Here is a 57,671-nt window from a genome sequence, read left to right as displayed (position 1 = left end):
CAATAAGCATTGCACCTGAAATCATAAAAAAGATAGGTACTGCGAAATAAAATGTTGATTCAATAAAATTTGCTGTAATCCAATATCTTGCGGTTGAGAACTGCCAAAAACAGCTATTTGCATGAAGATAAACAACTGCTATTGCAGATAAAACACTTGCTAAACTAATATACTCGATTCGTTTATTATTATTCATAATTTAACCTTTTTAATACTAAATATATATATTTAATAAAAAGTAAATATATGTTTATATTTTTAAAAAAAATTTTGGATGAGAATTAATGACTAAAGTTTCAATTATTATGCCGGTTTTTAATGATGCAGACCGTTTAGATAAATCTATTAACACTGTAATCAATCAAACACTAAAAGATATTGAACTTATATGTGTAAATGATGGGTCAACTGATGATTCATTAGAAATTTTAAATGAATTCGCCAAAGAACATGAATTTATCAAAGTATTATCACAGGAAAATCAAGGATCAGGTAAAGCAAGAAATTACGGGATGAGTGAAGCTACAGGGGATTATATAGGTTTTTTAGATGCGGATGATATTTTTGTTGATAATGCTGCATTAGAGGAATTGTATAATGTAGCTATTAAAAATAATGCGGATATGGTTTCAGGTAATATAAAATTAATTAATGACAAGGATGAATTTTCTCCATTTGTTCATTTGGATTATTATACTGAATTTAAAAAGATAAAACCTGAAGAATATGGGATTCCCTGGTCTTTTTATAAAAATATTTTTAAAAGGGAACTCATTGTAAATGAGCAGATAACTTTTCCGGATTTGTTAAGGGGACAGGACCCAGTTTTTTTAGCTGAAATCTTATCTAAAATTAATGAAATTTATACAGTGCCTATTGATTTTTATGCATATTATTATGTAAGTGGCGCAAATCAGTGCAATACCCGTAAAAAACGCTTTGACCATATGATGCACTATAAAATGGTATTTGATTATTTATCCGATTCGAAATTTGATAAAATTAGACATCAATTCAGATATGAAATGGTGGATTTTATTAGGATGATGGGCGTTGAAGGCGGAAAGGATATCTTAGACGCTACAAGGGAAATTTTTAAAGACCAGCCTGATGTTTTAAGAAATTTTGAAGAAAATTTCTATTTTTATCATGAGAAAAATGAAGAAATGAAAAAGCTTGTTGATTTTAATGATAGAAATAACCCTCGAATATCTGTTTTGATTCCTGTTTATAATGTATCTGAATTTCTCGAAAATTCAATTGATAGCCTGTTAAATCAGACTTTCAGTGATTTTGAACTAATTTGCGTTAATGACGGGTCTACAGATAATTCCCTAGAAATTTTAAATGATTTTTCCAAAAGGGATTCACGTGTAAAAGTAATTAATAAGGAAAATGGCGGTTGTGGATCTGCAAGGAATCGGGCTTTAGATGAAGCAAAAGGTGATTATATTTATTTATTTGACCCAGATGATCAAATTGAATTAGATGCCTTTGAAAAAACTTATAAAAATGCAATATACAATGATTCGGATATTGTAATATTTAAAGCCAATGTTATTGAAAATAACAAGATTACAAATTCACGTACATATTTCAATCTTGATAAACTTTTGAAAAATAAAAATTTCAAAAGGTATTCTTTTAATTATCATGATGTAAAAGAGATAGTTTTTGATATAGGATATGCGCCTTGGTCTAAACTGTATAAAAAAGAATTTTTAGATAACTATGAGGATTTTCGTTTTGATGTAGGTATTGCTTTTGATGATGTGCCGTTTCATGTAAAATCTATGATACGGGCACAAAAAATATCATTTGTAAATGAATTCTTGTATCATTATAGGTTAGATAATCTAAATTCCGTAAATCATACGTCTTCTAACAGTATTGGCATATTTAAAATCATCGATATTGTTGAAGAAATTCTTAAAAATGAAGGAATGTTTGAAGAATTGGAATCAGATTTTTATCGATTTGTTATTTATCATGTATTGTATTATATAATTATTGCAGACTCACAGGAGTATTTTGCATTGGCTAAAGAAAGATTTTCAAGAATTGATGAGAAATTTGTTCCAAAAAATAATGTTAAATTTGATTTAGTATTAAATATTGATGATTATTTGGAATTTAAATTTGAATATCTTAAAATACTCTATGAGGAAACAAGCAATAAACTAAATAAGGATATAGTCAAGCTGACGAAGGATAATGAAAAACTCAAAAAGAAAAATAAGAAATTAGAAAAGAATAATAAAAAACTTAAAAAACAAAATAAAAAGCTTAAAAAAGAGAATAAATCACTTCTCAATTCTAAAAGTTGGAAATTAACAGAACCTTTAAGGAAATTTAAAAAGAATATTTAAATTTTAATTGTACTTTAAACCACATGAAAATATATGACTTATCTTTAATAAAAACAGTTTTGAGAAAAATAGGATTATTACTAGATTTAATAGACAGATTTTTTCCGAATTAACAAATGTCTATTAAAATGAATATCGATCCTGTTAAAATCAATTAATTTTATTTTCCTCATTAATTTTAATGCAGTATTTTTTCTGTTAATTAGTTATATTGTTCAATTCTTTTAGTTTTACTTATAATTAATTCTTAAAACTAAAAATTTATATTCAATAAAGAATATATACATTCAATAGGTTTTAATCTCATCAGTATTTTGAATTTGATTATAAGGCAATATCCAAATGTTATGCAGTTCCTGTATGAATGTAAATTCAATATAAGTTGAGATAGTTTATGAAGATATACAAAATGTTATGAATTCAAGGTTCTTGAATATTAATAATTTTGAAGGTTGTTATGAAAAATAAAATGTTAAAATTTAAATTAAGTTCTTTTAAAGATAATTTCTTTAAATCCAAGAAATATTGGATTTTATTTTTAGTTTTAGTAATGTTATGTTCATTATCTTTGATGACTGTCAAAAATTATAATCATCCTAAAATGGAATTTTTTGCTTTAATTTTTCTCTCAATATTGGGCATTATTTTGATAAGTTATTATCAGGGACATAACAATGATAAAGAACTATATAAAACTGTTTTTATTGTCTTGTTGCTGTTTGGATTAATAACTTCATTTGTTATTCCAATCGATTCGGTTTCAGATGAAGGGGAACATTTTACACGTGCTGAATTGACTTCAAGAGGAATTTTATTTCCGGAATATGTCAATGGTTCATTTAAAACAATTGATAGTATCCCAGGTTTTTTCGTTCACTCTATAGATAAAACTGTTTTTGAAGTTAATGGAGATACCGGTAAGATTAATAATACTCTAGTTGAAGTTTCTTCGGCCTTTGAACAAAACCCATTTTTTGGATATCTATTCTCAGGATTGGGGATTTTCATCGCTAAATTATTGGATTTAAATGTAATTTGGATGTTGTGGCTTGCAAGAATTTTTAATAGCTTATTATATTCAACAATAGTTGCTTATGCAATCAAAAAAGCACCTTTATTTAAAATGCCTTTGTTTTTTATTGCATGTTTGCCGGTTTGTTTGTTTCAGGCATTTTCAGTAAGTATAGATTCTGTAGTTGCAGGATTAGGTATTTTGACAATTTCTTATTTTATATACATGTATAAAAATGAGTTTGGAATAAAAGAAATTTTTATTATTTCCATTTTATCTTTGCTTACCGGGTTATGTAAGTTGCCTTATCTAGCTTTAATTTTATTATTGTTCTTTTTGCCAAAGAATAATTTTAAGCAAAAAAATTATTATATCTATTGTTTAATTGGTTTAATTACAGTTGGATTGATTGGAGTGTTGTGGAGTAAGTCTTATGCAACTCCTGCATTAGTTCATTCATGGAGGGCAACATATATTACTCAAAATAATGTGAGTATAGCTAATCAAATGAATTTTTTATTATCTGATCCATTAAATATTTTTAATGTATTTATAAATATTTTATATAGCTTTAGTTATATTTTCAATGGATTTTTTAGTTTTTATGCATATACCATTGAAGGCGGAGTTTATAATGCTTCTGAATTGATATCATTGTTTATATTGGTATCATTGCTTGTAATTTGTTTCACTTATCCAATTGGTGAAAAAATTAATTCAAAATTCAGATTCGGAGCATTACTAACTTTTATTGTGATATATTTCGGAACATATATTGTGCAATTATTATCATGGTCACCTGCAGGTAGTTTAACTATTACTGGAGTACATACCAGATATTTCTTACCATTATTTGCTCTATTGCCTATTGTATTTTCTTTAAATCTTAATAAAATTGAAAAAAATGAATATGATCATTACATTTTTGTTTTGATATTAGTTTTTATTGTTTCAATGATATTTTCTTTAATCGCAAAATACTATTAAATCAATGTTTTTGAAATATAATAAATATTAATACTATTAAAAATATATTATTTATTAGTTTTAAGGAGAATTTAAATGACTTTAGACGATGATTGTAATGTTCATGATAAACTTTTAGAAAATGAAAAAATCATTGAGGATTTGGAAGTTCAATTAGATGAATTAAAATTTGTTTCAAATAATACTAAGGAATATTTATTTGTTTTAGAGAGCCAGATTAATGAAAAAAATAAAAAAATAAATTCTCTTAAAAGAGATATTAAAAAGAAAAATAAGGAACTTAAATCTCTAAAAAAAGATTTAAAAAAAGTTAAAAATGAAAATAAAGAACTAAAATCATCTACTAGTTGGAAAATCACTAGTCCTTTAAGAAAACTTTTTAGAATTTTCAGAAAATAGTATTTTAGGAGATTTAAATGGTAAAAATTTCTGTTATCATTCCAGTTTATAATGTTGAGAAATATTTGGAAAAATGTTTGGACAGCATCATTAATCAGACATTTGAGGATATAGAAATAATTTGTATTGATGATGGATCCTCTGATTCTTCATTAGAAATTCTCAATCAATATTCTAACAATGATAAACGGATTATTGTTGTTTCACAAGAAAATTTAGGGCCTTCACAAAGTAGAAATAATGGTATTGAATTAGCTCAAGGTGATTATTTAACATTTGTGGATGCTGATGATTGGATTGAACTTGATTGTTTGGAAAAAGTTTACAATAATGCTATTTTTAATGGTTCTGAAGTAGTATTATTTAATGCAATTGAACATAGGACAAATAATCAGTTTCATAAAAGAATCTATTTACCTATTGATAAAAATGTGAATTATGATGATTTTGTTTTTGATTATAATTATAATAAACAATTAGTTATGAATAATATGTTTGTTGTTTGGTCTAAATTGTATAAAACTTCTTTTTTAAAAAAACATAATATTCAATTTCCAAATTCTATTAGAATGTTTGAAGATATCCCATTTCATATTAAAACAATGTTATTTGCTAAATATGTTTCTTATTTGCCGGAAATTTTATATAACTATAATAAATTAAATGAAAATTCAGTTCAAACTAAAAATAATAGTAGATTAGAAATATTTAATATAATTGATATTGTAAAACAACTATTAAATGAAAATCATTCTCAAAAGGAATTTAAGTTAAATTTTCTAGAATTTGCTTTATTACAATCTTATGAAAATCTTAAAAAATCGTCAATTGAATTAAAAAAGGAATATTATGAAATGATGAGGTCATATTTTCTTAATTTGAGACTAAATTATGATGTACTTAAAAATTTGAGTTTTAGATTGCATAAATTTTATATACATGTTATTAATTTTGAAAAATATGAGACATTTGAAAAGTTTAATCAAACTCAAAATTCAGAATTAAACTATATTAATAAAAAGAAGATATTACCTAAAATTAATAATTTTGATGAAATGGGTATTGATAAAAACAATGATTCTAGGTTATTAATTGTATCATTAACTTCATTTCCTGAACGAATGTATGATTTACATTACTGTTTATACTCATTATTAACTCAAAGTTTGAAACCAAATATATTGGTTTTGTGGTTAGCTGAAGAACAGTTTCCAAATAAGGAAAATGATATTCCAAAAGAGGTATTGGAACTTAAAAAAAATGGTTTAACAATAAAATGGTGTGAAGATATTAAATCTTATAAAAAATTAATTCCTGCTCTTAAAGAGTATCCTAATGATATAATTGTAACTGCAGATGATGATATATTTTACCCAAAAGACTGGTTAAAAAATATGTGGGATGCACATAAAAAGCATCCTAATTCCATAATATCTGCAAGATCAAGAAAAATACAAATTAATAATAATAAAATTGATAGTTATCTAAATTGGAAATTAAATTATAGTGAACAGGATCCATCTTATTTGAATCTTCCAACAGGTGCTGGAGGAACATTATTTGTTCCTAATTCCTTAAATGATAACATATTTGATGAAGAATTATTTTTGAAATTATGTCCTTCTGGAGATGATATTTGGTTTTGGGCAATGGCTATTTTAAATAAAACAAAAATTTATGCAATTGAAAAGCCAATGCATTTATTATGTTATGTAAATATAGCACGTGAATTAGGTATCTTAGATGAAACTACATTATGGGAGATAAATAAAAGTGGAAAAAATGATATTCAATTTCAAAATGTTTTAAATCAATTTCCAGAAATTTTAATTGAATTAAATAATTATTAAGGTAGTATTATGAAGTTTGTAGATAAATTATTGGATAAAAGTAACAGTTATAACTATTATAAAAATAATTATGAAAAAATTGGAAAGAAATACAAAAAAAGTATTAAAGAGATAAAGAAACTTAAAAATGAAAATACTATCTTAAATAAGAATTTATCAAGCTCTTATGATGAAATTATTAAGTTGCAGAAAAGATTAGGAAAATTTTCAAAGCCAATTATCATGAAAAAACTTATCGATGAAGAATATTCTGATTTAACAATAGCAATTAAAACTCCTAATCCTGTTGGCCATCATCATTGGGGAGATTATTTTTTTGCTGTTGCTTTAAAAAAATCATTTGAAAAAAAGGGTTTTAATGTTTTGATTCATGAACGAGAAAATTGGTATGATACAAGTGTTGATGTGGATATTAATTTCTTTTTAAGGGGAAAATATGAATGGGACCCAAGTTATGATTCAATTAACATTATGTGGAATATTTATGACCCTGAAAAGGTTACAAAAGAAGAATATGAAAAATATGATATTTGTTTCATTTCTTCAATTAAATATGCTGAAAACTTAAGTAAAAATGTCAATACTATTATAAAGCCTTTATTGCAATGCACTGATCCGGATATTTTTTATCCTGAGTATGATGATTCTCTAACTGAGGATATTTTATTTGTAGGCTCAACAAGAGGTGTTTATAGAGAAATTATAAAAGATATTATGGGCACTGATTTTGATGTAGCAGTTTATGGTAGAGGTTGGCCGGAATTCATTGATGAGAGATATGTAAAAGGATATTTTATTCCTAATGAAGAATTGCATAAATATTATTCATCTTGTAAAATACTATTAAATGATCACTGGGAAACTATGAGGGAATTGGATTTTCCGTCAAATAGACTTTTTGATGCACTTGCATGCGGAACTTTTGTAATATCTGATAAAATTCCATCTGCCGAAACATTATTTGAAGGTAGTGTTGTAACTTATGAAGGTGTTGACTATTTAAATAGTAAATTGGAATATTATCTAAATCATGATGAAGAAAGAATTAAAATAGCAGAAAAAGGAAAAAAAATTGTTCTTAAAAATCATACTTTTGATAATCGGGTGGATGAGATATTGTCAGAGTTAAAAAATTTAATTTAATCATGGAGTTTTAATATGAAATTTTCTAAAAAGTATAAGGAAAAAATTCTAAATAGAAGTGATAAGTATAATTTTTATAAAAATGAATATGAAAATTTAATTAAAAATCAAAAAAATTTAAATAATGAAATTTCAGAACTTAAAAAAATCATTAAGGATAATGAAATTAAAAATCATGAATCAAATTTTGATTTTAATAGTTTTTTAATCAGTTCATATTATGCCCCATTTATAAATGCTCCTTTTACAGATAATCAAATGTATTGCTTTAAATTTATGGAATTAATTGGGGATTATTTATGTTCAAAAGTTGATAAATTAATTAATAAACCTTTAATTTCAGTTATAATGCCAGTATTTAATCGAAAAGAGGTAGTAATGAATGCTATAAATTCTGTTTTATCTCAATCATATGAAAATTTTGAGTTAATCATAGTTGATGATGCAAGTACTGATGGAACTACAGAATTGTTAAAGAAGATTTCTCACGAAAAAGTCAATATATTATATAATGCTGAGAACAAAGATGCATCAGGGGCTAGAAATATTGCATTAAATGAAGTTAATGGAGATTACATTGCTTATTTAGATTCTGACAATCTTTTTGATAAAGATTATCTTAAAGCCTCAGTTGGTGCTTTTATTGAGTTTCCAGATGCGGGTGCAATTTATTCAGCTCAAAAAAGATATAATTTTTATGATTCAAAGTTATCTCAGGTGTTATTTGGACATTTGAATAAATCATTACTCTTTAATCAAAATTACATTGATATTAATTGTTTTGTTCACAAAAAAGAAGTGCTTGAAAAAGTCTCTGGTTTTGATGAAGATTTGGCGATAGGTGAAGATTGGGATTTGATATTGAAAATAAATAAATATTATAAAATATACTCAATTCCATTTTTATTATCAAAGTACTATTTAAAAGTGGCTGATAATCGTAAATTAGAAACAACTCCTGCTAATAGGGAAAAGGTTTATGAAAATAATCATCAAAATTTTTCAGATGAGCAAAATAAATTAAATAAAGATGTTGATATAATTATCCCGATTTATGATAATGATATTAATTTAGAGGAATGTATAAATTCAATTTTATCACTGAATTTAGAAAATATTAAAATTATTATTTCAAATAATAATCTAAATATATCAATTGAAAAATTTAAGAAAAATGCGACAATAATAACTGAAAAAAATAATTTAGGATTTTCAGATGCACTAATTAATGGAATTCAAGCTTCTAATCCAAATTCAGATATTTTAATTTTAAATCAAAATTCAATTTTAACAGCTGGATCGATTGAATTAATGCAAAAATATGCATATGATTTGCCAAATTGTGGATTAATTGTTTCTAATCAATTAATTAAAGATTCTCCTTTGATTAAAAAATATGCGCCTCATGCACATGATGACTATTGGTTAGATATTGCTCCTTATGATAATATTTTCCAAATGCCAATATTTTTTAATGGGGAAATTTTAGAATTAATGCATTCTCCATTTTCTTGTTCATATTTAAGAAGAGATATTTATGAAAAAATTAATTTCAATGCATTTAACTTTAAACAAGGTGATGAATTCATGTTTTTCATTTCCGAGTACCTTCGTATGATTTTAAATCTTAAAATATATCATGTTTCTGGAATAAATGTTTATAATCCCTCTGATTTTTAATAAGATATTTAAATGGTCATGAATAAACAATAATATACCGGAAGTGATTAATTGAGTTTAAATAGATTATGCAATGATATTAATATCAATCATAGTGATAAGAAATATTTAATTTTACTATCTTTTTTTAGTATTTTGCTCATGTTTTTCATGATTCAATTTCATCAAACTAGAGGGGCATTCAATCCGGATATTTATGCATATTTAGCTGGATCAATTGAACTTGCAGGATTAAATTCAAATCATATTCTTGGAGGATTTTGGATTCAAAATTCACCGGTGATTATATTTTTCACTGCTTTACTTTTTAGATTAGGTTTTGTAAATATTAACTCTATTTTCGTTGTAACTGGAATTTTTGGAATTTTTGGAATTTTTGGTATGTACACATTTTTAAAAATAAGGTTTTCAAATTTACTCAGTTTTTTAGGGGCAATTCTATACAGTAGTCTGTCTTTATCATTGTACTATTTTGCAAATGGAATGCTTGATGTTCCTGCGGTTTCTATGATATTATGGACGCTAATTTTTACAGTAGCGGCAGTTGATAAAAATTATAAATATTATTTATTGGTTGCTATAATGTTTTGCATGTCTTTTTTCACAAGATTTGCAACGGCTTATATTTTAAGTATAATTGTATTATATATTTTAAAAAATCATGATTTAGTCAATTTATGTGAATCTCTTTTCTATGATAGAACTTTTTTTAAAATGAAAATTTTATCATTTTTTAAAAGTAATGAATTTAAATGGATTTTTATTTCAATAATTCTTGTAGTAATAATATTTTTAGTTATTTTCAAATTGTTATTAGGTTTTTATCCTGAAATTTCATATTTTTCAATGGCAAGTGGATCAATTAAGGGGTATTCTAGTGCCGTTGATGTAAATAAAATTAATGATAAGTTATTTTATATTAAAAATTTCTTTAAATTACTATCTTGCAATTGGATTTCTTTTGATGAAAATTTCACTGAAATATTTAATGATGCAACACCATTTGCTTATTTAATAATGGGGATATTGTTTGGAGGAATATTTTTAAAATGTATAAATTATATTAAAAATTATGATTTCTTCAAAGAAAATTTTAAACATATTAAATATCGGGATAACTTCTCTTTTATAGTATTATCTTGTTCAATAATGATTTTATTGATTGTAGCAATAGTTGGATTTAAAAAAAATTATATGATTACGTTATTTGCATTATGGTTGGCATGCGTTATATTAATGTCTTTATGTAGAGATTTACCAATCAATCAAGATAATTTTTCATTAGCTTTAATTAGCTTTGCTTTGTTTTCATTTTATCTTGTTGTTGTATCTTATGTTAATATTAAATGTGTTAGATATTTGCTGCCGGCATTTCCTGCTTTTATTTATTTTGTAATTTTGGCTCTTGATTATATATTAGAATTTATAAACACAGGTTTTGATGATGAAAATAGTTTAAAAGAAAAATTTAAGTCAAACAATTTTAATTATTTAAGAAATTCAAAATCAGATTTAAGAATTAAATTATCTAAAGTAATTCCAATCATTTTAATTATCCTGTGTTTGGTTATGGTATTCAATTTTACAAATACTGTTGAAATTAATGAAGATGGTTTGGATCGGATTGATTTTTGTGATTTTATTAAAGAATATGATAATGATTATCAATCTAAAAGTTTTATGGGATACAGGGAATTGAGGATTTTTGAATGGTATTTGAATAAAGATATCTTAAAGTGGGGAGATGATGTAACCGAATTTAATCCGGATGATCATGATTATATAATTACGGAAGTAAAAACATTGGATAATGTTAATTATGAAGAGGTGTACCATAAGGGCAAGTATCATTTCTATGAAAGAATATACTGAATAGTGATTTAATTTTAATGTCCTTAATCAGTTAATTCATTATATTGAAGATAAGTGAGAATATGATGAAACAATAGTATTAAATGTTATTTTGATTGATTAACTTTTAGAAGAAAAATTATCAATTTTTTAAGTAGAAATATTCTGTAAATTAGGATGATATCGTTTTTAAATTTAAATATTATGATGATTATATAATTATGTAAAGTTTAAATTAAATTTATTTAATTAACAATGCTGGTGATTTTATATCAATTAAAAATAATTTATTTAGTTTAGTTGCGGGAGATTCAGCTTTAAAAAAATACTTAAAAGAAAAAAATACTAAACATTATTTATTTACTTATGATGTAATGGAATATGATTATAAAAATATTTATAAATCATTCAATATTTCATATTTTACAAAAGATAATGATTTATTGGGACATAATTTTGTTGATTTTCAGGAATTAAAAGACTATGAAGATGTTGAAGATTTTACAACTGAGTTTATTCAGATTTTTATTAAGAAATTCAAATTCAGACTTTCTTTTAAGAAAAGCAGTAGTTTTTCCAAACAAATTATTATTTGTGATGATTATGATTTTAACCCTGAAATATTAAAGCATGATTGGTCTATAGTTAAAATTGCGATTGTTAAAGACAACATAGATAAATGGATTTATCTAGAAAATTTTGATTATATTTTCACATTCAAAGAGAATAAAAATGAATTAAAGCAGTATGAAGGTGTTTTCACAATCATAGAAATGTCAATTTATAATCAAATTAAATTTATCTTAAATGAGTTATATAGACGAAGAGCAAATAAATTTTATTATTTTTTAAAAGAAACTAATTTTAACAATATTTTTCCTAAATGGAATGACTATTTTAAAGTTTTAAATTCAGATTTATTTGATGATCAATGGTATAGAGATACTTACAACTTAGAAAAAAATACGGATTCTGTTGTTCATTTCTTGTTAATTGGTTATGAAAGGGGATTTAGTCCTGGCCCTAATTTCAACACTGAAGATTATTATACCTGTAATAGGGATGTTCAGTTGAAAGGTTTGAATCCTTTGATTCATTATGAGCAATATGGAAGAAAAGAAAATAGAATATTTTCAATTGAAGAAAAAAATAAACGAGATTATGATTTGATTTTGAACTCTTCTTATTTTGATAAGGAGTGGTACGAGAGTACCTATGATATTTTAGATGAGGATAAAGATCCTGTCAATCATTATCTGCACATTGGATATAAAAAAAGGTATAATCCAAGTATGAAATTCAGTACACATGAATACTTTGAGTGCAATAATGATGTTAAAAGGGTTTTGGAAAATCCTTTAGTCCATTATGAGTTGTTTGGCAGAAAAGAAAAAAGAAGAATGTGTTTAACTGATGAACAACATCAAAAAGATTATGATTTAATTTCAGATTCACCATATTTTGATAAAGATTGGTATTTGGACACTTATGATGATTTAAATGGTTATGATGATCCAGTTTACCATTATCTGCATGTAGGTTATACTAAAGGGTTTAATCCAGGTCCTAATTTCAGTACTGATGAGTATCATATTTGTAATCCCGATGTTAAAGAGCATGGAATGAATCCTTTACTTCATTATGAAAGATATGGCAGAAGAGAACAAAGAAAACTTAGTTTAAATGATATTTAATGTTTTATATCATTTCATTTTTAGGATAATTCTGTAAAGTTTTATATAATTTAATCTAGAATATAGGTTGTTTATATGGCAGAAGATAGGACGATTAAAAAATCAAAAGACATAATTTCAAGTAAAAAAATTTTGTTTATTTTTGTTGTTCTATTTGTATTTTTGAGCATGACTTCAATTCATGCCGAAAATGTAACTTCCTATTCAGACTTGTCAGATGACATATCAAATCATCAGCAGTCAGTAAATTTAACTAAGGATTATCAATTCGACAACCAAAGCGATTCTGATTATATTGAGGGAATTGAAATATCCCAAGATATCAATATCAATGGAAATGGCCATATCATCGATGGCAGCCATCAGGCTAGAGGATTATATATTGAAGAAAACTGTAATGTTTTAATCGAGAACACCACCTTTAAAAACTGTTTTAGTAAAAATAATGGTGGAGCAATATACTTATGCAACAATTCCAATCTTACTTTAAAGAACTGCATCTTTAAGGGAAATTACGTGTATAATGCCAATGGTGGTGCTGTCAACTGTGAAGGCTCCACAAATACTCATGTCTACAACTGCATTTTCGACAACAACACAAGCATTCGCGTAAGCGATCTCGAATGGGTCAAGTTCAAGGTTGGAATGGGCGGCGCATTTCTGGTCAGTATGGATTCAAACCTTGAAATCTATGATTCAACATTCAAAAACAATTATGGTCACGTTTCAATAATCCTTGTAATCAGTTTTGATGAAGGGGATAACTTTAGACAATCCACCTTCTTGGCAAAAAATTGTCTGTTTGAAAACAATACCTCTCCAAGCCACACTGCAATCTATATTGATGAGCGGGGAAAAGGGGAAATATCCGATTGTGTTTTCAAAAACAATCATGTGACCTATATGGGCGGAACCATCACTTTGGAATCAACCGCCTACACTCTGATAAGGAATTGCTCTTTTGAGGAAAATCATGTTGTAAAGGGAGGGGCGCTGAATATTGTTCCCTTTGCAGATTATCAAAGTACAGTGGATATTATTGATTGCAGTTTTTTAAATAATTATGCTTCTGTCAATGGTGGTGCAATTTATGCAAACAATGTAAAACTGGCCATTGCAAATTCCACCTTTTACAATAATCGTGCCGGCAAAAATGGAGGGGCAATGTTTCTCTATCTCGGTTCGTCCGATTTTTCAAATTTGAATTTTTACAACAATCATGCGGTTACCGGTGGAGCTTTATACATCATCAAAAATCAAATATCTTTAAAAGAAGGAGTTTTCTATCAAAACAGGGCATCTAAAAATGGTGGTGCAATTTATGACAATAATGCTGGAGTGTATTCACTGAACAACAGATTCATATCAAACAGTGCAGACAAGGGCAGTGAGGTTTATGGGGACTTCTATGTTCATATAACCCAGGCAGGCAGCTATTACAATGATGTCAACCTGCAAATCAAAGTGACTTCCCCTTGGAAACTATCCAATCCGCAGAAAATTAAAATTCAGTTCTCAGGTCCCCAAAAATATGCCACCAAGTGGATTAATGCACCTTTGGATAAGGAATTCAGTTTTAAAGTGCCTAAAAACCTTAAACCCGGCACCTATGATTTGAAAGTTTGGATGGATTGCGGAATCTGCAGTTATAATATGATCAAGGTAAAGGTTGTAAAGGCGCCGGTCAAATTGTTTGCCAAAAGAATAACCACACAATATGAATCTTCAAAGCTATTTAAGGCAACTGCAAAAAATTCCAAAACAGGCAAGGCTGTTTCTGGCATAAATTTCAAATTAAAAGTGTTCACTGGCAGAAAATCTAAGGTATATAATGTAAAAAGCGATAAGAATGGCCTTATCAAATTCGATACATCAAAGTTAGGTGTCGGAAAGCATGTCATTGAAATATCTGCTGGTGATAAAAACGTTAAGCTATCCAAAAAGGCAAAATCAGAAATCACAATCAAAAAGGCATCCGCAAGGATTAATGCTCCAAAGACGGTCAAAAAACATTCAAAACTTGAAATAAAAATACTGAATAAGATTTCCAAAAAACCTATTAAAAACACTCGTTTAAATGTAAAAATTAATTATAAAACATTTAATGTAAAAACCAGTTCCAAGGGTATTTTAAAAATCAGTTCCAAAAAGCTTAACAATGGAAAAAATAATGTGAAGGTCATGCTGAGGAATAAAAATTTCAATATCAATAAAATGTGTCATGTTAGGCTGGTGTAGAATTCAATTCAGTGAGTCAGGGTACATCATAAATTATGGTGGTTGCCATAAATGTATAAATTGGTCATGATTTTTGTTTTAAATTTATATAATTTTGTCTATATTGTTGTTTATTCTATCAATAAGTTTATATGTAATCAATGTATAAAATAGATTATAAGAGGATTAATATGGCGGAAACTGGCACCACTAAAAAAAAGAGAAAGAGAATATTCTATTTTGATGCCCTAAGGGCATTGGCCATTATATGTGTAGTGATGGTTCATACAGTTACAATAAACAAATATCTGATTTATAATGCATATGTAGGTCCCACACTGAGTTGGATCGTATCACAGATAATCTATAACCCGGTTAGGGTTGGTGTTTTGCTCTTTTTAATGCTGTCCGGTGCACTGTCACTGGGTCGTGAGTGGGAAATCAAGCCATTCCTGTCAAAAAGGATTCCTCGGATTGTTTATCCATTTGCATTTTGGAATATAATTTTCATTATAATATTCATAATACTTTCATTTGTGGGCATCAGTCATGTTGTGGACGCATTCGATATAGGTTACCTTTTAAATTTTGCAAAAGGCGCATTCATGGGTGAAGTCTATGGTTTTAATGCAAACTGGTTCTTCTGGATGATTCTGGGAACTTATCTGATTATGCCTATTTTCAACAGATGGCTGCTGCATTCAGACTTAAAGGAAGCTGAATATTTCCTTGTATTCTGGTTGATAACCTGTGTATTCAGTTTCACTCTAAATATGGAGTTCCCTATCAAGCTTACCTATTTCGTAAGCCCTATAGGTTTGGTTGTCTGCGGATATTATCTGAGATACACTGAAAGGAAGTTTTTAAACAACCCTTACCTCGCGTTAGTTGTTCTGATTATTGTCTCAGCAATATCCACATATATCGGATATCTGAGATCAGACCCAACCAATATTTCATGTTTCAACAGATATTCAATATTCAATACATTGATTGCAATTTCATTATTCATCATATTCAAGAATTTCTCAAAATTCAATTTGAAAGTTAAATTTAATGCATTCAGAAAGTTGCTTTCAAGCCTGGCAAAATACAGTTATGGAATCTATCTTGTTCATTATCCATTAATCTTTATGTCAGGCTATGTCTTGCCGAAAGCAAGTATGCCATATGGTTTATTAATTGTTGTGTCAATTTGTATAGGTCTTTTCGGTTCGATGGCAATTCTGGCGATACTGAACAGGGTACCATATGTCAATGGTATCATCGGTGCTAAATAAAATTAAATTTTATTTTACATTTTTTTTCAAAAAAGCACCGAAAATTTTCAAAAAGCTGTTATAAAAAAGGAATTAACTTTATATACTAAAATAAACATATTTTTTTAAAAAACATATTTCCGGATAAAATCATTATTTTTTGACATATCCGGTATAAATATAAAAATTGAGGGATTATTTAATGAATTTAAGTAAAAAAACATTGTTAATCTGTGTTATTTTATTTATATTTATAGGCATGGCTTCTGTTCATGCTGAAGATAATCATGATGCAAACTCAAATGAGACAAAAACATACACGGATTTAAATGACCAAATCAATGAAACAGAAAATGAGGGCACTTTAAATCTGACTGATGATTATAAATTTAATGATACAGCAGACAAGGAACTGACAGATGGTGTTATAATATCAAAAAACATCACCATTTCAGGTCGTGAAAACTATTCATATGTTGACGGTTCATATATTGCAAGAGGATTTTATATAGAATCATATTGTAATGTGGTATTGAAAAACCTCATATTTAGAAATGCATATTCCAACAGTAGCGGAGCAGGAATCTTTTTGGAGGTCAATTCCAATCTGACTCTTATAAATTGTATTTTCCAGGACAACATAGCTTACAATTCCGACGGTGGAGCATTAGACGCTCAAAGTGAAACTGATGTCAAAATTTATGACTGTCTTTTTGAAAACAATACAGCAATTCGTGAAAGTGAGTTGGAATGGGCTCAATTCAAGGCAGGTATGGGCAGCGCAATCATTACCCGTATCGGATCCAATCTTGAATTGTACAGGTCAACATTTAGAAACAACAATGCATACCTGTCAACAATTCTTGTTGTCAGTTATAATGATGTAAAATACAAGCTATCCAAATTGCTTGTTAAGGATTGCCTTTTTGAATATAATACTGTATACAACTGTGGAATAATTTATACCGACGAGCTTGGATACAGTGAAATAGAGAATTCCACTTTCCAATACAATATAAATACACATTCAGGCGGAGTGCTGGAATTGGATGCATGCATATCATCCACAGTCAAGAACTGTAAATTCATTGAAAATTACGGTACTTCAGGCGCTGCAATAAAAATAAAGGTATTCAACACCAAATATATTTCAAATGTTGACATTCTTAACTGTGATTTCACTTCAAACAGTGCCAATAACTATGGTGGAGCGATATATTCAAATCATGGACGAGTAAATATTTCAAACTGTAATTTTAATCAGAACTATGCCGGCAAGCATGGTGGAGCAATATATGCTGATTTCGGTGAAGTTAAAATAAGTAACTGTAAGTTTAATTCAAACTGCGCCTTGAAAAACGGTGGTGCAATCTTTTCACAAAATGACCCGGTTACAATATCAAACTGCAAATTCACTCAAAACTCTGCAAACAATGGTGGAGGTCTGTACCTGATAAGTGAGGCAAATTCAATCTCTACAGCTTCATTTGTACAGAATGATGCAATATCAAAAGGTGGAGCGATATATTCAACCAGTGAATCATTCAAGATATCCGGGCTTACATATTCAAAAAATACTGCAGGCACTGCTTCAAAGGTTTACGGAGGATTCAATGCCAAGGTTTATCAATACACCTACACTTCAGCTAGCGTCAGAATAAAGGTTAAGCTTACGTCACTTTGGAAGATGCCCGTAAATCAAAAAGTAAAAATCAAGATCACCGGACCGAAATCCTACACTTCCAAGTGGGTAAAAGCGGATTCCAAAGGATATGTTTCATTTATTGTGCCATTCAAGGTCAATATAAACAAATCCAAAATCACCGTTTCAGTGGGTGAAGGAGTTTCCTTTGTCAAATCATGGACCAAAATAAAGGACAAGGCCAAAATAACATATTCAAAGAATGTTAAAAAGCCTTCAAAAATCAAATTGACAATCAAAAACAAGGCATCAAAGAAACTCATCAAGAAAACAAAATTCACCGTAAAGGTATACACTGGCAAAAAATATAAGGTATACAAAATCAAAACAAACTCCAAAGGTGTTTTGAGTATTAAAACCTCCAAATTAACCAGGGCAAAGCATAAAATCATTGTTACATTAAGCAATAGCAATTATAACATTAACAACAAGATTTATGTGAAGGTTAAATAGATTGTATAATGTCTTGATGGAATAATATTTTCCATCTATTTTTTTTAATTTTAACTTAATATTGCTTAACTATCTTTAAAATAACACAAAGTTTTATTAATCTCGCTTTCTAAATCATTATCTGTAAAGGATATGGACAGTTTCATAAATTAGGATTAAAATGACTATTATTGATAATAATTTTTTTTGTGATGAAAATGGGTTTCAAATCTAAATTGCTTAATTTCAAGGATTGTGCTGTAAATTCAATGATTTATAACACATATTACAATAGTGATTTGGATAATGACCTGATTTATTTGGAATCCCGTGACGGATTGGATTTCACCGGAAACATATTCAGAATTGTTGAGGAGTTATCAACAGGAAAATATGGTGATTTTAAGGTTCATGTTCATGCAAAGCCTCAGGTTGTAGATAAAATAAGGGCTTTGCAGAAAAATTACAATTTGAAAATAGACAAAATCATTACCAAAGAGGCGGTGGCAACCAAGACCCTGGAAAAAGCCAAATATATTTTCACTGATTCAGGAATAAGGCCGAAATACGTTAAAAGACAGGGCCAGATTTTTGTAAATACCTGGCACGGCACTCCCCTTAAGGTTATGGGCAGGGACAATGTTGCTGAGCAGCACCGTATTGGAAATGTGCAGCATCCTCTTTTGTCCAGTGATTATTTGCTTTATCCAAATGACTATATGATGGATAAGATGCTTAATGCATATATGATTGAAAAGATCTATCCTGGCAAAATATTGCTTGAGGGATATCCTCGAAATTCTGTTTTTTTCACAAAATCCCAACTGAAATCAGAACTGGATTTAAACGATTATGACATATTTGTTTATATGCCAACATTTCGAGGCATACTGATGGATAGAAATGACGAAGGCCAAAGGGATGAAGTTGAAAAATATCTGAGTGAGATTGATGCAAGATTAAATGAGAATCAGATCCTGTTTGCTAAATTGCATGTTTTAAATGCTTCACAAATTGACTTTTCAAAATTTGATCATATCAGGGCATTTCCCGAAGATTATGAAGTCTATGATGTTTTGAATATGGCGGATGTTTTGGTAACTGACTATTCCAGTGTGTTTTTTGACTTTGCAAATACGAAAAGGAAAATCATACTGTTCAGCTATGATGAAGCCGATTATGAATCCTATCGCGGATTTTACTTTCCGCTTGAGGATTTGCCGTTTCCAAAAGTCACCGATGTTGATGAGCTGGTTAGGGAATTGAATTCTGATAAGGATTATGATGACGGCGAATTCATTGATAAGTTCTGTCAATATGACAATCCTGATGCTGCTGAAAAGATGCTACGGACAATTATTAATAACGATAATGCTTCCATTGTCAAACAGGTTTTAGGTGATAATAAAAGGTTGCTGATTTATGCAGGAAACCTGAATGATTCATTAATTGATAAGTTGAATCATCTTGATGTAGATGGGTATGACTCATTTTTAACGTATAAGCAGTGGGATGACTATATTTCAAATAATCATGAAAGAATTTTTAAACTTATTCCTGAAAGTATTGAAATCCTTCCATTCAGATTTGATTTAACGCCGGCTCTTTTTGAGAAGAGAAACTCAAAAGCGATTCTTAAAAGATCGTTTGAAAAGCAGTTTCCGGATGTTCATTTTGATGAGTTCATTGATTTGACAGACGGCAGTGATGAAATATCTCAAATGTTTAATATCATTAAAAAGAAATAGACTTGTGTGAAATATGACCTTTCTAAGTATAATTATTCCATTTAAAAAAGGTAAAAGATACCTTAAAGACTGTCTTGAAAGTATCAGGGAGCAAAATCTAAATGATTTTGAGATAATACTGATTGTTAATGGGGCAGTTGAAAATATTGATGATTTAATCAGTGAATTTGACAATATTATAGTGAAAACATATGCTGATGAGATAGGTGTTGGAAAAGCACGAAACGAATCATTAGAAATGGCTAGCGGAGAATATGTCTATTTTATTGACAGTGACGATTACATTTATCAGGATGGCCTTTCAAAACTCGTAGACTGTGCTAAAAAAACCGATGCCGATTTTATAAACGGTCAAAGAATAGAAACATATTATATTAGAAACAGGTTTTCCGAAGAGTTTAGTGTAAATAATGCCAAAATCATGAAAAATAAATATTCCGATGAGGAATTTTCAATGCACCTTATCGTTGGTGAAAATGATAATCTTGAGGTTTTGTCCGTTCTTCATGCTTTGATCAAACATGATGTAATTGGAGATTTGAAATTTGACGAATCAAAAAAATATTTCGCCGATTATCCATTCATGGTGGAATTGTTAGGCAATATCCATTCTGTTATAGGTGTTGAAAATGCGGTATATGCCAAAAGAATCAGTGATGATTTTATAAACTTGCCGTCATTGAATCAGGAAATCGCTGATGATTATATCTTCAAATCAATTGAGGAGTATAAGAATGCCAAAAATGCCATCAAATCTGACCTTCTTAAGGAGTTGATGGCTCAAAAAATGTTTAAATATTATTATTACACCTTTTCAAAAACAAATCACATGCAACCGATTGAAGCTTTGGATGCATTCATGGAGATTGCCGATGACTTTAAGGGGAATCCTATTCAAAGCTTTGAGTTAAATGCATTGAAATCAAAAAATAAGCAAAAGACCATAAAACTTTCAAAAATCAGGGTAACCTGCAACAGGCTTTTGAATTTCATCAAACATCCTCAAAACATTTATCACACTCTTTATCATAACATTTACAACAAGCGACCAATAAACAATAAGCGAATCATGTTTGAAAGCTTCAGCGGAGACTTTTATTCGGACAGCCCCAAATATATCTATGAATATCTCTATAAACATTATGGCGATGAATTCGAGTATGTCTGGGTAATCAATGATAAAAAAACTGAAATTCCCGGAAATCCCATAACCACAAAGAGGTTTTCCCTGAAATATCACAAGCTGATGGCAACATCAAAATATTGGGTTGTAAACACCCGGCAGGCGGGCAGGCTGGTAAAAAGACCGCAGCAAGTTTTACTTTCAACATGGCACGGGACACCTCTTAAGAAACTTGGTTTTGATATGGGAAATATTTATATTCAAAATCCCCGAACAAAAGAAAGTTATATTCATGATTCGTCAGCCTGGGATTATTTCATCTCCCCCAACAGATTTTCAACTGAAATCTTCAGACGGGCATTTGCATATGGTGGCGAAATACTGGAAACCGGTTATCCGAGAAATGATATCCTGTTTAACGCTGATGAAAGCAAAATAAACCAAATCAAAGAAAGATTGAACCTGCCTGATGATAAGAAGGTTATTTTATATGCTCCAACATGGAGGGATGACGATTCCTATGACATAGGCAAGGTCAAATTCAAGCTCAAACTTGATTTGGAAAAGCTAGAAAAAGCCATTAGCGATGAATATATCGTTCTGGTTAGAAATCACTATTTAATAACCGATTCTGATGTTGATGACTATAAACATTTTGCTGTTGATGTTAGTCATTATGACGATATTGCAGAATTATATCTGATAACGGATGTGCTTATTACAGATTATTCAAGTGTTTTCTTTGATTTTGCAAATTTAAGGCGCCCAATGCTGTTTTATATGTATGATCTTGAAAGATACGAAGAGGAACTCAGAGGATTTTATATTGACATATACAATGAGGTTCCGGGACCTATATTAAAAACCACCGAAGATGTTATTGATGCCTTAAATGATTTGGATAACATTAATGAGCAATATAATGAAAGATATGATGAATTCTGTGAAAAGTATTGCAGTCTTGAAGATGGAAATGCAACAAAAAGGGTTGTTGAGAAGGTTTGGCCACTTTGAACTGCAAGTTGAGGCATTATCATTATTTCTAAAACTATATATAAATTACATTACAAAAATTAATTAAGAAGTTTGGTTTAATGAAATTTTTAAATAATTATTGGGATTTGAATGACATTTATTAGTATTATTATTCCATTTGACACAGTTAAAAGATATCTAAAAGACTGTTTGGACAGTTTACGTGAACAGAATATTGATGATTGTGAAATAATTTTAGTGTTGAATGGTGGTAAGGAAAGCGTTGACGATTTATTGAAGGAATATGATGACTTAAATATCATTATAAAATCCTTTGATTCAAGGATTAATGTTTCCAAAGCAAGAAATGAAGGATTAAAAATTGCTGAGGGACAATACGTTTATTTCATCGACAGTGATGATTACATATATCAGGATGGATTGTCAAAACTCATAGATGTTGCCAAAAACACCAATGCCGATTTCATAAATGGTGAAAGAATCAATACAGGATTTATTAAGGAAAGATTTGCTGAAGAGATTGATTTACTTGCCGAAAAGAAAAGATATCCATTACTTAAAAAGAATTTGGCCGATGATGAATTTTCATTTAAATTGCTTGTTGGAGATAAGACCGATGATTTTGAGGTATTGTCTGCATTGCATTGCTTGATTAAAAAGAATAAAATGGACAAGTTTTTTGATGAATCGGCTGTTTATCAAAGCGATTATGAATTCATGATAGATGTCTTGAATGGTATGGAATCATTCGTAGGTGTTGAAAATGCTATTTATGCAAAAAGAATCCGTGATGACCCGATTAATCTGAAATCACTTAACCAGCAAATGGGTGGAGATAAATTTCTGATTTATTCTGAAAAGTTTAAAAAAGCGGTTGAAAACATTAATATTGAAGCCTTAAAGGATGAATTCGCATCAAAGCTTTTTAAATATTATTATTCAAATTTTTCAGGTAATTTTTATGCCAATCCTGATAAGAAATGGAGAAATGAATATTTTGACATATTGGTTGGTTTGATGGCCAAAATCGATTTCAAAAATTTATCATTTTACCAGAAAAGAGAGCTGAAATCCTTAAAATCCCATGATAAAAATAAACTTAGGAAACTGCTTAAGTTAAGAATCAATTTCAGCAAGCTTCTTGAAATGGATAATATGTGGCGTATAAAGGCTGCAATATATTATAAAATATTCAATAAAAAGGAAATCAATCAAAAACAGATTATCTTTTGCAGTTTTCGGGGAGACTACTACTCTGACAGTCCGAAATACCTCTATGAATATCTGTATGAGAATTATCCTGATGAATTTGACTATGTGTGGGTCCTGAACGATAAGAATGTTAAGGTTCCGGGAAATCCCAAAAAGGTTAAAAGATTTTCTCTGGATTTTTATAAGGAAGTGGCACGCTCCAAATATTGGGTAATTAATGGAAGGCAATCAGTTGTGCTTGCCAAAAGAAAGGACCAGATAATTGTTTCAACCTGGCATGGAACACCTCTCAAGAAGTTGGGTCTCGACATTGGCAATGTCTACACAAGAGATCCATTTTTAAAGCACTCCTATATTGACGTGTCAAAAGAATGGGACTATCTGATTTCACCGAACCGATATACTACAGACATCCTGAAAAGCTCATTCGGATATGAAAAGGATATTTTTGAGTCAGGATATCCGAGAAATGATATTCTATATAATGCTGATGAAAATAAGGTAAAAGAAATCAAATCCAAATTGAATATTCCAGATGATAAAAAAATAATCCTATATGCTCCAACATGGCGTGATGATGAGTTTGTTGACATTGGCAGCGTCAAATTTAAATTGCAGCTTGAATTGGATAAGCTTAAGGAAAATTTAAGTGATGAATATATTGTGTTGGTCAGAACCCATTATTTCATATCAAATAATCTTGATTTAAGCGGGGTTGAAGACTTTGCTTTTGATGTAAGCAGATATGATGATATTGCAGAGCTGTATTTAGTTGCAGATATTCTAATCACAGATTATTCAAGTGTATTTTTCGATTATGCAAACCTCAAAAGGCCAATTTTATATTATACATATGATTTGGAAAAATATGAGAACGTTTTAAGAGGATTTTATCTTGATATTCATGAAGAGGTTCCCGGCCCGTTATTGAAAACAACTGAAGAGGTCATCGATTCAATTAAAAATATCGAATCTTTAAAGGATGAATATAAGGATAAATATGATGCATTCTATGAAAGATTCTGCAGTATTGAAGATGGCAATGCATCAAAAAGAATTGTTGAAAAAGTTTGGAAATAGCTTGTTTTGTTGTATTTCTGCATTCCTAAGAGTTTGATGTAGGCAATTGAACTTATTTGTATTAATGATAATTCTGTTTATAATTTTTTTAGCATATGCATTAAATTTAGCAAATTATTTGTAAATCTTTCAAAAATTGCAAATAAATTAAATTGCATCGTTATTTAGGGAAATAATGATTTTTCAAAAAATTTAAAAAGTATTTTAATGATAATATTAACTATAAATGGGGATTATATTATGAAATTGAAATATCTTACAATTGTCATATCCCTTTTATTATTGATCTGTTGTGCAAATTCGGTTTTTGCGCTATCAGATGATAATAATACAATGGGATTGGATACGGGAAATGATATTATTTCTGCAGAAAATGATGAGAGTTCAGTTTTATCAGTTTCTCAAGATGAAATAATATTGAAGAATACTGAGAACTCTTTTTTAAGTGATGAGGCTTCCGATACAGCAAGTTCAACTGAATCACCGATTCAAAAGTTCACCAATGATTTGAATAGTGGTGAAAGTAATGTTTACTTAACCGGTGATATAAAAGTATCAAAACCATTTGTCATAAAGCATGATGTGGTTATCGACGGTCAGGGTCATTCAATTGATGGTCAAAAGAAAACTTTAATATTTAAGGTATCCGGCCATTCATTAACTTTAAAAAATGTTATCATTAAAAACGGTAAACATGACAAGGGAGGAGCTATTTTTGCTGTAAACAGTAATTTAAATCTTCAAAATTGTATTTTTACCAGTAACGAGGGTACTCAAAATGGTGGGGCCATCTATCTTTCCGGCGGTAAATTAAACGCGAATAAATGTACCTTTACCAGCAATGTTGCTCATCTGAGGGGTGGAGCAATTATTACTTATTCAGCAAAGGTAACCATAACTGATTCAACTTTCACCGGCAATAAAATTGTTAATTCAAATAAGAATGGTTATGGTGGAGCAGTTTGGATGAATAAAGGATCTTCATCAATAACCAACACTGTCTTTAAAAACAATAAATGTATTTCCAAAGCCTTAAAAAGTCATAAAAAAGCTACTAAATATCAATTTAGTGGTGGGGCAATTTATTATAGTTTAGGTTCAAGTCATTCTTTAACCGGATGTACATTTGAGAGTAATGAGGCCAGTAATACAGCAGGTGCCGTTTACGGATTAAAACCAGGTTCTTTAACTATAAATAAATGTATTTTTAAAAAGAACAAGGCAACTTATGAGGATGGTGGAGCTGTCGTCTTTTCTGGTAAAAAACTGGTTATGAAGGATTCCCAGTTCATTAAGAATCATGCTTATGAAGACGGAGGCGTGATGGACAGTTTCAGTGTGAATAAAAACAAGGTTCATGTTACAATTTCCGGCTGTGAATTCAAGGGCAACAGCGCATATAAAGGTGCCGGAGTTATATGGTTAGGTCTCAAGACAGTTTATACCATTAAAAACAGTAAATTCCTTAACAATAAAGCTGGAATGGGTGGTGTTTTATACTCACAAGACTGTAAGGCAAAAATAACCAAATGTCTTTTCCAAGGAAATGCTGCCAAAAAAGTTGCATCATGGACTGTGAATAAGAAAGACGGCGGTGTTTTAAAACATCTCGGTGGAGCAATAATGCTTGAGAAGAAGAGCATGAAAATAATTAAATGTGTCTTCAAGAAGAATAAGGCTACAACCGGTGGTGCGATATTTAAACATAGCGGTTCTTTAAAACTTGTTGCAACCAAATTTTCTGGAAACAAGGCAAAAGTTGGAAAGAAAAACGTTCATAACAGATAAAAAATTTCTTGTCATGCATTTCTCTGACCTTTAGGTCAGGGAAATACTGCATGAACTTATTTAATCTATTTTTTTTTAAAATTCATATATTATAACTAAATTTTGACTTTAATGGTGTTGTGTATATGCCTGAAATATCAGTTATTCTGCCTGTTTTCAACAGCGAGGAATTTATAGGAAAAGCTATCGAAAGCGTTCTGGCTCAGACCTTTGAAGACTTTGAGCTAATCATTGTAAATGACGGATCCACTGATTCTTCAAAAGATATTATTGATTCATTCATTGATGATAGAATCAGAATCATCAGCCAATCGAATCAGGGTCCCGGAGCTGCCAGAAACAATGCTTTAAAGATGGCTCAGGGAAGCTATGTGATGTATCTGGATTCAGATGACTGGTTCTGTCCTGATGCATTGGAAGTTGCTTACAGTGAAATCAACAAATATGATGCCGATTTTACTTTTTTTAAGATGATCAATTATGATGGCGAGAGATACTACGAAAATGACTGGTTTGAATTAAAGACTCTTCAAGTATTTGAAAATAAAGTATTCAATCCGAGAGAAACTCCAGGATCCATTTTTGACTTGTCTGTCGGGGTATGTCAAAAAATCTACAATAGATTTTTTCTCGAAAGAATCGATGCCAGGTTCCCCGAAGGGATATTCTTTGAGGACATGCCATTCTTTTACTATGTTTTCCTAAAGGCGGAAAGGATTTCAATCGTCAATAGGCATCTGTATGTCAGAAGAAAGCATACCTCATCGATTACAAATGTCGTTGATGAGAAATTTTTTGACACCGTGCCTGCAGGACAGGAACTGATGAGGATTTTCATTGAAAATGGATGGTATGATGCATACAAGTATGACCTGCTTGCCTATAAAATCAATGGCCCTCGATTTGCTTTGAGGGACATGCCATTAAAATATAAGTCTCACATGTTTGACTTGATTAAAAATGACTACGAAGCAATTAAATCAACAAAATATTATGTGGACTTTTTAGACCAGCTCGGTCCTGTAAAAAAGAAGTTCTTTTTGGATGTTTTGAAGTCAAGGGATTATGAGGAATTCAGTAAAACATCCCACTGAATCCCACATTTTTACATACGCAGTATCTGCAGAGTGACCTTTCATCATGAATTGCTGTCATGCGTGGCTTGCAGTAGTACTCACCGTCTGAATGGTATACGTCATCACCTTTGTCTTCACTGAATGGATGCAGGGGCTTTTTGGCAATCAAAGCCAGATACAGTGATATGTTTTCGGTGAATCGTTTGGTTTCGTCATCCCCTCCTGCATACCTTTCAAAGTAAAATCCGATGTCGCCGCGCATATTCTTTATGACTCCATCCTTTATTTCGAAATCGTCAGTGATCTCCACAGAATAAATCTCATCATATACTTCTGAATTGTATTTGGCAAGCTTTTTTGTCAGGGGATCCTTATACCTTGGGTCTGTTACCTTGTTTCTTAAATATTCGATAGGATAATTTTCCAAATCCTTTCTAATCATTGACAATAATTTTGATGCCTTCATAATACTCCTTTGCTTTTCAGAAGTTCGCGAGGATTATCTACAATGGCCTTCATTGCTTCATCGTGTGTCAATCCCGCACCCAATGCAATTTCGTATGACTTTTCAAAGGTTATGATATTGTCTGGAGAGTGTGTATCTGTGTTAACAAGCAGCTTGTTTCCCACTTCGCGTGCGATGTTTGCAACGTGGCCGTTTCCAAGACAATGTCCCTGTCTTGCGGAAATTTCAAGATAGATGTCATTTTCCTTTGCAATTTCAGCTTCTTCCTTGGTGATTAATCCAGGATGGCCCAAAATGTCTACATGTTTGGACTCAACTGCAGCCCTGTTGGTTCCGGGAGTAACCGGTTCATTCAATGTTTCGCCGTGAACAACAACAATTTTGGCACCCAATTCCTTTGCACGCTCTGCAATTCCGTCAATTGATTCGCATGGTGCATGAGTCACTTCGGCACCCAAAACGACAGTAATGTCCCATTTGCTGTTGATATCATCAATTGCATCCTGAATGGCAGGTATAGTATCCACATTTGACCAATCCACATGGTCTGTAATTGCTATTGCTTCATGGTTTAGTTTCAATGCTCTTCTTGCAAGTTCAGACGGCAGTAATTCGCCGTCACTGAATAGACTGTGCATATGTAAATCGATTCTTTTTGTCATATAATAATTTATATAGAATATAGAATATATAATTATATAACCTAAAAATTTTGAGGTATAAAAATGAAAGCAAAAGCAGTTAAAATGGCAGATGGTGTTTATTGGGTTGGAGTAATCCATTGGCACAGCAGGACTTTCCATGGATATGGAATTCCGGGAACCACATACAATGCATACTTGGTATTCGGTGAAGAAAAAACCGTATTGATTGATAATGTTTACAGAGGAATGTTTGAGCAGTTCGATGCAAGGGTAAAGGACGCATTCGAACAGGAAGGCAAAGATTTCAAAATCGATGTTTTTGTTCAAAACCATTCTGAAATGGACCATTCCACTTTCTTAAGACAAACAATTGAAGAATACAATCCTGATGCTGAAATATATGCATCACAAAACTGTATTAATTTCCTTGAAGCACAATATCACAATTTCGGTGATTTGGAAATCAATGCTGTTGCAACCGGCGATGAATTGGACATAGGTGGAAGGACCCTCAAATTCATTTCAGCACCAATGCTTCACTGGCCTGACAGCATGTTTACCCTGTTAGCTGAAGAGGGCATACTGTTCTCAAATGACGCATTCGGTCAGCATGTGGCTCATTCCAAAAGGTTCGATGATGATTATGACACAAACTACCTTATAAGGGAAGCACAGAAATACTATGCTAACCTGGTAACCTTAGGCTCCCCAATGCTTAGGATGAAACTGGATGAACTGACCAGCACAGGTTTAATCAATGACATCAAGATGATTGCACCATGTCACGGTCAAATCTGGAAAAATCCAGCTCCTATCGTTGAAAAATACTCCGAATGGGGATCCGGTGTATGTAAGGACAAAATCACAGTTATATTTGACACCATGCACCACTCAACAGAAAAGCTCGCATACCAAATCGCTGAAGGTATCATGAGCGAAGGTGTTGAAGTTGCAATGTACTTCATGCAGGAAGACGGTCCGGATGATGTTATCACTGACATTCTGGACTCCAAAGCTATTGCGCTCGGTGCTCCTACAATGATGAACAAGCCGTTCCCAAGAATAGGTAACATGATGTACTGGTTGGACTGTGTAAACTTCAAAGGAACCGGAAGCGAGAAAAGCGCTTTTATTTTCTCATCCAAAGGTTGGGGTGGAGGAGCTGTTGCAAAACTCCAACGTGACCTTGAAGAAGCTGGATTTACCGTAACCGATACATTGGATGTATTGTTTGTGCCTGATGAGGATGTTTTAGCTGAAGCATTCGAGAAAGGTGCTGAACTCGCTCGTTCAATTAAAGAATAGTCAATAGACTATTTCTTTTATTTTTTTAAAATATTGATTGTTGTAAATCGCAACTAATGGTGATAATATGTCAAGCATTGTAATTTATTTTTCAAGAAGCGGTGAAAACTACTTCGGTGGAGAGCTCAAAAACATTGAAAAGGGAAACACTGAGGTTATTGCCGAATACATACAGGAAATAGATGGTGCAGATCTCTTTAAAGTTGAACCGGCAGTCGAATATCCTGCAGACTACATGGAATGCATAGATGTTGCCCAAAAGGAACAGCAGGCAGATGCAAGGCCTGAAATCAAGGAAACCTTGGAAAGCATCGATGAGTATGATACAGTCTACATTGGCTTTCCGAACTGGTGGGGCACATTGCCGATGCCAATGTTTACCCAATTGGAACAACTGGACTTTGCAGGAAAATCTGTAAAACCTTTTGTAACTCATGAAGGATCAGGTTTCGGTTCATCACAAAAGGATTTGGCGAAATTGTGCGAAGGTGCAGACATTAAAAATGGTCTGTCAATTCCAGGCGCAAATGTATATGATGCAAAGGAAACCGTAAAATCCTGGATTGAAGATTGATTCAATTTTCAACCTTTTTTTATTATTTTATTAACAAATCAATTTTGATATTAGATAATTATTGTTGTAAATTTTTTTTATATTTCTTTTACATAAAATTGATTATGTAAACTATTTTGTACTTTAATTGAATGCTTGTGTATTTCTTAGGTTGTAGTTTAAATAATATTCACACAAAAATTTTGTTGATTACTTTTTATTTTTATTATTTTGTTCATTTATTTATATTTTTTACTATCTAAAGATTTAAATAATATTTTATATTAATATATATGTACGCAATAGTTATTTGAAAATTATAGTTATTGTTATAAAATGAATATTTTTTAAAAAATATTTATTTAAATAAAAAATCAATTAATAAAAATTTGATTTACATATAATTTAAATAATATATGTGTGATTTATTGGGTTAAATCAAATCTTAAAGTAAATATAAAAAAATCAAATGTTCGCAGAATTTAGCTGAAAATGATTGGTATTTTTCGGTTTAGTGCGTTGATAATGTGCATGATTGGTCAGTGGCCAGTCCTGTTTCGCTATTAATGGGCATGCTGATAATTGGGGATATTATTTATTAAGATGTTTAAATTAACTGGAAATAAATTTAATTTATATTATTAAATTATTGAATTTGATTAGTTTATGTTTGATTTGACTCTCTTTTGAGGGAAAAAATGAAATTTAATAAACTATTTAAAATTTTATTGGTATTGATTGTATTATTAGTATGTTTGAATGCTGTTGCGGCTTCAAATGAAATGGATTCATTTGGGGTTGGAGCAGAAGATGGTAATTTGGCTGTAGAAAATAATGACATTTCCAATGCTTTAAAATCTTCAGATGAGGATGTTTTAGGTGATGGAAATAATTGGTATGTAGATGCAGGTGCTACGACTGGGGGAGACGGTTCACAATCTAGTCCTTACTCTGATTTACAAAGCGCATTATCTAATTGTAATGATGGTGACGTTATTCACATAATGCCTGGAACATATAAAGGAACCTCTAATACAGGTTTGACAATCGGCGTTAACAATTTGGCAATCGTTGCTGATGACGGAACACCTATTTTTGATGGTGAAAACAAAAATCAGATCTTTAAGATTACTGGAAGTAATGTTGTTTTAAAAGGATTGCAGTTGACCAAAGGTAAAACCACAAATGGTGGTGCATTATATCTTGATGGAGACAATATCTGTGTGGATAACTGTAAAATAATTTCCAATAATGCCAACAGTGGTAGAGGTGGCGGAATTTATATTGCAGACCATGATGGTATTTCAATCATAAATTCAATGATTAATGGAAATAAAGCCACTTATTTCGCCGCCGGAATCTATAATACTGGTTCAAATACATTAATTGCAAATTGTAGTATGTATAACTCAATTGCACATAATGCCGGTGGAATTTACTCAAATAAAAAAATAAAAATTGTTAATTCATCTGTATCTTCAGCAAAAAATGATATTACAGACACATTTGGTGGTGGAATTTATCTTCAGGGTGCAGGTGCTTCAGGTTCATTGATTGATAATGTTACATTCTCATCATGTTATTCCGACCAAGGTGGAGCAATCGCATTGAAGGACTGTGACAATATCACTGTCAATAATTGTGAAATTTCAACCTGTATAGGTGTAACCTCTAAAGGTACCGCTTCAAACAGTGATGGTGCTGCAATTTGGATGAACGGAAAAAATAACGTGATTAGCAATACCCGTGTTCATGATAATGCGGGATATGGTTATGGAATTATGTATGTTCCTGTTTCATCAGTAAATACAACATTTGATAACTGTCAATTCTATAGAAATGCGGTAAATGATTATCACGGTGGAGCAATATTCTCCCAAGCAGACAATCTTTTAATTAATAATTCATATTTCTGGAGAAATCACTGTTCTAAATATGGTGGAGCAGTATTTATCTTGACAGGTAATAATGTTTCAGTTGTGAACTCAAAATTTGATGGAAATTATGCGGAAAAAGGTGGAGCTATCTATCTTGGATCAAAAACCAAATGTAATGATTTCGTTGCTGACAACTGTACATTTGTAAATAATGGAGTATTTCCGAAACCTCCATTTGATAGAAACATGACTAAAGGTGGAGCAATCTTCTCATTAGCTCAAAATCCTACCATAATCAACTCCAATTTCACTCATAATGTTGGACTTATGGGTGGAGCAATAGTGTTTGAGTATGGACACAATACCCTTGAAAATGATACTTTTGTAGGAAATATCGCTGAAAGATATGGTGGTGGAGCAATCTCCAGTACTAGGCAAGGCGATACCATAAACAACTGTACATTCATCAACAATCAGGCTAAAGGATATGGTGGAGCTATCGGTGCTGATTATCCGACAATCACAAATTCTAAATTCATTGGAAACACTGCTTTCCATGGTGGAGCGATTTGCACTATTCTTGCAAATGTTTCAAATTCAGAGTTTTATGATAATTCCGCTGATGATGGATGGTATATAGTGGCTGCTACTGAATTGATTGAAAACAATAACGTTCATCCCGGACAAGATTCCATTTCATTACATCATACAAAGTATATGTACATGACTTATGATTCAAAAAATGGAATAACACATGTGGATGGCTATACTGCATTTTGTGTTGAAGAAGATGCAGATGCTCCACAATATGGGGTAATGTGGGAAGATTTAAGGTTTTTACAAAACTCCCTGTCTGAAGAATATGTCGGTGACTATCTAAAAATACTAATATTCAAGTATTGGAATGATGAATCCAATTATGCATCATTCAGAGATATAATAAATATCTTCACTGACCATGATTTCAAAAGAAACAACAATGAGATTGTTAATGATGTCGTTTCACTGTATGATTCAGGATTCAGAGTTCCAACAAATGGTGCATTAAGATTTAATGATGACGGAACTGTAGAATTGTTCAACTTCGGAGAAATTATTGTCCCTTCATCAACTCAAAATGTATTTGTGTTCACTGTAAACAAGACAAACTTGACAGTTGAAAAAGAGGTTTTAACCAGTCCTGTAGTAATCGGAAAACAGGTTGACTTCAATATTACTGTTAAAAACACTGGTGAATGCAATCTTACATCAGTATGGATAAATGAAACAGGATTCAGCAAAGGATTGATATATGACTCATTCAGATCTCCATTCAATTGGACTTATGATGCAAATAAAAAACTTTGGACATTAAATGAAACTTTAGGAATCGGCAAAACTGCATATGTTATACTCACATTCAATGTAACCGAATCTGGAATGATGCAGAACAACGTTTCTGTCGGATTTTCCAATCACACTTTCGGAAATGATACAGTTAATTTCAGGGTTTATGTTCCTAATATGACTATTGAAAAGGTCTCTTTGACTCCTGAGGTGACAGTTGGAATGCCGGCATTTTTCGTGATTCGCATAACCAACACTGGAGAATGTGAATTAAGCAATATTAATGTTACTGAAATGAATTCACAAGGTTTAAGTTATATGGACTTTGTTGATTCAACTGATAAATGGATATTCATAGGTTCCATGGACAGTCCTAAATGGCAATACAACGGCACTCTGCAAGTAGGTGATTCTGCTGAGATTACGGTAATATATAATACTTTAAAAGCAGGTACATTCACTAATGTTGTTGCTGTTGACAATAACCAGACATCTGGTAGCGGTAAAAACGATACTGTTATTCATGAGCCTATGTTAAGTGTTGTAAAAATTACTTTGACACCTAAGGTTGCTGTCGGTGAGTTGACAAGCTTCATGATTCGTGTCACAAATACAGGAGACTGTGATTTGGAAGAGGTTTATGTAAAAGAGCTTAAATTTGATGGATTGGTTTATGATCATTTCACTTCAGTATCAGGCAAATGGTCCTTTGACGGCAAAAACAAGTGGACTTATAATGGTGTTTTGGCTGAAGGTGAAAGGTCTCAATTCACAGTGTTCTTCAAAACAATCAAGGCAGGTAATTTCACTAACATCGTTGTTGCAGGAAGCAATGCAACCAATGAAACAACTGCAGAAAATGTTACAGAAACATTTGAAAATCAAACTGATAACAACAATAGCAATAACTCAAATAACTCAAATAACTCAAATAACTCAAATGGGGAAAATGATACAAACACAACATTTAATGTTTCTGAAGATTTGAATGGAACTGAAGTGGACTTAAAAAGGGCAACTGGTAATCCGCTGTTTGCGTTATTGGCTGTTCTTTTAATTATTAGTGTATCAGGAATTAGAAGATTTAAAAAATAAATAGAAGTTTTTTAACTTCTATCCTTTTTCTTTTTTTTTGAAATATTTATTTCATAACTTGGTGAAATATTGATATAATTCATCAATATTAAGAATCATATTTTAATAATCTCCTATTTTTTTCATTGATTGTTTGCAATAGACATAATTTGTAAAGAAATTCGGTCGCATCTTGATTGAGCAATAAATTTATATATGCCCTTTGCCAAAATAATATTTAGGTATAACTAAATTTATGTGAGGTATAATTATGAGTGATATGGCTGAAGCAAGAAGACATATGCATGAAAGGCAAGAACGAGAAAAGAAAAACAGTAAATCCAAAGCTAGAAAAGTCAAAAATTTCTTTTTTGGGTGTTGTAAAAACAAATAATGTTGGATTATTCTTTAACTTTCCTTATTTTTTTCAAAATCAAATAATTTTTAAAAAATTTTAATTAATTTAAAAACATAATATCTATTATGTCAAATTCAGTTTTTGTTCCCGGCCACATTACAGGGTTTTTCACTATTGAAGACCATGACATTACCCTTAAAAAGGGGTCATGCGGTGCAGGCTTTTTATTGTCACAAGGCGTCAAGACAACTGTTTCAAGTTCCAGCGAATTTAGGGTTGATGTAAATCAGGGCGACTCAACAGTAATCGATGAGGTCCTGAATATTTTGGAAATTGACACTGTTTTTAAAGTCACACAGGACATACAACTGCCCATTGGAGCAGGATTTGGAACATCTGCAGCTTCAGCTTTGAGTTTAACCCTTGCATTGAATGAGTTTCTGGACTTGGGCTATTCAACTGAATTGTGCGGCCAGATTGCACATATGGCGGAAGTCAACTTGGGTGCAGGTTTGGGGGATGTCATTGCACAAACCGGCCAGGGTATGGTTTTAAGGGTTGAGCCCGGCGCCCCTGGAATAGGTAAGATCAAATCTTTCAAGCATGATGTTTGTATAGCCTGGAAGACTTTCGGGGGCATTGAAACGTCAAGCATCATTCAGAATCCTCACCATCAGCAGGTGATATCCGATGTGGGCTTGAAATATCTGGAATATTTTGAGGAAAAGCCGAGCTTGAGGAATTTTCTGGACTTTTCAAACAGGTTTTCCAATGAGACAAAACTGATGTCAGATGAAGTGAAAAATCTAGTTGATTATTTTAATTCCATGCCTGATATTTTAGGAAGTTCAATGGGTATGCTTGGAAATACGGTATTTGCGTTTGCGGAAAATGAAGATGTTTTCAAAAATGTGGAAGTTGAAAACTTGCATATAGATAAACTCAACAATGTCGGGATAGTTTATGATTAAGTTAAGTTATGATGTAAAGAAATATCGCCGTGATCTTCTTGAATTGGTTGAAGCGGATGATACTGTAATAGAATTGGGATGTCATGTGGGTGGCACAACAAAACTGATAGCTCCTGAATGTAGGGTGATTGCCGTTGACAATTCGCCTGAGGCAATCGATGAGATGAAAAACATTGAAAATGTTGAATTCATTCCGGGAGATGTTCGCAGGCATGAGATAATTGCCGAAGCTTATAAGATTGTGCAATCATGTGACCTATTGGCGGTTGATTTGGGTGGTGGATATCACCCTGATACTGTTTTCAAGGTATTCTATATATGGTCAAGCACATTCAAACCGAAACATACTGTGATAAGGAACCGGGGACTTTTGGAATTCTTCAATTCGGCTAGTGTTGGCGATGAGGACTATCGCACAAGTACAGGTTATCTTGAAAGCTATCATGATTCGGGCATTCCTCCATTGATAAAGGAATTCGACTTGTGGACGCCGAAACTCAAAAAATAGTTAAGATAAAATTTAATATAAAATCAAATATTTGCATTATATTAACATGTATAAACTATCACAGACTTTGTATTTAACCTAAAAACTTTCATGCATTATTTTAAATCATTGTTTAGACCATTCTATTTGCCATTAATAATTCATTTAAATGGTCATGCTAAATTCTATCTTTTTGTATAATTAGTATTATATATCATAATCGCTAAAAATATAATTCATAAGTAAAAAGGTTGTAAAAATGATAGGTAAAAAAATCCGTTTAGAAAGAATCATAAATAGAAATACTGGTAGAACTGTAATTGCACCAATGGATCATGGTGTGTCAAGCGGACCAATTCCTGGAATCATCGATATGGATGAAACAGTTGAAGAAATCTCTCAAGGTGGAGCAGATGCTATTCTAATGCACAAGGGAATTGTAAAACAAGGTCACCGTGGTTACGGTAAGGATATAGGTCTTATTGTGCACTTGTCAGCAAGTACCTCACTTGCACCGGACCCAAACGATAAGGTTACAGTAACAAGTGTCGAAAAGGCAATTCAGTTAGGTGCAGATGCTGTTTCCATTCATGTAAACTTAGGTTCAGAAACCGAAAGTCAGATGCTGCAGGAATTAGGTACCATTGCTGAAACCTGTGATTACTGGGGAATGCCTCTTCTTGCAATGATGTACCCAAGAGGCCAAAAAGTTGAAAACGAACACGATGTCGAATTCGTAAAGCATGCAGCTCGTGTAGGATCTGAACTTGGAGTAGATATTGTAAAAACCAACTACACCGGAGACCCTGATTCATTCAAGGAAGTTGTTGAAGGTGCAATCGTGCCTGTAGTAATTGCTGGCGGTCCAAAAATAGACACTGATGAAGAATTGCTGCAAATGGTAAAGGATTCCCTTGAAGTCGGAGGAGCTGGAGTTGCATTCGGACGTAACCTCTTCCAGGCTGAAAACCCAGGAAAAATCACCCGTGCAATTTCAGAAATCGTTCATCATGATGCTGATGTTGACGAAGCAATGAAATTCTTAGATTAGGTGGGAAAATGCAAAACAAATTCGCTTGGATATCAACACCTGACGAAGTGTGGGAAGACAAGAAAGAGATGATCACCACAGCTTTGGAATCAGGAATTGACCATGTTCTTGACCTGGATGATATTGAAAACATCAGAAAATTGGGAAACGTGAAAATAATATCCAACAGTGATGATGCCGATATCTATTTGGTTGGAATAAACGGTGAAGGTGACGGATTCATAGAGTTGAATGAGGACTTTAAGGATTCAGTTGATATTGCAAATGCAAAAAAAGCAAAAAGCGAAGGAAAAGCAGTATGTGCATATATAGTAATCACTGATAAGGCACATGAGCAATTGGCAGTAAAGCTTGGTGAAATAGTAGACTATATTATTCTTGTTGGAACCGACTGGACAATCATTCCGCTTGAAAACATTATTGCAGACTTGCAGAAGGTCGATGTTGAAATCATTGCTGCAGTTCGTGACCTTGACGGCGCCCGTGTTGCACTCGAAACACTTGAACACGGAACCGATGGTGTAATATTTGAAGCAAATGACTTTAACCAAATCAAAAAAATTGCACAGGAAGTTGTCGAAGCGTCACAGGCAAAATATGAACTCAGAATAGCAACTGTAACCAATGTAAAGCCATTGGGATCAGGTGACCGTGTATGCGTGGATACCACTGACATGATGAAGCCGGGCGAAGGAATGCTCATAGGTTCCTATTCAAAATCAATGTTTCTGGTTCACTCAGAAAGCTTGGAAAGCGAATATGTTGCGTCACGTCCTTTCAGGGTAAATGCAGGACCTGTTCAGGCTTATGTGATGGTGCCTGGAAACAAGACAAGATATCTCTCAGAACTGGTGGCCGGAGATGAAGTGCTGATTGTCAATACCAAAGGCGAAACCAGAACCGCTTATGTCGGAAGAAGCAAAATCGAAAGAAGGCCATTGATATTAATTGAAGCTGAATATGAAGGCCAAATTATCAGAACCCTGCTTCAGAATGCGGAAACAATCAGAATTGTCGATGAAAATGACAATCCTTTGTCAGTGGCTGACGTGAAGCCGGGAGACAGGGTAAAGGTTTACATTGAATCAAATGCACGTCACTTTGGAATAGCAATTGATGAAACAATTATTGAACAATAGGTGTTTTGATGTCACAGATAAGAGCATTTCTTGCGATTGATTTGGATGATGATTTAAAGCCTAAAATAAACAAAATCATCAGGGAATTCAAAAAAACTGATGCTAGAATAAAATATGTGGAATTGGCAAACCTTCATTTGACCTTAAAATTCTTTGGTGATATTGATACTGAAGGGTTAGGATTGCTTGAGGAGGCAATAGCCAATGTTGTTTCCCAGTATGACTCCTTCAAGATTAAAATCAAGGGCTGCGGGGCATTTCCAAACAATAAACGCATAAAGGTCATATGGGTCGGAATCGATGAGGATTCCATAATTAAGGACCTTCATGATAAGTTGGATAAGGAATTTGTACGCCTTGGCTTTGATAAGGACAAAAGGTTCTCAACACACCTGACCATCGGACGCATGAAATCCGCAAAAGGCAAGGATAAAGTCAAATCAACAATAGAAGAGTTCAGTGATGTTGAAATCGGCGAGATGGAAGTTGACCATATTACCCTTAAAAAATCAACTTTGACACCTGCCGGACCAATTTATGAGGATTTAAAAATATTTGAATTATGATGACTATGGATTATGAAGCTATATTAAATGATATTAAACCTACTGAAGCTGAAAAAAAGCATATTTTCAGTGTATCAGGTAGTATAATGAAGTTCCTGCAAAATGCATGTGATGATAAGGACATTGATGCCAGCATAAATCTGGTGGGGTCAGTCGCTAAGAATACTGCACTTAAAGGAAAATCGGATATAGATATCTTTATAGCTTTTCCATTGCAAACTGACAAGAAGATTCTAAAAGAGAAGGGTCTTGAACTGGCTCATGAATGCTGTGATGAGTTTGGAAGCACTCCCCAACATCATTTTGCATCACATCCCTATGTGACAACCTATATTGAAGGATGTGAGGTTGACATTGTTCCTTGTTATGCCATCGAAAGTGGAGACCAGTTGAAATCTGCCGTGGACAGGACAATTTTACATACTCGTTATGTAAAGTCCAATTTAAGCGAAAGCCAACAGGATGAAGTTCTACTGTTGAAAAGATTCATGGCAATGACAGGTACTTACGGTTCAGAGTTTAAAGTTGGCGGATTTGCAGGTTATCTGTGCGAACTGCTGGTACTCAAATATGGCGATTTTGAAAAAACACTGAAGGCAGCAATCAATTGGAAATTTGGCGAAGAGATAGATATTGAGGAATACGGTACTTCAGGTAACTTCAAGGATCCATTAATTGTCATTGACCCTACAGATATGAATCGTAATGTAGGTGCTGCATTAAGATTGGATAAAATGGCTGAGTTTATCCAGTCAGCTCGTAATTATATATTTTCTGATAACAAGAAAGATTATTTTTACCCATTAAATAAAAATCTAAATAAGAAAGATATACTGGAAGAATTTAAGACAAGAAACAGTGATTTAATCGCATTTAAATTCAAAATTCCCGACATTCCTTTGGACACTCTGCATCCTCAGCTTAGAAAGACCTGCCAGGCATTGGAAAGGAAACTGAATGGAGAGGAATTCAATGTATTCAAGGCAGACTATTGGAGTGATGAAACAGATTATTGCGTTATCCTCCTTGAAATGGCTTCATCACACTTAAACAATGTTAAAGTAAATGTGGGGCCGAAAGTATTTATTACACAGGCCTGTGAGAATTTTGTCGCCAAGTATGGCCGTGAAAACTGTTATATTCAGGATGATTTTCTAGTGCATATGCAAAAACGGGAATTCGTTGATGCGGTTGACATGATAAGATATATTTTAACAACTGAACATATCGGATTGATAAAAGTTGGAAAAAACCTTAAAAAGAGTATTATCAATACTTATGAGTTCATTGACATTGATGAAGTTGATATTGACTTTTTAGATGATTTCCTAAATCCTGGCCAATACATTTCAAGGTGAATAAATGGAAAAGACTGAAGAAATCGATTTGATAGTTAACCATCCGAAAAAGGCTATAAATAAGTTGGCATTACCTATCATTATTTCAAACTTATTTATGATGCTGAATAACATTATCGACGGGATATGGGTATCCGGTTTGGGTCCTGACGCTCTTGCAGCAGTTGGTTTTGTAACACCTTTATTTTTGGCGATGGTCGGATTTGCAAACGGTATGGGTGCAGGTTCAAACAGTCTGATTGCAAGATACATCGGAGCTGAGGACTATCACAATGCGGGAAACAGTGCAATCCATTCGATATTGCTGAGCATAATAGTGACAGTTATCGCAACTGTTTTCATGCTTATTGTCTTAAAACCACTTCTTTTGGTAATGGGGGCCGGAGAAATCATAGATTTGACAATGACATATGGAACCATCGTCCTTGGAGGTATATTTTCAATATTTATTCCGGCGATGATGGCTGCCGTCTTCAGGTCACAGGGTGAAATAAGACGCGCATCATATCCTCTGCTTTTTACAGCCGTCATAAACATGATTTTGGATCCGATATTCATTTATTATTTTAATCTTGGAGTCGGAGGTGCGGCAGTTGCTACAGTTTTGTCAGGCACACTTCCAATGTTTTTGATGATTTACTGGATGTTTTACAAAAGGGACAGTTTTTTGGAAGTCAAAATGAGTGAATACAAGAGGGATTTTGGAATATACAAGGATATCCTTGTTGTCGGAATTCCTGCAAGTCTTGAGCAGTTTATCCTTTCGTTTGTTTCAATTCTTATGAATTACTGGCTGACAATGCTTTCAGGAACAGTTGCCGTTGCGGCATATACTGCCACATGGAGATTGGTTGCAATGGGTATGGCTCCGCTGATAGGTATTGGTATGGCAGCATTGACTGTTGGAGGAGCTGCTTATGGGGCACGTAACCTGAGTAACTTCAAGACAGCCTTAAATTATGGCGTAAAGCTGGGACTGATATCTTCAGTTATAATATGCGCATTCCTGTTCGTATTTGCCGAGCCGTTGTCATATATTTTCTCATACTCTGCAGATGCGGCTGTACTGTCCGCAAGGGTTATCGATTGCCTGCATATCCTATGCTTCTTTATAGTATTGATGCCTTTCGGTATTCTTGCCGGGAACCTATTCCAGGCAATGGGCAAAGGCACTATATCACTTTCCCTGACATTTTTAAGGGCATTCATTTTGGAGGTTCTCTTTGCAGGACTCTTTGCATTCGTATTCAATCTTGCAGACATTGGAATTTACATTGGAATGGTTGTTGGAATGTCTATAGGATGTATCTTTAATTACATTTACATTAATTATTATTTGAACAAACATGAGAGCTACTTCACTGCCAAAAGGTGATTTGATGAGTGAAAAAACATATATTTATGAATATGATCAAAGCGAATTAAAGGAATTGTCAGACATTGAATTGAAAGCATTGAAAAAAGCGTCACGACTTAATGACAAACTCCTTGACCTCAAGATTTTGATTGATGAAATTGACTATGACTGGAAGGAATACATTGATTTTTTAGAGGATGAAAAGATTTCTAAAGTTTGTGAGTTCAGAGGAGGTCAATGCATTGATTTTGATGATGAACTGATAAATGCGATTGTCAATACCCTAAAAAAATCACTTAACGACACTAACAAGTCAATAAATTACAATCATAAAAAAATTGCCCTCAACCGTGTGCTCGACGGCTAATTTTTAGAAACTTTTATTATATTAAATTGCTATATTATTAAGTATGTCTGAGATTAAAAAACTCACAGCGGATGTTGATGTTGAAGAATACTTCAAGAACTATGTAGACTTTGAAAAATTCTCCAAACTATGTATTGAAGAGCAGGAAATGCTTGGATATAATTGGAGCTATCCTCCTTTTGATTTTGATGTTGATGAGTTATGGAACTCATACAATAAACTTAAGATTGTTGCATTCAAAATTGAATTTTCGGATGAGGAATTGGAACACACCTTTTCTGAAATTGAATTGAATCATATTTTAAAGAGATTTGAAAGGTTTAAAGCCAGATTGATGAATGAGATTTATGTCCTGGAGAATGAGGATTCCCAGGGATTGTATTTAGGCAAATGCAATTTATGCATGAAGTGTACAAGGGAATTCGGCATGCATTGTAAAATGCCGTTTAAGATGCGATATCCTTTAGAGGCATTGGGAGCTGATGTTGACCAGACTGTAGAGGATATTTTCGGATTAAAAATACATTATGCTCATGATGGTAAGCTACCTGAATACTTGATATTTGTTGGTGGCCTGCTTTATGATAAGAAATAGGGTGATATCATGAAAGTAAGTGTAATAGGCGGAACTGGACCACAAGGACTTGGAATTGCAGAAAGATTGGCTATTGCCGGTGTTGATGTAATTGTCGGTTCAAGAAAAGAAGAAAAAGCACTCGATGTAGTTGCAAAGGCAAAAGAAGAATTGGCAGATTATGACTTAAACATGGTGGGTATGGCAAATGAAGATGCTGCTCGTGAAGGAGACGTATTGATCCTAACAGTACCTTTAGCTGCTCAAAAACCAACAGTTGAAGGCATCAAGGAGTTCTGTAACGACAAGATTGTTATGGATGCTACAGTACCACTGGAAACTGCTATTGGCGGAAAGCCATTCAGATTCATTGACCTTATGGAAGGATCTGCTGCTGAAAGGACTGCTTCCATTCTCGATGGAACCGGTGCAAAAGTAATCTGCGCATTTTGTAACATCTCAAACTCTCACCTTTCAAACATTCCGGAAGAAATCGACTGTGACTGTTTGATTGCAGGTGATGATAAAGATGCTAAAGCAACTGCTGCTGAAATTATTGACAAAATTCCTGGCATTAAAACAATTGACTGTGGAATACTTGAAAAAGCAAGAATCATCGAAAAAATCACTCCACTGTTAATTGGTTTAAACATTAAATACAAATCACATTATGGTGGTTTAAGAATTACTGGTATTCCTGCACTCGACAAAGACTGATTTGATTAATATGGATTCATTTGAGGCATTAATTGGAAAAAATATTAATGAAGTAACCTTAAATGAATCAAAATTTTTTTTCATCGCTCCGTTAAAGTATTCAACCAAACTTTGCGGTAAACGATATCCGTCGGATAAATTCAAACTGGCCGATTTGGATTATTTTAACCTTATTTCATTTTCGCAATTATTTAAAAAAGAATCATTGTTGATTGTTTGGTATGATGAAACTGGTCTTATTACTGATTTAGAAATATATTACCTAAGCAATGATTTTGATATTCTATTTTATGATTATTATATTATCAAAAAGGCCATTGACAATGGTGAAGCCCATAAATTAAGGGAAGGAGATACAAAATACTTGGGAGCTTCAAGATTGAATGATAAAGTTCCTCAACCAAATAGCGATAAATTGGCAAATAAACGCGAACTTGTTTTAAAAAAGAAATATCTGCAAAAAATCATTAATGAAATAAGTATTAAACCTTATTAGTTTATATACTATTTTTTACAAATATTTGTATATATTTGAATGATTTGGAGTGATAAAGTTGTTAAATAAAAAAATTATCATTATCATTATTTTAGCTAGCTTATTTGCTCTTTCAGTCGTTCATGCACAAGATAATATAACTTGTGAAAATGATGTTGCTATTTTTGATGATGAGGCCGTGCTGAATGCATCTGCAAATAATTTCGTAGAGTTAAATCATGAAATAAATGACAACAATGACAGGAATATATATTTTGATCATGATTTTACATTTGATAATGATACAGATTCCAAGTTTAAGGATGGAATTTTGATTAACAGGTCTGTTAACATATTCGGTAATGGACATATGATTAATGCTACCGGCAATGCAAGAATATTCAACATCATATCTGGCAATGTCTTTATTAATGGAGTTAAGTTTGTAAATGGATATGCTCAAAACGGAGGAGCAATAACCGGAAACTCCTATTCGGTCATAGATTGTAAATTTATTTCAAATAAGGCAGATAATTTTGGTGGCGCTATCCTCAATGGTTATGCAGTGAACTGTACATTTAAGGACAATACTGCAATGAATGGTGGTGCAATATATAATGGGTCTGCTGAAAAATGTAATTTTAAGTCAAATGAGGCATCATTCGGCGGTGCAATATATGATACATATGCAGTATATTGTGAATTTACATCCAATTATGCCCTTGTTAGCTCAGGTGCAATGGAAGGAGGTTCCGCTTATAATTGCACATTCAATAGAAATTCTGCGTTAAAATATGGAGCCGCATCAAATGCTAATTTAATCAAATGTTATTTCAATTATAATAATGCTTCCACTTTCGGCGGAGCAATTGGAGGAGGATGCTTTGCTAACAATTGTTCCTTTGTTAATAATTATGCAGTAAATGAAGGAGGAGCAGTTTATGCATCTTATGTAAACAATTCCGAGTTTTGGGACAATCATGCAAACCATGGAGGAGCCATTTCCGGAAATGTTCATTCTGTTGAAAATTCAATATTCTTTAACAATTATGCAAATGAAAGAGGTGGCGCATTAAACAATATTTATGCTTATGGCTGTGAATTCAGAAGAAATCATGCTCAGGAAGGTGGAGCGATGTATGGAAGTTCTGCTAAAAACTGTACTTTCATAAGTAATTATGCAACCAGTTCAAGCGGTGGAATAAAAGGATATTCTGAAGACTGCTTCTTTATAGATAATTCTGCATATAGGGCAGGGGCTTGTGAAGGGGATTCATTGAATTCCAAATTCGAGGAAAATCATGCTCAATTAGGTGGAGCAATTTATGGTAACTTCGTTAATGACTGTATTTTTATAGATAACAATGCCAATGAAGGCGGTGCAATCTATGGCGGCTCTGCAGTTTTATGCAGTTTCATTGAAAATTATGCAAAGACCGGCGGAGCGATGTATAGTGGGGCCGCTGTCAGTTCAAATTTCACAAAAAACGTAGCAGAGATTTCCGGTGGAGCGTATTACAGAACCTCCCTTACAGATTGTATATTAAAAGATAATCTTCCAAAATATAAATTGACTGTTTCAGGCTTTGAAGCGATTTACGGTTTTGGCTATGATATCCATGTAATATTATCAGATTCCCAAAGCTACATGATAAACAACATCAAGTCATTAGTGAAAATATACGATTCAGATAATAGATTAGTATTTGTTTCATCATGTTTTAGCGGAGGGACTTGTTTTGTAGATCTGGATCTTGGAGAATTCACCCTGGTGGTGAGTGTGGACGACAGCAACTATAATGCCGATCCGGTCACAAGCCATATAACTATTAAAAAGGCATCTTCATTTTATGTTAAAAGCGTAACCGCAACCTATGGCATTAACAATCCTCTTATTATAAACCTGCATGATGCAGACGGTTCAGTAATCAAAAATACTCAGGTAAAGGTAAATGTCGGCGGTGTTATAAAAACATATACCACTAACAAAAACGGTCAGATATTATTGGACACATCCAGTTACGCTCCGGGTACACATAATGTCGCAGTCACTTTTAACGGAAACAGCAAATACTTCAAGTCATCAGCTTCCGCTACAATAACAGTTAAAAAGGCAAAACCGTTCATTATTGTATCAAAGATGAAATATTTTGCAAAAGAAAAGATTAAAAAGTTCTACATGATTTTAAAGGATAATCGTTATAGGGTCATGAAAAATACCAAAGTCACATTGAAAGTAAATGGGAAAACATATGTTGCCAAGACAAATTCAAATGGAAGGGCCACTTTTAAAATCACCAAATTGAATAAAAAAGGCAAATATACCGCAACCGCCAAATATGCGGGCAATAAATATTATACAGCATTATCCCAATCCGCTAAAATCACAGTTAAGAAATGAACTAGTTAAAAAAATTCAAGTAACTGATTGTATGAAAAAAGTTAAGATTACAATTTTAAAGACAACATTTCAGGAAGATCTTGCAAAAGAATTTGGTGTTGACGGTCTTACAACATGCCCTCTGATGAAGGAAGGTGAGGTATACTATGCGGATTATGCAAAGCCTGACGGATTCTGTGATGAAGCATGGAAAGCTATATACCAGTATGTCTTCGCCTTGGCACATGGAGTTCAGGAGATATGGTATTACTCCGATTGGATTAAAACTCCAGGTGTTGCAATAGTGTCATGCAATGATGGCCTCAGGCCGGTTATCATGAAACTTGAAGCAACTGACATCGAATCAAAAGACGATTAGTTTTTGTGTTTTAACATAATATTCTATTTTGAAATTGCCATAATTTTATATAATATTAAATTTAACCTTAATATGATGAAAAACCTGAAATTTTTATTTATTTTATCAATTTTATTATTTTTAGCCGTTGGATTCGTATCCGCTGTTGATGTCAATTCAACTGATATCGTCCAGGCAGATAGTGAGGATGAACCTATATCACTTAATACTTCGGTTCAGGAAATTTCAAGCCCTGATAATGACAATTCAAATCAGTTGGGAATTTCTGAAAGTTATGGAGATAATTCCATCGGTGTCGAGTCATCAAAAAAGAATTTGACTGTTAAAACTGATTCCACTTCTGTTAAACAGGGAAATAATTATATCATGTATTTGACTGACTCAAGCGGTAAGTATGTGGCCGGAAAAACATTAATAATAAATCTAAATGGAAAGGATTATAAAAAGACCACAGATGGAAAAGGCAAGTTCACTATCCTGATTGACATGCCCAAATCAAATGTAAATCTGAAAATTTCCTATAGTGGTGATGCGGACTATAACGCATTTTCTCAAACGGTCAACGTAAAGATCATAAAAGCGGTTTCAATCGAGATTGGAAACTCCCGACTGCTTACCAACGGGTATCTTAGAGTCTATCTGCACGGTCCCTTAACCTTAATTTCCAATAAGAATATCCAAATTAAGGTTGGAAATAAAGTTTTTAAAATGAAAACCAATAAGGAGGGGTTTGTCGTCTTTAAGCCTAATGTCAGCCCTAATAATTATAAGGTCACAGTAACCTACGGGGATTTTGAGCAATCCAAAACAGTAAAATGCATTAAGGGCAATGTCATAAATCCTTTAAAGAAGAAGGTTCCAACTAAAGGCGGCGTTCCCGATGTTGATTTGATGCCTAAAAACTTTGTGATGGGAGATGGTGATGCTCAATATACTCTAAAAAAATCACATTATCTTGAAGTAATGAAACGGGATAGCTATGGTCTGTATTTATATGGCAAATTGTCTAAATATACATTTTTCAAAACAAAGCTTTCCCCAAAGGTTTATCACATCCTCAAGCGTGAAGAATGGAATGTTATAGAAAGGAAAATTTACACTAAAGTCGTTAAGAAGAATAAGTATAAATACTGGCCAAAAACCGTTACAGTGTCACTTAAGGGAAAATCATATACCTACTCTGAAGTTAGGGATATTCAAAATACAGAGTATACCTGCGGACCCACATCAGCCAGTGTCTGCTCTCAGGTTCTAAAGAATTTCCGTTCAGAAAAATACTTCCAGGTAAAAGGCCATGTTACCAGTGGAATTAATATTCCTGTTCTTAAAAAGATTATAGAAAGAAATCATTGCAGTGTAAAATATTTCTATGGAGATTCTTTCAAAAGCGCCATAAAGAAACTGAAAAAGGGTTCAGCGCTGATAGCATTTCTTCCAAATCATTATATATCCATTATAGATGTAAGTCCCGACGGCAAGAAGGTTTTGGTGAGCAATTCATATGGAAGCTACAATGACGGATGCAGACATGTTCCGACAGATTGGGTGTCCGTTAAAAAGTTGAAATCCAAGTTTGCCGGAGTGGGTCTGGTAATTAAACCTAAATACAAGTTATCAAAAAATGTTAAAAAACAATTGAAAAACTATTATTCAAGCATGGGCGGAAAATGGAATAGACAAAATGTCAATGAAAGAATTCCAAACATTAAGATTTAACCGATGCTGTTGAATTCATTTTGGGCATTTTCATAAAAATGAGCCAATTCCCTGCCATTGACGAATATATGGGAAACGGTTATTGAAACGCTCATTTCAAAGTCTTTGTTGACTTTTCCCCATGTTATCAAAGGTTGAATTGCATTTCCGTCAACGACACAGTTGGTAATCATGTCAAAGTCAACCCATGGGATGCAGGAAAAGTTTGCAATGTTTGTCAAGTCCCTCTTTTCCATCTCAATGAAGAATCCCTCTTTTTTGCCGGAAAGTATGTCCGAAGACAACTCCCTGACATAGTCATGCCAGGTCAGGATATCGTCAAATTCCTGTGGGGTCTTGACTCTCATTTCCTTATAGATTTCGTTTCCTTCATCCATTATCGGAGATACTCCGTCAAGATAGTCATATTCAACTGCTTTACCGTCAATTATTCTTCTTTTCAGTTCAGGAACTGAATTGACTGCATTCATAAGGCATCCCAGACTCATTATGAAAAATGACCTGTCATTTTCATGGCACCAGTTCCACATCTTTTCAACATTGACTCTTGCAGACATCGCATAGCGTGCTGATAAGAAATTCATAAAGGGATTTTCATCCAAATTAAATTCAATTTCTCTCATTTTTTAACCTAAATTCTTATTAATAGTTAGTTTTTTATATGTTTTCGATAATAAATATTATTGTTATAAATCATAGAGTGGTTTTGTTATAATGAAAGTAGTAATTGTAGGTGGAGGAGCTGGAGGAATATCAACAGCTTCAAATATTCGTAAACTCGACAAAGACATAGAAATAACAGTTCTCACAAGAGACAATAAGGTAGCATACTCACCATGCGCCATTCCTTACGTATTGTCCGGTACAATAGAATCATTTGATGATATTGTCATGAGAACTCCCGAAGACTATAAGGAAAAAAATATTGAAGTAATCACTGAAGTGGAAGTGACTGCGGTCGATTCCGACAAGAAAACAGTAACTTACGATAAGAACGGTAAAGATACAGTTTTAAAATATGATAAACTGGTTTTGGCAACTGGAGGAAATCCGTTTGTGCCTCCAATGCAGGGGGTTGAATTGGACGGAGTATTCAGAATCAGAAATATAGATGATGGTATTAAGGTTCAAAAAGCTATGGAAACCGCTAAAAGTGCTATCGTTACTGGTGCCGGTTTAATTGGTATTGAAATAGCATTTGCACTTAAGAAAAAAGGCTTGAATGTTATCCTAAGTGAAATGCTTCCTCAAATCGTGCCAAGATCCCTTGACAAGGACATGTCCGACATTCTAGTAAAATACCTGGAAATGGAAGGAATTCAGGTGATTTTAGGAAAACCTATCACCAAACTGATTGGTGACGGCAAGGTTGAAAAGGCATGTTTCGGCGATGAGGAGCTTTATGACGCCGACATGGTAATCATGGCAACCGGAGTGAGAGCCGAATTGGAACTTGCAAGAATGGCAGGATGTGAAATTGGAAGATGGGCCATACTCGTAAATGACAGAATGGAAACCTCAGTTGATGATGTTTATGCAGTTGGGGACTGTGTTGAGTCCAAAGACCTCATTTTAGGTTCAAATACCATTTCACAATTAGGTACCACTGCAGTTCGTGAATCAAAAACCCTGGCACGTACAATCTGCGGCAAAAAATCCAAATTCAATCCTGTTTTGAACTCTATGGTTTCAAAAGTCGGAAAACTGGAATTTGGTGCAGTAGGTTACACTACCAGTTTTGCACAGCAAAACCGTATCAGGCCTGTTGTGCAGAAAGTGCAGGCACTTACAAGAGCACGCTACTACCCGAATGCAAAACCGATGGATATTAAAGTTATTTGTGATGGAAACGGAACCATTATAGGCTGTCAAATCATAGCGGAAGAAAGGGTGGCTGAAAGAATCGATACAATGACTCTAGCCATAACAGAAGGTTTGACCTGCTTTGATTTGAGCAATATGGAATTTGCTTACGCACCGCCTGTATCAATGGTTACAGATCCATTAATCCTCGCTGTTGAGGAAGTCAGTAAAAAATTCAGTTAAATTAAATTATTTTGGAGATGATAATTATGCCAGAACATGGTCAAGGACATGGCCATCACGGTCATGGGGGTCAGATGACTCCGGAACAACAAATGCAAATGATGCAACAGGAAATCAGATTGGCTAAGAATTTAAGCCAAATCAAACATAAGATTGTTGTAATGAGTGGAAAAGGAGGAGTAGGAAAATCCACCGTTGCAGCCAACATCGCTGAGACATTGCAGGCAATGGGATACAAGACAGGTATCCTTGATGCTGATATTCACGGTCCAAACGTTCCTAAGATGCTCGGTATCGAAATGCTTGAAGAGCAGTTCAACCAATATCAATTTGATAAATTTAAACAACTTGTTGAAGAGGGTCTTGACACCAGCTTGCCTGAAGATGAACAACGCGAATACATTGATGAGAAAAGAAAAGAATATCAGCATTCAATATTCCCTGTTGAAACCGAAAGCGGCTTGAAAGTGATGTCAATGGCGTTTCTGATTGACAGCCTGGACAGACCAATCATCTGGAGAGGACCTCAAAAAACCGGTGCAATCAAACAGCTAATCAGTGATGCTCATTGGGGCAAATTAGACTTTTTGGTAATCGACAACCCACCTGGCACAGGTGATGAACCATTGACCGTTCTTCAATCAATTCCTGAAGCCGATTTGGTACTTATGGTTACCACACCGAATGTAGTCTCACAGGAAGACGTTCTCAAGTGTGTAAAGATGGTCGAAATGATGAACATCAAAAACATTGGCCTTATCGAGAACATGGCATACTATATCTGTCCGCACTGTGACGAAAAGCTTCACATTTTCGGTGAAGGCAACGGCAAGACATTCGCTGATGAAATGGAAATCACATATCTTGGAGACTTGCCTATTAAGGAAAGCGTTGCCGAATCTCCTACTAAAGATGCAACCATTTCAGTGCTTGACCCTGATGACGAAGTGTCAAAAAGGTTTGTTGAAATTGTTGAAGATATAAAAAAAGAGTTTTTAGAGTAAGCTAGTGTTGATTATATAGCTTACACTGCTTATATTTACCAGAAATCCTAAGAAATTAGGATCTTCTTTTAATTTTTTAAAGTAATCTGTTTTTTCAATGATATAATCCTTGTTTTCGGCCATCTCATTCAATGAGAAATACTGCATGCCCATGTCATATTCCCTTTTGTCTGTAAAGATGGGAACTATATAATCGCCGTCATTGCCGTATGGAATTTTGACAGGCTCATTGTTCTCTATTGATATTATGAATACATTATCCTTCAGGTATTCCTTCATATTCTCTTCTATTTTTTGGACGGCTTCCTGATTTTCGTTTTCACCATGCATATATGCCAGGTTAATGTAGTTTTTAAGTTCCGGATGTGTTATTTCTTCTATTTTCATTGTCTTATATTATATTTTTTTTAATATTTAAGGGCATTTGTCTTTAAAATAGTCATTCAATTCATTTTTTGGAATGAATTTCAATGCTGCAGAGTTTATGCAGTATCTGGGAGAGCCTCCGGGTCCGTCATGAAACAGGTGCCCCAAGTGCGAGTTTGATTTTGCGCTTCTCACTTCAATGCGTGTTGTTCCGTGTGAGAAATCTCTGTGCTTTTTAATAACATCTTCGCAAACGGGCTTTGAAAATGCAGGCCACCCACACCCTGAGTCAAACTTGTCATCTGAAGAGAAGAGAACTTCGCCATCCACAACATCTACATACACACCATCCTCAAAAAAGTCATCATACTTTCCACTAAAGGGCGGTTCTGTTAAAGAAAGCTGTGTTATTTCATATTCTTCCTTTGATAAGTGGTCGAATTCTTTATCGTTTATTAAATTTAAATCGACATGACAATAACCCTGCGGATTCCTTTCAAGATACTTCTGGTGATATCCTTCAGCGGGATAGAAACTGCTTATTGGTCGGGCCTCAACAACAATCCTTTCAGGGGACACTTTCTGCCTTTCTCTTAAAAAATTGATAACGGTGTCCCTTTGTGATTCCTCCTGCCAATAGATTCCTGTTCTGTATTGGGTTCCGATGTCTGGACCCTGACGGTTTAGGGAATATGGATCAATGATTTTAAAAAAGCTCTCCAGAATCTCTTCCAATGGGATGATTTTAGGATTGTAGGTTGCCTTGACTGTTTCCGCATGTCCTGTTTTTCCAGTACAAACTTTCTCATAGGTCGGTGCCAAATCACGTCCGTTGGCATAGCCCACTTCGGTATTGTTCACGCCTTTCAGTCTTGAAATGAATGCCTCAACACCCCAAAAGCACCCTCCGGCCAAATAGATTACTTGCTGTTTTTCAAACATAATTAATAATATCAGTTCAAGTCATATGTTTTTTTCGACAAAAATCTTTTTAATTATAAAATGTATATTAAATATTATATTGGAGGAAAACTCATGTTTTACAGTACAATAATGAAAATTGATTCAATTGACAGATTAAGAGATATCAGGGATGCACTGCTTGTTGAACAAGGTATCAACCCTACCCGTCAAGGTGAACAGGCCATTAAAGTGGTAGTTGAAAGAATCGATGAAATCCAGGCCACTCTCGATAAATCAGCCACTAAAAACTTAAACAGAAGATAGTGATTTAAGTGATAAGACGCGTAACAACCAGCAGACGGCTGCTTAGAAAAAGAATGTATAGGGCGCCACACTCAAGGCACAGGATTTCCCAGTACAAACGGGAAAACAAGAATCTGGCCAAGCCTCATCAGGAGAAATTCAGAGAAATGAATGGCCCTAACATAAAACGTAAAAAAAGGCCAAAAAGAGAAGTCATCTCTGGTTTTAAGATGTCTTACAGATACAAATATTATCAACAGAATAATGTTGAAGAAGAAAATGAAGAAGAATCAGAGTAATGACTGTATTAATCTCATATTAATGTTATATCCTTTTTTTATGTATTTTTTTACACATCTAATGATTAGTATATTTAAGTATCCAAAGACTATTTTATAAAGAATAAGAACAATATACTATAAATTTCGAAAACTTCAATCAATATGATGAGAGTTAAGCTAAAAAAAATTTTTAATGAAGTATTTTGATATAGTAAAGGAAAATTAATTGATTATTGATAAAATAGCACGATTTTTAATTAAATTTTAATAAGATAAAATATAAAATAAATTGTATGGAGAAAATTAGGTTACAATATATAGATTTATTGAAATTTTTTTCAATTTTAGCAATTATTTCAATCCATGCTTTTATGGTATGGAGGGATTCCCAAATATTAGGCTTTGATATCTATGCATTTTGTGAAATCTGTAGATTTGGAATTCCTGTTTTTATTATGGTTAGTGGAGCGTTATTATTGAATAGAAATATTGAAATAAAACCTTTTCTTCAAAAAAAAGTTAAAAGGCTTGTCTACCCTTTTATTTTTTTCTATATCTTAACCTTTATATTCCTAGTTTTGATGCATAAAACTCATGATCAGATGCAAATATTTGCATTTAGATGGTATTTCTGGATGATTTTAGGAGTTTATTTAAGTATTCCTATAATTAATAAATTTATTCAGCATTCATCAATAAAAGAAATAGAATATTTTATAGCATTATTCATTTTTGCAACAATATTTTATCAAGTAACATATTACTTTAATCTTGAACAATATTTCTACTTGACTTTATTCTTATCTCCATTAGGATATTTGGTTTTAGGTTACTATTTATCAATTAAAGATTTTAATTTAAGTCCAAATAAAATGATTTCAATATGCATTATATTGTTTATTACTTCAACTTTAATAAAATCCTGCGGTGAATTACATCTAATTCCATTGGTGGATAATTTTATTGCAAATCAATCTAAAATGTTACATTCTTGGGTAGATGTGGGCTTTTTTGAAATTGTACAATCTGCTTCAATGTTTTTATTATGTAAAAATATTTATGATTCAAGAGATGGTGTCTACTCTTATATTAATAGATTTTTGCAGTCAAATTTAATTCAAAAATTTATTATTTCAATCAGTAAAGCAAGTTATGGAATTTATTTAATAAATTTAATTCCAACTGTACTTTTTTATTATTATTTGCAACCTTTAAGTTTAACTGGAACTCAAATTTGTATTGTTATTTTTACAATTTCAATTTCAACATTGATTATGTCATGGATTGTAATTTTAATATTTAGTAAGATTCCATTTATTAAGGATTTATCAGGGTATGCTTAATATTCTTAAAGACAAAAAATCCTTTTGATAGAATCTTCATACTACTGAATATAATATTTTAGTGTTACTAGAGTAATTCTTCTTTTGTTATTATCTTATTTTTTGAATGAATATTCAAAACTAAACCGCTGAAAGCATCATCATTTTTTGCAAGTTCCATAAACAGTTCATCTGACACTTCAGTAGGTTCATAATCTGCCAATTCCAGATATTCAAAACCCTTTTCGTATTCATCCAAATCGGAAAAGACAATGATTTTAAAGTCATCCAAGGTTCCTGTAACTAAAAAATCCTTTTCATGATCTTCGCCTATTGTCGGACATATATACATCAAAAATCACCGTTCCTATCAAAATTGAAGTTCTGTGAGTGGGGATTGACTACAAAACCCTCAAAATACTCATCGCTTTTGGCCAAATCATCAATGTCTTCGGGAGTAATCACCTTCAAGTCAAGCTTGTCCAGGAATAATGTGGAGATCTTTGCGCTGCCGACAGCATATTCCCTCATGTCAGTAAATATTGGAATGATATACTCCTTGCTGGCATCTGTAATGGTAAGCTTAACGTATTCTCCGCCTTCATCGACTAATGTGAAGTAGATTTCAGTCGGATATGTTTGCCTGATATTCCTTTTTACAGGTTCAAGCTCCATGGCATCTTCGCTTTTGAGCTTTTTAGCCATATCCGCATATATCTGGATATACTCCTTCAGCTGGCTTTTGGAAGCCTTCACATTCTTTTCCTGATAGTCTCGGTAATCTTCAAGTTTCATATTTATTCACAGCAGTCGTGGACATCTTCACTGGCTATTACAAAGTCCCATTGAGGCGCATTGACAGCCAGTCCAATAAAATCTTCGTCTTCGGAGTGGTCAGCAACGATTTCACTGCCAATTTTTTTCTCACATTCAAAGTCGATATCTCCGAACTGTTCCTTAAATTCAGCAATAGCAATGTTTGCCTCTTCTTCGTCAGTGAAAACAGGTATTACAAATTCTTCGCCTTCTTCATCTTCATCATTGATTATCAAAGCGACAACCTCTTTTTCTTCACCGGATTGGTTGAATACGATTATGAATTCTTCATTGAAAACTTTGTGTTCGATTTCGTGATAGATTTCACCCATCTCATCAATCTGCTCTTCGTTTTCCTTGTCGAATTTCTCATCGATTTCATCAGCGGTTTCAAGATATGCTTCAATTTTTTCTTCTAAATCTTCATCAAGTTCAATAAATTTTTCCATTAATTCTTTAAGTTCGCTCATAATATCACAAAAATAATTCAATAAAAATAAGTTTTTTAAAACAAATGAACATTCTCTTCCTAAACACCACTAAAGGAATACAAACGAATGCTCATTTCAACCATCACCATTGTTCATATTATAAAAAAATAGTACATAACAATATGAACAATACTATTTTAATTTTTCACATATATAAACTTTTAGTTTCTAAAAGGTAATCTCAATACTTTTGATTAGGTTATAGATGACCTTATTTGTGTCTACATTGATGTTATTGGCCTCACCTAGTTGGATAACTTTCCCATTCAATGAATCAATTTCTGTCGGTATTTTCCTTTGGATATCCTGGTGTGTTGATGAATAGTGGTTATAGGTGTCCGGAACTAATTTTGAGTAGAATATGTCTTTGTAGTCATCTGAATTTTCCCAAAGGGTCTCATAAGGTGATGCCTTTATGACTTCAAATATCTCATCGATGATGCTGTTCATTATCTCCAGTGTGTAGGGGTTTTCGGTAAGCTGACCATAAGTAACGTCCAGTATTGCACCCAAGGGATTTAATGTACAGTTGTAAAGCATCTTGGCCCACAGGTATTTGTCGACTTCATAGGTAATGTCACAGTTTATTCCGGATTCTGTTATCAAATCGGCTATCTCCTGCAAATCTTTCGGGTCTTCTTTTTGAAGGGATCCGAGCAGTATGGGTTCGGTGTAGACTGTAACTTCACTGACATGTCTTTCGGGCCTTGTAAAACCGGTGATTACCCGTGCACAAAAGACCTGCTTTTTTGTGAAGTATTCAAGGTAAAACTCGTCATTACCGAATCCGTTCTGGAAGATGATTATTTTGGTGCTGTCCTTAAGGATGTCCCTGTGGTCATTCAGATTCTTTGCAATGTCCTCATTTGCGGTTGTTTTTGAGGCTATGAAAATGTAGTCGAAACTGTTTTTTGGGATGTCTTCATATCTTTCATAGACTGGAACGTCTTTAACATCATAGTGTGTGAACAGTCCAGTCCTTTTGATTCCATTTTCCTTTATTGCTTTTGCTGTTTCGCCACGTGCATAGATTGAGACATCAGCGCCCTGTGATGCGACTGAGGTTGCAAGCCCAATCCCGACACCGCCAGCACCTATAACTAAAATCTTCATGTATTTAATTTTGGATTTTTTGTTTTATATATGTATTATTCATTTTTAATTTAGAAAAATATCAAATTAAATTTAAACATATTTTAATTAAATTCAAATATATTTTAAAATTTATATACTATATTTTCTAATATATATTAGTGTAAAGTTGAAATTATTTTTATCAAAATTGACTTTATGAATAATGTTATAGGTGTATTGAATGAAAGTGAATAAAAAGATTTTTATTTGCGCGCTTTTGGTACTGATAATGATGTGTGTTGTCAGT

General features: G+C 32.7%; 49 protein-coding genes (1 of these 49 running past the window's edge). 39 read left to right on the top strand and 10 right to left on the bottom strand.

Going from position 1 to position 57,671, the window contains the following annotated elements; genetic code table 11:
* Positions 1-196 carry the beginning of an acyltransferase gene (locus tag QZN27_RS00245; protein ID WP_296782243.1) on the bottom strand. Its footprint begins 845 nt before the window's first position, so 196 of the gene's 1,041 nt are visible here — the first part of the coding sequence; it begins with the start codon at positions 194-196; its stop codon lies off the left edge, out of view.
* An 88-nt stretch (positions 197-284) separates the two neighbouring features.
* On the opposite strand from QZN27_RS00245, the gene QZN27_RS00240 reads away from it, so the two are divergent.
* The 16 genes from QZN27_RS00240 to QZN27_RS00165 all read left to right on the top strand — a co-directional run bounded on the left by QZN27_RS00240 (position 285) and on the right by QZN27_RS00165 (position 27,636).
* Positions 285-2,369: a glycosyltransferase gene (locus QZN27_RS00240; RefSeq protein WP_296782241.1), complete on the top strand. Its 2,085-nt coding sequence runs from the start codon at positions 285-287 to the stop codon at positions 2,367-2,369.
* A gap of 457 nt (positions 2,370-2,826) precedes the next feature.
* Complete coding sequence (locus QZN27_RS00235; RefSeq protein WP_296782239.1) at positions 2,827-4,368, top strand: DUF2142 domain-containing protein; 1,542 nt, start codon at positions 2,827-2,829, stop codon at positions 4,366-4,368.
* A 75-nt stretch (positions 4,369-4,443) separates the two neighbouring features.
* Complete coding sequence (locus QZN27_RS00230; RefSeq protein ID WP_296782237.1) at positions 4,444-4,767, top strand: hypothetical protein; 324 nt, start codon at positions 4,444-4,446, stop codon at positions 4,765-4,767.
* Positions 4,768-4,784: 17 nt separating this feature from the next.
* Entirely contained in the window at positions 4,785-6,617 is a 1,833-nt protein-coding gene (locus QZN27_RS00225) for a glycosyltransferase family 2 protein (RefSeq protein ID WP_296782235.1), read from the top strand.
* 9 nt (positions 6,618-6,626) lie between these two features.
* A complete protein-coding gene (locus QZN27_RS00220) occupies positions 6,627-7,760 on the top strand; it encodes a glycosyltransferase (protein WP_296782233.1) in 1,134 nt (377 codons plus the stop codon).
* A gap of 15 nt (positions 7,761-7,775) precedes the next feature.
* The gene (locus QZN27_RS00215; protein ID WP_296782232.1) at positions 7,776-9,440 is read left to right on the top strand and encodes a glycosyltransferase; all 1,665 of its coding nucleotides are present in this window, start codon (positions 7,776-7,778) and stop codon (positions 9,438-9,440) included.
* Positions 9,441-9,491: 51 nt separating this feature from the next.
* On the top strand, positions 9,492-11,312 hold the full coding sequence (locus QZN27_RS00210; RefSeq protein WP_296782230.1) for a glycosyltransferase family 39 protein: 1,821 nt from the start codon (positions 9,492-9,494) through the stop codon (positions 11,310-11,312).
* Between the two features lie 353 nt (positions 11,313-11,665).
* Positions 11,666-12,985, top strand: coding sequence for a hypothetical protein (locus QZN27_RS00205; RefSeq protein ID WP_296782228.1), 1,320 nt, complete (start codon positions 11,666-11,668; stop codon positions 12,983-12,985).
* Positions 12,986-13,153: 168 nt separating this feature from the next.
* Complete coding sequence (locus QZN27_RS00200; RefSeq protein WP_296782227.1) at positions 13,154-15,223, top strand: right-handed parallel beta-helix repeat-containing protein; 2,070 nt, start codon at positions 13,154-13,156, stop codon at positions 15,221-15,223.
* A 170-nt stretch (positions 15,224-15,393) separates the two neighbouring features.
* The gene (locus QZN27_RS00195) at positions 15,394-16,482 is read left to right on the top strand and encodes an acyltransferase (protein WP_296782224.1); all 1,089 of its coding nucleotides are present in this window, start codon (positions 15,394-15,396) and stop codon (positions 16,480-16,482) included.
* Between the two features lie 181 nt (positions 16,483-16,663).
* Positions 16,664-18,616, top strand: a complete 1,953-nt coding sequence (locus QZN27_RS00190; protein WP_296782223.1) for a right-handed parallel beta-helix repeat-containing protein — start codon at positions 16,664-16,666, stop codon at positions 18,614-18,616.
* Positions 18,617-18,813: 197 nt separating this feature from the next.
* On the top strand, positions 18,814-20,343 hold the full coding sequence (locus tag QZN27_RS00185) for a CDP-glycerol glycerophosphotransferase family protein (protein WP_296782222.1): 1,530 nt from the start codon (positions 18,814-18,816) through the stop codon (positions 20,341-20,343).
* Between the two features lie 13 nt (positions 20,344-20,356).
* A complete protein-coding gene (locus tag QZN27_RS00180) occupies positions 20,357-22,480 on the top strand; it encodes a bifunctional glycosyltransferase family 2 protein/CDP-glycerol:glycerophosphate glycerophosphotransferase (RefSeq protein ID WP_296782220.1) in 2,124 nt (707 codons plus the stop codon).
* A gap of 111 nt (positions 22,481-22,591) precedes the next feature.
* Positions 22,592-24,754, top strand: coding sequence for a CDP-glycerol:glycerophosphate glycerophosphotransferase (locus QZN27_RS00175; protein WP_296782218.1), 2,163 nt, complete (start codon positions 22,592-22,594; stop codon positions 24,752-24,754).
* 240 nt (positions 24,755-24,994) lie between these two features.
* Positions 24,995-26,542 (top strand): hypothetical protein, encoded by a 1,548-nt coding sequence (locus QZN27_RS00170; RefSeq protein WP_296782216.1) that lies wholly within the window; start codon positions 24,995-24,997, stop codon positions 26,540-26,542.
* Positions 26,543-26,667: 125 nt separating this feature from the next.
* On the top strand, positions 26,668-27,636 hold the full coding sequence (locus tag QZN27_RS00165; protein ID WP_296782214.1) for a glycosyltransferase family 2 protein: 969 nt from the start codon (positions 26,668-26,670) through the stop codon (positions 27,634-27,636).
* Here the strand turns inward: QZN27_RS00165 and QZN27_RS00160 are convergent.
* Together QZN27_RS00160 and QZN27_RS00155 are read right to left on the bottom strand one after the other, a co-directional pair.
* On the bottom strand, positions 27,617-28,084 hold the full coding sequence (locus QZN27_RS00160; protein WP_296782212.1) for a DUF2115 family protein: 468 nt from the start codon (positions 28,082-28,084) through the stop codon (positions 27,617-27,619). The genes QZN27_RS00165 and QZN27_RS00160 overlap by 20 nt on opposite strands.
* The gene (locus tag QZN27_RS00155) at positions 28,081-28,746 is read right to left on the bottom strand and encodes a histidinol phosphate phosphatase domain-containing protein (protein WP_296782210.1); all 666 of its coding nucleotides are present in this window, start codon (positions 28,744-28,746) and stop codon (positions 28,081-28,083) included. Before QZN27_RS00155 ends, QZN27_RS00160 begins: the two co-directional genes overlap by 4 nt.
* A 63-nt stretch (positions 28,747-28,809) precedes the next feature.
* Between QZN27_RS00155 and QZN27_RS00150 the strand changes: the two genes are divergently transcribed.
* The 18 genes from QZN27_RS00150 (at position 28,810) to QZN27_RS00065 (ending at position 48,758) form a co-directional block, all read left to right on the top strand.
* A complete protein-coding gene (locus QZN27_RS00150) occupies positions 28,810-30,033 on the top strand; it encodes an FprA family A-type flavoprotein (RefSeq protein WP_296782209.1) in 1,224 nt (407 codons plus the stop codon).
* A 67-nt stretch (positions 30,034-30,100) separates the two neighbouring features.
* The gene (locus QZN27_RS00145) at positions 30,101-30,607 is read left to right on the top strand and encodes a flavodoxin (RefSeq protein WP_296782207.1); all 507 of its coding nucleotides are present in this window, start codon (positions 30,101-30,103) and stop codon (positions 30,605-30,607) included.
* A 677-nt stretch (positions 30,608-31,284) separates the two neighbouring features.
* The gene (locus tag QZN27_RS00140; RefSeq protein WP_296782205.1) at positions 31,285-34,884 is read left to right on the top strand and encodes a right-handed parallel beta-helix repeat-containing protein; all 3,600 of its coding nucleotides are present in this window, start codon (positions 31,285-31,287) and stop codon (positions 34,882-34,884) included.
* Between the two features lie 250 nt (positions 34,885-35,134).
* Positions 35,135-35,257, top strand: a complete 123-nt coding sequence (locus tag QZN27_RS00135; RefSeq protein WP_296782203.1) for a hypothetical protein — start codon at positions 35,135-35,137, stop codon at positions 35,255-35,257.
* Positions 35,258-35,346: 89 nt separating this feature from the next.
* Positions 35,347-36,192 (top strand): pantoate kinase, encoded by an 846-nt coding sequence (locus QZN27_RS00130; RefSeq protein WP_296782201.1) that lies wholly within the window; start codon positions 35,347-35,349, stop codon positions 36,190-36,192.
* On the top strand, positions 36,185-36,700 hold the full coding sequence (locus QZN27_RS00125) for a trans-aconitate 2-methyltransferase (RefSeq protein WP_296782199.1): 516 nt from the start codon (positions 36,185-36,187) through the stop codon (positions 36,698-36,700). Before QZN27_RS00130 ends, QZN27_RS00125 begins: the two co-directional genes overlap by 8 nt.
* A gap of 238 nt (positions 36,701-36,938) precedes the next feature.
* The gene (locus QZN27_RS00120; protein ID WP_296782197.1) at positions 36,939-37,730 is read left to right on the top strand and encodes a 2-amino-3,7-dideoxy-D-threo-hept-6-ulosonate synthase; all 792 of its coding nucleotides are present in this window, start codon (positions 36,939-36,941) and stop codon (positions 37,728-37,730) included.
* 8 nt (positions 37,731-37,738) lie between these two features.
* Positions 37,739-38,869, top strand: a complete 1,131-nt coding sequence (locus QZN27_RS00115; protein ID WP_296782195.1) for a 3-dehydroquinate synthase II — start codon at positions 37,739-37,741, stop codon at positions 38,867-38,869.
* A gap of 8 nt (positions 38,870-38,877) precedes the next feature.
* A complete protein-coding gene (gene thpR, locus QZN27_RS00110) occupies positions 38,878-39,435 on the top strand; it encodes an RNA 2',3'-cyclic phosphodiesterase (RefSeq protein WP_296782193.1) in 558 nt (185 codons plus the stop codon).
* A gap of 5 nt (positions 39,436-39,440) precedes the next feature.
* Positions 39,441-40,793 (top strand): CCA tRNA nucleotidyltransferase, encoded by a 1,353-nt coding sequence (cca, locus tag QZN27_RS00105; protein ID WP_296782191.1) that lies wholly within the window; start codon positions 39,441-39,443, stop codon positions 40,791-40,793.
* 4 nt (positions 40,794-40,797) lie between these two features.
* Entirely contained in the window at positions 40,798-42,168 is a 1,371-nt protein-coding gene (locus tag QZN27_RS00100; protein WP_296782189.1) for an MATE family efflux transporter, read from the top strand.
* A 4-nt stretch (positions 42,169-42,172) separates the two neighbouring features.
* Positions 42,173-42,517, top strand: coding sequence for a hypothetical protein (locus tag QZN27_RS00095; protein ID WP_296782188.1), 345 nt, complete (start codon positions 42,173-42,175; stop codon positions 42,515-42,517).
* 43 nt (positions 42,518-42,560) lie between these two features.
* Positions 42,561-43,112, top strand: a complete 552-nt coding sequence (locus QZN27_RS00090; RefSeq protein WP_296782186.1) for a DUF2284 domain-containing protein — start codon at positions 42,561-42,563, stop codon at positions 43,110-43,112.
* A 9-nt stretch (positions 43,113-43,121) separates the two neighbouring features.
* Positions 43,122-43,808 (top strand): NADPH-dependent F420 reductase, encoded by a 687-nt coding sequence (gene npdG, locus QZN27_RS00085; RefSeq protein ID WP_296782184.1) that lies wholly within the window; start codon positions 43,122-43,124, stop codon positions 43,806-43,808.
* Between the two features lie 10 nt (positions 43,809-43,818).
* Positions 43,819-44,304, top strand: coding sequence for a hypothetical protein (locus QZN27_RS00080; RefSeq protein WP_296782182.1), 486 nt, complete (start codon positions 43,819-43,821; stop codon positions 44,302-44,304).
* A 58-nt stretch (positions 44,305-44,362) separates the two neighbouring features.
* Positions 44,363-46,684 carry a hypothetical protein gene (locus QZN27_RS00075; RefSeq protein WP_296782180.1) on the top strand — a complete coding sequence of 774 codons (2,322 nt, stop codon included), beginning with the start codon at positions 44,363-44,365 and terminating at the stop codon, positions 46,682-46,684.
* Between the two features lie 31 nt (positions 46,685-46,715).
* Complete coding sequence (locus QZN27_RS00070) at positions 46,716-47,042, top strand: TIGR04076 family protein (protein WP_296782178.1); 327 nt, start codon at positions 46,716-46,718, stop codon at positions 47,040-47,042.
* Positions 47,043-47,117: 75 nt separating this feature from the next.
* Positions 47,118-48,758, top strand: coding sequence for a hypothetical protein (locus QZN27_RS00065; RefSeq protein WP_296782177.1), 1,641 nt, complete (start codon positions 47,118-47,120; stop codon positions 48,756-48,758).
* On the opposite strand, the gene QZN27_RS00060 is transcribed toward QZN27_RS00065, so the two are convergent.
* A complete protein-coding gene (locus QZN27_RS00060; protein WP_296782175.1) occupies positions 48,755-49,381 on the bottom strand; it encodes a CatA-like O-acetyltransferase in 627 nt (208 codons plus the stop codon). The genes QZN27_RS00065 and QZN27_RS00060 overlap by 4 nt on opposite strands.
* 91 nt (positions 49,382-49,472) lie before the next feature.
* On the opposite strand from QZN27_RS00060, the gene QZN27_RS00055 reads away from it, so the two are divergent.
* Both QZN27_RS00055 and QZN27_RS00050 read left to right on the top strand, forming a co-directional pair.
* Entirely contained in the window at positions 49,473-50,804 is a 1,332-nt protein-coding gene (locus QZN27_RS00055; protein ID WP_296782173.1) for an FAD-dependent oxidoreductase, read from the top strand.
* 26 nt (positions 50,805-50,830) lie between these two features.
* The gene (locus QZN27_RS00050) at positions 50,831-51,808 is read left to right on the top strand and encodes an Mrp/NBP35 family ATP-binding protein (RefSeq protein ID WP_296782171.1); all 978 of its coding nucleotides are present in this window, start codon (positions 50,831-50,833) and stop codon (positions 51,806-51,808) included.
* On the opposite strand, the gene QZN27_RS00045 is transcribed toward QZN27_RS00050, so the two are convergent.
* Positions 51,800-52,195, bottom strand: coding sequence for a hypothetical protein (locus QZN27_RS00045; RefSeq protein ID WP_296782169.1), 396 nt, complete (start codon positions 52,193-52,195; stop codon positions 51,800-51,802). The two genes, QZN27_RS00050 and QZN27_RS00045, sit on opposite strands and share 9 nt — an antisense overlap.
* A 27-nt stretch (positions 52,196-52,222) precedes the next feature.
* Positions 52,223-53,116 (bottom strand): peptide-methionine (S)-S-oxide reductase MsrA, encoded by an 894-nt coding sequence (gene msrA, locus QZN27_RS00040; RefSeq protein ID WP_296782167.1) that lies wholly within the window; start codon positions 53,114-53,116, stop codon positions 52,223-52,225.
* 93 nt (positions 53,117-53,209) lie between these two features.
* Here msrA and QZN27_RS00035 point away from each other — a divergent pair, with 93 nt between their 5' ends.
* The 3 genes from QZN27_RS00035 (at position 53,210) to QZN27_RS00025 (ending at position 55,004) form a co-directional block, all read left to right on the top strand.
* The gene (locus tag QZN27_RS00035; RefSeq protein ID WP_292601247.1) at positions 53,210-53,401 is read left to right on the top strand and encodes a hypothetical protein; all 192 of its coding nucleotides are present in this window, start codon (positions 53,210-53,212) and stop codon (positions 53,399-53,401) included.
* Positions 53,402-53,409: 8 nt separating this feature from the next.
* Positions 53,410-53,679 (top strand): hypothetical protein, encoded by a 270-nt coding sequence (locus QZN27_RS00030; protein ID WP_296782163.1) that lies wholly within the window; start codon positions 53,410-53,412, stop codon positions 53,677-53,679.
* A gap of 275 nt (positions 53,680-53,954) precedes the next feature.
* Positions 53,955-55,004, top strand: a complete 1,050-nt coding sequence (locus QZN27_RS00025; RefSeq protein ID WP_296782161.1) for an acyltransferase — start codon at positions 53,955-53,957, stop codon at positions 55,002-55,004.
* Positions 55,005-55,071: 67 nt separating this feature from the next.
* On the opposite strand, the gene QZN27_RS00020 is transcribed toward QZN27_RS00025, so the two are convergent.
* From QZN27_RS00020 to QZN27_RS00005, 4 genes are all read right to left on the bottom strand, one after another.
* Entirely contained in the window at positions 55,072-55,335 is a 264-nt protein-coding gene (locus tag QZN27_RS00020; RefSeq protein ID WP_296782159.1) for a hypothetical protein, read from the bottom strand.
* Positions 55,335-55,778: a hypothetical protein gene (locus QZN27_RS00015; protein WP_296782156.1), complete on the bottom strand. Its 444-nt coding sequence runs from the start codon at positions 55,776-55,778 to the stop codon at positions 55,335-55,337. The genes QZN27_RS00020 and QZN27_RS00015 overlap by 1 nt, the downstream gene beginning before the upstream one ends.
* Positions 55,779-55,780: 2 nt before the next feature.
* Complete coding sequence (locus QZN27_RS00010; protein ID WP_296782154.1) at positions 55,781-56,269, bottom strand: hypothetical protein; 489 nt, start codon at positions 56,267-56,269, stop codon at positions 55,781-55,783.
* A 189-nt stretch (positions 56,270-56,458) separates the two neighbouring features.
* The gene (locus QZN27_RS00005) at positions 56,459-57,403 is read right to left on the bottom strand and encodes a ketopantoate reductase family protein (protein ID WP_296782153.1); all 945 of its coding nucleotides are present in this window, start codon (positions 57,401-57,403) and stop codon (positions 56,459-56,461) included.
* Positions 57,404-57,671: the final 268 nt, after the last annotated feature.

It is taken from the genome of uncultured Methanobrevibacter sp. (assembly GCF_900316895.1).
Taxonomy (GTDB): domain Archaea; phylum Methanobacteriota; class Methanobacteria; order Methanobacteriales; family Methanobacteriaceae; genus Methanocatella.
This window is presented reverse-complemented; position numbering and strand designations above follow the sequence as displayed.

What these genes read in the sequence shown, in the direction of transcription:
- QZN27_RS00240 (WP_296782241.1), top strand. Translation starts at nt 285, where the DNA reads ATGACTAAAGTTTCAATTATTATGCCGGTTTTTAATGATGCAGACCGT.
- QZN27_RS00235 (WP_296782239.1), top strand. Translation starts at nt 2,827, where the DNA reads ATGAAAAATAAAATGTTAAAATTTAAATTAAGTTCTTTTAAAGATAAT.
- QZN27_RS00230 (WP_296782237.1), top strand. Translation starts at nt 4,444, where the DNA reads ATGACTTTAGACGATGATTGTAATGTTCATGATAAACTTTTAGAAAAT.
- QZN27_RS00225 (WP_296782235.1), top strand. Translation starts at nt 4,785, where the DNA reads ATGGTAAAAATTTCTGTTATCATTCCAGTTTATAATGTTGAGAAATAT.
- QZN27_RS00220 (WP_296782233.1), top strand. Translation starts at nt 6,627, where the DNA reads ATGAAGTTTGTAGATAAATTATTGGATAAAAGTAACAGTTATAACTAT.
- QZN27_RS00215 (WP_296782232.1), top strand. Translation starts at nt 7,776, where the DNA reads ATGAAATTTTCTAAAAAGTATAAGGAAAAAATTCTAAATAGAAGTGAT.
- QZN27_RS00205 (WP_296782228.1), top strand. Translation starts at nt 11,666, where the DNA reads ATGGAATATGATTATAAAAATATTTATAAATCATTCAATATTTCATAT.
- QZN27_RS00200 (WP_296782227.1), top strand. Translation starts at nt 13,154, where the DNA reads ATGACTTCAATTCATGCCGAAAATGTAACTTCCTATTCAGACTTGTCA.
- QZN27_RS00195 (WP_296782224.1), top strand. Translation starts at nt 15,394, where the DNA reads ATGGCGGAAACTGGCACCACTAAAAAAAAGAGAAAGAGAATATTCTAT.
- QZN27_RS00190 (WP_296782223.1), top strand. Translation starts at nt 16,664, where the DNA reads ATGAATTTAAGTAAAAAAACATTGTTAATCTGTGTTATTTTATTTATA.
- QZN27_RS00185 (WP_296782222.1), top strand. Translation starts at nt 18,814, where the DNA reads ATGGGTTTCAAATCTAAATTGCTTAATTTCAAGGATTGTGCTGTAAAT.
- QZN27_RS00180 (WP_296782220.1), top strand. Translation starts at nt 20,357, where the DNA reads ATGACCTTTCTAAGTATAATTATTCCATTTAAAAAAGGTAAAAGATAC.
- QZN27_RS00175 (WP_296782218.1), top strand. Translation starts at nt 22,592, where the DNA reads ATGACATTTATTAGTATTATTATTCCATTTGACACAGTTAAAAGATAT.
- QZN27_RS00170 (WP_296782216.1), top strand. Translation starts at nt 24,995, where the DNA reads ATGAAATTGAAATATCTTACAATTGTCATATCCCTTTTATTATTGATC.
- QZN27_RS00165 (WP_296782214.1), top strand. Translation starts at nt 26,668, where the DNA reads ATGCCTGAAATATCAGTTATTCTGCCTGTTTTCAACAGCGAGGAATTT.
- QZN27_RS00160 (WP_296782212.1), bottom strand. Translation starts at nt 28,084, where the DNA reads ATGAAGGCATCAAAATTATTGTCAATGATTAGAAAGGATTTGGAAAAT.
- QZN27_RS00155 (WP_296782210.1), bottom strand. Translation starts at nt 28,746, where the DNA reads ATGACAAAAAGAATCGATTTACATATGCACAGTCTATTCAGTGACGGC.
- QZN27_RS00150 (WP_296782209.1), top strand. Translation starts at nt 28,810, where the DNA reads ATGAAAGCAAAAGCAGTTAAAATGGCAGATGGTGTTTATTGGGTTGGA.
- QZN27_RS00145 (WP_296782207.1), top strand. Translation starts at nt 30,101, where the DNA reads ATGTCAAGCATTGTAATTTATTTTTCAAGAAGCGGTGAAAACTACTTC.
- QZN27_RS00140 (WP_296782205.1), top strand. Translation starts at nt 31,285, where the DNA reads ATGAAATTTAATAAACTATTTAAAATTTTATTGGTATTGATTGTATTA.
- QZN27_RS00135 (WP_296782203.1), top strand. Translation starts at nt 35,135, where the DNA reads ATGAGTGATATGGCTGAAGCAAGAAGACATATGCATGAAAGGCAAGAA.
- QZN27_RS00130 (WP_296782201.1), top strand. Translation starts at nt 35,347, where the DNA reads ATGTCAAATTCAGTTTTTGTTCCCGGCCACATTACAGGGTTTTTCACT.
- QZN27_RS00125 (WP_296782199.1), top strand. Translation starts at nt 36,185, where the DNA reads ATGATTAAGTTAAGTTATGATGTAAAGAAATATCGCCGTGATCTTCTT.
- QZN27_RS00120 (WP_296782197.1), top strand. Translation starts at nt 36,939, where the DNA reads ATGATAGGTAAAAAAATCCGTTTAGAAAGAATCATAAATAGAAATACT.
- QZN27_RS00115 (WP_296782195.1), top strand. Translation starts at nt 37,739, where the DNA reads ATGCAAAACAAATTCGCTTGGATATCAACACCTGACGAAGTGTGGGAA.
- thpR (WP_296782193.1), top strand. Translation starts at nt 38,878, where the DNA reads ATGTCACAGATAAGAGCATTTCTTGCGATTGATTTGGATGATGATTTA.
- cca (WP_296782191.1), top strand. Translation starts at nt 39,441, where the DNA reads ATGGATTATGAAGCTATATTAAATGATATTAAACCTACTGAAGCTGAA.
- QZN27_RS00100 (WP_296782189.1), top strand. Translation starts at nt 40,798, where the DNA reads ATGGAAAAGACTGAAGAAATCGATTTGATAGTTAACCATCCGAAAAAG.
- QZN27_RS00095 (WP_296782188.1), top strand. Translation starts at nt 42,173, where the DNA reads ATGAGTGAAAAAACATATATTTATGAATATGATCAAAGCGAATTAAAG.
- QZN27_RS00090 (WP_296782186.1), top strand. Translation starts at nt 42,561, where the DNA reads ATGTCTGAGATTAAAAAACTCACAGCGGATGTTGATGTTGAAGAATAC.
- npdG (WP_296782184.1), top strand. Translation starts at nt 43,122, where the DNA reads ATGAAAGTAAGTGTAATAGGCGGAACTGGACCACAAGGACTTGGAATT.
- QZN27_RS00080 (WP_296782182.1), top strand. Translation starts at nt 43,819, where the DNA reads ATGGATTCATTTGAGGCATTAATTGGAAAAAATATTAATGAAGTAACC.
- QZN27_RS00070 (WP_296782178.1), top strand. Translation starts at nt 46,716, where the DNA reads ATGAAAAAAGTTAAGATTACAATTTTAAAGACAACATTTCAGGAAGAT.
- QZN27_RS00065 (WP_296782177.1), top strand. Translation starts at nt 47,118, where the DNA reads ATGAAAAACCTGAAATTTTTATTTATTTTATCAATTTTATTATTTTTA.
- QZN27_RS00060 (WP_296782175.1), bottom strand. Translation starts at nt 49,381, where the DNA reads ATGAGAGAAATTGAATTTAATTTGGATGAAAATCCCTTTATGAATTTC.
- QZN27_RS00055 (WP_296782173.1), top strand. Translation starts at nt 49,473, where the DNA reads ATGAAAGTAGTAATTGTAGGTGGAGGAGCTGGAGGAATATCAACAGCT.
- QZN27_RS00050 (WP_296782171.1), top strand. Translation starts at nt 50,831, where the DNA reads ATGCCAGAACATGGTCAAGGACATGGCCATCACGGTCATGGGGGTCAG.
- QZN27_RS00045 (WP_296782169.1), bottom strand. Translation starts at nt 52,195, where the DNA reads ATGAAAATAGAAGAAATAACACATCCGGAACTTAAAAACTACATTAAC.
- msrA (WP_296782167.1), bottom strand. Translation starts at nt 53,116, where the DNA reads ATGTTTGAAAAACAGCAAGTAATCTATTTGGCCGGAGGGTGCTTTTGG.
- QZN27_RS00035 (WP_292601247.1), top strand. Translation starts at nt 53,210, where the DNA reads ATGTTTTACAGTACAATAATGAAAATTGATTCAATTGACAGATTAAGA.
- QZN27_RS00025 (WP_296782161.1), top strand. Translation starts at nt 53,955, where the DNA reads ATGGAGAAAATTAGGTTACAATATATAGATTTATTGAAATTTTTTTCA.
- QZN27_RS00020 (WP_296782159.1), bottom strand. Translation starts at nt 55,335, where the DNA reads ATGTATATATGTCCGACAATAGGCGAAGATCATGAAAAGGATTTTTTA.
- QZN27_RS00015 (WP_296782156.1), bottom strand. Translation starts at nt 55,778, where the DNA reads ATGAAACTTGAAGATTACCGAGACTATCAGGAAAAGAATGTGAAGGCT.
- QZN27_RS00010 (WP_296782154.1), bottom strand. Translation starts at nt 56,269, where the DNA reads ATGAGCGAACTTAAAGAATTAATGGAAAAATTTATTGAACTTGATGAA.
- QZN27_RS00005 (WP_296782153.1), bottom strand. Translation starts at nt 57,403, where the DNA reads ATGAAGATTTTAGTTATAGGTGCTGGCGGTGTCGGGATTGGGCTTGCA.